Source organism: Sphingomonas sp. LY29 (assembly GCF_035593985.1).
Classification (GTDB): Bacteria; Pseudomonadota; Alphaproteobacteria; order Sphingomonadales; family Sphingomonadaceae; genus Sphingomicrobium.
Map to the genome: position 1 here is coordinate 1,015,429 of NZ_CP141587.1, position 56,035 is coordinate 1,071,463.

Consider the following 56,035-nt stretch of genomic DNA (forward strand, 5'->3'; position numbering starts at 1 on the left):
TGCGTTGGCCGACTTGTTGACGACCACGCTCTTGAAGAACTCGGCCGGATACTGATCATACTCGACGCCGCGGTTGTCGCCGACGGTGACCTGCTCACGACCGTTAAGGAGCGTCATGCCGAAGTCGGGGCCGAGGCCGCGCACCGAGAGGCGCTGGTCGCGGCCGTCGAGACGCTGCGCGGTCACACCGGGGAGGCGCGCCAGCGAGTCTGCGATCGACACGTCGGGAAGCTTGCCGATGTCCTCGGCCGAGATCACTTCGACGATCGTCGCCTGGTTGCGCTTGATGCGGGCGCTGTTCTGGAGCGAGGCGCGGATGCCGGTGACGACGACGTCCTGGCTGGCGGTTTCGACTGCGGGCGGGACTTCGGTTGTCGCGGCGCCAGCTTCGGCGGTGTTCGCCGGGGTCTGCGCCGCGTCCTGTGCGAAGGCGGGCGATGCCACGGTCAGCGCAAGGCCGAGCGCGATGCTGCTGGTGGTGCTCGCGTAAAGCGAACGCGCGAAACGGTTCGTCATTGTCCCTGATTCCTCCCCTGTGATGCCGGTTTTGAAACGCCGGTCATCAGGCCGATCGGCGGACCCCCCGCCATTACGAATTGATGACTGGTGATACGCCGGACACATTCGCGTTGTCAGCGGGGCGGCGGGCCGATACATACGTATTCACCTGTAATGCGACGATGTTCGCCACGGTGGCGTGGCTCAAACGCAACGGACGTGAAGCCGCCCGAATGAACCAGCGCCGCCCCACTTCATTCGACATCGCCGCGCTTGCCGGGGTGTCGCAACCGACCGTCAGCCGCGCCTTGTCGGGCAACCCCAGCGTCAGCGACGAAACCCGCGCCAAGGTGCTCGCGGCGGCCAAGGAGCTCAACTACACCGTCGACAAGAACGCGTCGGGACTTCGGCGCCAGCAATCGCGGACGATCGCACTGCTGTTCTTCGAAGATCCCACGCCCGACGACACGCTGATCAACCCTTTCTATCTGTCGATGGTCGGCTCGCTGACCCGCGCCTGCGCCAAGGCGGGCTACGACCTGCTGATCAGTTTCCAGCAGCTGTCGAGCGACTGGCACGTCGATTACGAGGACAGCCGCAAGGCCGATGGGATCATCCTGCTCGGCTATGGCGACTACCTCGAAGCGATGCCGCGGCTCGAGCAGCTGGTCGGTCAGCGCACGCACTTCGTTCGATGGGGCGCCGCGCGCGCCGGTCAGATCGGGACGACCGTCGGGTCGGACAATGAGCAGGGCGGATATCTTGCCGGTCGCCATTTGGTCGACCAGGGGCGTAAACGCATTGCCTTCCTCGGCAATGCGACGCCGGCCGAGCCGGAGTATCTCGAACGCTGGACCGGCTTCGCGCGCGCGCTGGCCGAACGTGGCATCGACAGCGGCGACGCCCTCAAACGCTCCGCCGAGGCAAGCGAGGAAAGCGGCCGGAGGGCGGTCGAACAGATGCTCGCCGACGGTCTTCATTTCGACGCCATCTTCGCGATCAACGACCTGGCCGCGATCGGTGCGATGCGCGCGCTTCATGAAGCGGGCAAGCGCATCCCGGAGGACGTCGCCATCGTCGGCTTCGACGATCTTGCCGCCGCTCGCCTTTCCGAACCCGCGCTGACGACGGTCGCGCAGGACACGCGCCGTGCGGGCGAAGCGCTGATCGAAACGCTGGTCGCCAAGATCGAGGAGCGAGCGCCCGACAGTGTCACGCTTCCAGTCACACTGGTCGTCCGCCAGTCGAGCTAGGGCTGCATACGAATGCAACGGGTGGCCAACTTGTGCATCGCCCGGTGACCTGCCAGCGTCCGCAACAATCACCCGGGCGGTAAGACCTGGGATGCGGGAGGGTGTCATGTCAGTATCAGAAAAGCCGCGGCAATCGCTGGCCGGATTGTGGAACATTTCGTTCGGCTTCTTCGGAATCCAGATCGGGTTCGCGCTCCAGAATTCGAACATGAGCCGCATCTTCCAGACGCTCGGCTCCAGCCTCGACGACCTTCCCGCGCTATGGGTTGCCGCCCCGCTCACCGGCCTGCTGGTGCAGCCGATCATCGGCTTCATGAGCGACCGCACCTGGCTTGGCCGCCTCGGCCGTCGCCGCCCCTATTTCCTTCTCGGTGCGATCCTCGCCGCGCTGTCGCTGCTGCTGATGCCGATGGCCGAAGTGCTGTTGTTCGCCGCGATTCTGCTGTGGACGCTCGACGCCAGCCTCAACATTTCGATGGAGCCATTCCGCGCCTTCGTCGGCGACATGCTGCGCAAGGACCAGCATACGATGGGCTATGCGGTGCAGACCGCCTTCATCGGCGCGGGCGCGGTGGTCGGGTCGATCTTCCCCTATCTCCTCGACCATCTCGGCGTCGCCAACGAGGCCGCAGCAGGGGTCATTCCCGACACCGTTCGCTACAGCTTCTGGTTCGGTGGGGTCGCGCTGTTCCTTGCGGTCGCATGGACCGTCGTGACCACCCGCGAATACAGCCCCGATGAGATGCGGGGGTACGGAGAAGAGGTCGAGGAAGGCGTCTCGCCAAGCCTCCGCGCCCTCGCCGCACGCGGCTTCGGATCGAGCGCGGCGTGGATCGTCGCCGGCGCCGCCGTCGCGCTCGCGGTCGCACCGCTTGGACTTGAAAAGGAAGTCTATTTGCTCGGCGGGCTGCTGATCGCCTACGGGCTTGCCTCCGCGATCGGGATCGCGATGGCGCGCGACGGACGCGACGCCAACATGCTGTCGAGCATCGTCGGCGATTTCTCGGGAATGCCGCCGATCATGAAGACGCTGGCGCTCGTCCAGTTTTTCAGCTGGTCGGCGCTGTTCATCATGTGGATCAACACCACGCCGGTGGTCGCGCAATATTTCTACGGATCGGCCGACGCCGACAGCGCCGCTTATCAGGAAGCGGGCAATTGGGTCGGGGTCCTGTTCGCGGTCTACAACGGTGTCGCAGCAATTGCCGCGCTGACGCTGCTGCCGTTCCTCGCCAAGCGCATCGGCAAGGCCAAGACCCATGTCATCGGCCTGCTGTGCGGCGCGCTCGGCTATGCCAGTTTCTTCCTATTCACCGACCCGCAGCATCTGCTGATTGCCGAGATCGGGGTCGGCATTGCTTGGGCGTCGATCCTGGCGATGCCCTACGCGATCCTGGCGTCGAACCTGCCGCAGGCGAAACTTGGCATCTACATGGGCCTGTTCAACATCTTCGTCGTCGTGCCGCAGCTTCTGGTGGCGACGGTGATGGGGTCGATCATGAAGGCCTTCTTCCCCAACCAGCCGCTCTACACGATGGCCTTCGCGGCCGCGACTCTGGTGCTCGCGGCGATCGCGATGCTGCGTGTGCGCGAGGAAGCGGAGCCGGTCGCGGCGGCATGATCGGCGCGATCGAAGCCGGCGGGACCAAATTCGTCGTCGCCCTTGCCGCGCCTGACGGCTCGGTGATCGAGCGCGCGCGGATCGCCACGACCACCCCCGACGGGACGTTCGCCGCGGTCCGCAGCTTCTTCGACCGCGCAAGCGCCGAACATGGCGCGTTGACGTCGATCGGAATCGCGAGCTTCGGCCCGATCGAGCTGTCTCCCGCGTCGGCGGACTATGGAACGATCACCAGTACGCCGAAGCCCGGCTGGACCGGGGCGAGCTTCGTCACCGCGCTGCGCGATTATGGCGTCCCGCTGACCATCGCCACCGACGTCGAGGGCGCCGCGCTCGCGGAGGCGACGCTTGGCGCCGGGCGAGGCCTGGAAACGGTCGCCTACACTACCGTCGGCACGGGCATCGGCTCTGCGATCGTCCGAAACGGCCAACCCGTGCGCGGATTCACGCACATGGAAAGCGGCCACACCCAGCCGCCGCACGATCGGTCGCGCGACCCCTATTCGGGGCTGTGCCCTTACCATGGCGACTGCTTGGAAGGTCTGGCCAGCGGACCCGCCATCGCCGCGCGCTGGGGTAATCCCCTTAGTGAAGTCGGCGACCCCGCGGCGATCGACCTGATCGCATCCTACTTGTCCCACCTCGCCGCCACGTTGATCCTGCTTCACGCACCCGACCGACTGATTTTCGGCGGCGGGGTGATGGACACGCCCGGACTGATCGAGGCGATGCGCGTCCACACGCAGGAACGCGTCGCCGGCTACGTCGCCCACCCGCGTCTCGACGACGGACTGAAGGATTATATCGCCGCACCTGGCCTTGGCAGCGACAGCGGGCTGACCGGCGCGATCCTGCTTGGGCGCGGCGCCCTGTCCTAACGGCCGACGTCGGCCTGGATGTAGCCGTACCAGCTGACGTAGGGGCGACCATTCTCGTCGACCGCGGGGCGGAAGCGGACTTTCTGTTCGACCAGGCGGCACGTTTCACGATCGATGACCGGATCGCCGATCGACCGATTGACCTTGCAGTCGGTCCCTCGCCCATCGAGCTGCACGCGGACGGCGACGAAAACCCGTCCGCCGCGTGGCCAGTTGCGGCTGATCGACGGGGGAAAGTCGCGGCTGCTCAAGGTAGTCGACTGGATGACGGTCGGACGAGATCCGCCGCCGCCTCCCCCGCCCCCGCCGCCGGACCCGGGGCCGCCCGACCCCGAGCCGGTGCCGGTTCCAATTCCGCCCGCGCCGGTGCCCGGTCCCGGGACAGGTGCCGCGCCCTGCGTCGACTGGGCACCGTCGCTAGGCGTTTCGGTTACCGCGATCGGCGGAGGGATCGGAAGGACGATTGCCGGCTTTGGCGCCACGACGGGGGTTGCACGGCTGACGATATTGGGCGGCGCGGCGGCTCCTTCGTCCGGTTCGGGCTTCGCCGGTTCGGGACGGGGCGCCTGCTCGATCGTCGGCGGCGGAGGTGGGGGTGGCGGCGGTGGCGCGGGATCGATCACGTCGAACACGTCGATCACCTCCGCCGGCAATTGATCGCGAACCGTCCCCGACAGGTTCACCAGCGCGAAGCCGAGCGCGACGTGCACACCAACAACGGCGGTAAGAGTGCCGACCCGGTCGCGGGCAGTGGGCTGGGGACGATACATCAGGCGATGAACGCCGCGCGGGGGGCGCGGGTTTCGTTACGGCGTCGCGTCAGCGGTTTCGGGCGATCAGCGCCACCGCGTCGGGCCCGGCCTCGATCCGCTGCTCATCCTGCAGATAGAGGCACGACCCCACGGCGACTTCGGCCCCGTCGGCATGAACCGTTCCTCCCATCGGCACGAGCCAACTTCCACGAGTCGCCAATTTGCCGATCGCCTCACCGCGCGCGTTCCACAGGTCGAACAATGGCCCGTCAACCAATTGCTGCTCGTCCGCGTCGGGATTGATCCGGCCCGAACGGGCGTCCCCGTAAGGCGCTGGCTTCGAAACGGTCACGCCGTCGTCGAGATGAAGCTCACGCGGGCGGCCATAGTCGTAGAGCCGGTAGGTGATGTCGGCGTTCTGCTGCACCTCGACCAGCGAAATGCCCGCGCCGATCGCGTGCACGGTGCCCGCGGGGATGTAGAAATAGTCACCCGGCCGAACCGGCTTCCAGTCCATCAAATCTTCAATCGACCCATCGAGCGACGCCTGGCGAAGCTCGTCTCCGCTCATCGAGCGAATCGTGCCGATGCCGAGCCGAGCGTCGGGTTCCGCCGCGGCGATCACCCAGCATTCTTCCTTGCCCGACGCCAATCCACGCTCGCGCGCCTGATCGTCGTTGGGGTGGACCTGGATCGACAGCCGTTCCGAGGTGAACAGCCATTTGACGAGAAGCGGCAGTGGCTCGCCCGGCTGGTCGAACCAGATTTCCCCGATCCGCCGTCCTTCGGCATCGGCGAAGCCGGAGGGAAGGCGAGTCACGCCCCAAGGTTTCTCGACGGACTTGGTTTCAAGGATCATGCGGCACCCGACATTGAAGGAATACCCCTCCTAACGCCGGGCGGCCCCAGTGGTGCCGCGCTTCAGCGTCGCAACGAATTGGGCGATCTCTTCGGGAGGACGCCCCTCCCCGACCAGTTTGACGATGGCCGATCCCGAAATCGCCCCCGCCGCGCCCGCTTCGATCGCCTGACGGACGTGCTCCGGGCTGGCAATCCCGAAGCCCAGGACCGGAGGCGGCGCGCCAGCGCTGGCGAGCCCCGAAAACAGCGCATCGTGGTCGAGCGCAAGTTGCTGGTCGGCGCCGGTGACGCCCGCGCGGGCGACACAATAGGTGTAACCCGACGACAGCGACGCAATCCGTTCCAGGACTTCCCTCGGCGTGTTGGGCGCGGCGATCATGACGAGGTCGAGGCCAGCTGCCCGCGCTGCCTTGGCATAGGGTGCCGCCTCGATGCTCGGCACGTCGGCGACCAGCAGGCTGTCGACGCCAGCCTCGACCAGTTCCTCGCAGAACCGATCGATGCCGCGCGCCGACACAATGTTGGCGTAGGTCAGCACTCCGACCGGAACGTCGGCATGCCGTGCCCGGAAATCGCCAAGCATGCGCAGGCAGTCGGCGGTGCGAACCCCCGCCGCCAGCGCGCGCTGCGCGGCAGCCTGGATGACCGGCCCGTCGGCCACGGGATCGCTGAACGGGATTCCGAACTCGACCATGTCGGCGCCGCCTTCGACGAGCGCGTCGAGATAAGCCCCACCTTCGTTCGGCCCGGGATCGCCGAGCATCAGGAAGGCACCGAGCGCACCATCGCCGGCCTTCGCGCAGCGGTCGAACATCGCGGCGTAGCGGCTCACAGCTTGCCTCCCACGAGGCGCTGAGCCTGGGCCACGTCCTTGTCGCCACGGCCAGACAGGTTGACCAGAAGGATCGGATCGTCGTCGCGCTCTTCGGCAAGCTTGAGCGCATGCGCCAGTGCGTGGCAGCTTTCGAAGGCGCCAACGATCCCCTCGCCCCGCGCCAGCGCGACGAAGGCGCCGAGCGCTTCGTCGTCGGTCGCGCCGACATAGTCCGCGCGGCCGATGTCCTTTAAATGCGCATGCTCGGGTCCGACCGCGGGATAGTCGAGCCCCGCCGATACCGACCAGGTGTCGTCCACCTGTCCGTCCTCGTCCTGAAGCAACAGCGTCTCGGCGCCGTGCAGGATACCCGGCCGACCGCGGAGAATGGTCGCGCCATGCTCTCGCCCGGACAAGCCCTTGCCCGCAGCCTCGACCCCGATGATCTGCACCTCGGCATCGTCGACGAAGTCGGCAAAAAGCCCGATCGCGTTCGACCCGCCGCCCACGCAGGCGATGACGGCATCGGGCAAGCGTCCCTCGATCTCCAAGATCTGCTCGCGGGCTTCCTTGCCGATGACGCGCTGATATTCGCGCACCATCAGCGGGAATGGATGCGGGCCGGCGACCGTGCCGAGCAGGTAATGCGTGTCGGCGAAGCTCGCGGTCCACTCGCGCAGCGCCTCGTTAACCGCATCCTTGAGCGTGCGCCCGCCGCCCGTCACCGGGATGACGGCCGCGCCCATCAATTCCATCCGGAAGACGTTGAGCTGCTGCCGCTCGACATCGTCGGCGCCCATGAAGATCCGCGTTTCCAGCCCGAACAACGCTCCGGCAAGTGCAGTGGCGACACCGTGCTGGCCTGCGCCCGTTTCCGCGATCAGCTTGGTCTTGCCCATGCGCTTGGCGAGCAAGCCCTGCGCGAGCACCTGATTGGTCTTGTGCGCGCCGCCGTGGAGAAGGTCCTCGCGCTTCAGATAGATCCGCGCGCCCTTCCCGATATTGCGGCAGCGCGTGAGCGGCGTCGGCCGACCCGCATAGGTCGACAGCAGGCCCGAAAGCTCCGCCTGAAAGTCGGGATCGTCCTGCGCGTCGAGAAACGCCGCCTCAAGCTGCTCGAGCGCGGGAACGAGGATTTCGGGGACGTAGGCACCGCCATAGCGTCCGAACCGGCCATCCATTCTCATGCGTCACCCCTGCTCTTCGGTCGTAGCGCCGCAAACAGTGCGCGCACTTTTCCTTCGTTCTTGACGCCCGGCGACGCCTCGACCCCTGAACCCACGTCGAGCCCGAAAGCCCCAAGTCGGTCGGCATCGGCAATATTTTCCGGGCCGAGCCCCCCCGCGATGAAAGCGGTGCTCAGCTCGTCACGACCTTCGACCAGCGACCAGTTAAACACTTCGCCAAGACCGCCGCTGGCGCCGCCGCGCTGGCGATCGAACAGGGTCCGATCGACGCCACTGCGGGCTGCGGGAACGTCGGCGTCGACGCCGGACACGCCCCAGATTTCGACGTGATCGGGAAGCCGGCGCCGCAAGTCGGCGATCGCCTCTTCGCTCTCGCTGCCGTGAAGCTGCACGGCGACGAGCTTGAGCTTCGTGGCCACGTCCGCGACCTCGCCGGGATCGGCATCGCGAAAGACGCCGACCGGCTTCAGCCCTGCGTCGGTCGCGGCGGCGGCCAGAGGCGCGGCCTCGGAAGGCGTGACCGCTCGCGGCGTTCCGGGCACAAAGATCATGCCGACATGGGTCGCTCCCGCGGCAGCGGCGCTCCGGACATCGTCGGCGCGGGTCATGCCGCACAGCTTGACCGTTCCGTGCACCAGCGCTCTCGCCGCCTGGGCGATGTCTGGCGAGGCCATCAGCGAGGAACCGACCAGGAAGGCGTCGGCGAAAGGCGCGAGCCGCTTGACGTCGGCGCGGCTTCCAACACCGGATTCGCTGATCACCAGCACGTCGGCGGGGACCAGCGGCGCAAGGCGCTCGGTCACCGCGAGGTCCGTCCTGAGCGTCTTGAGATCGCGATTGTTGATGCCGACGATCGTCGCGCCAAGAGCCAGGGCGCGCGAAAGCTCTTCCTCGTCATGGACCTCGACAATGACATCCATCGACCGCGCCGCGGCGCGGTCCATCACCGCCTTGGCGATCTCGTCCTCCAGCACCGACATCATGACCAGCACGACGTCGGCGCCGGCGGCCCGCGCCTCATCGACCTGCGCCGGGTCGACGATGAAGTCCTTCGCGAGGATCGGGCCGTCGAACCGCTCGCGAGCGAACCTGAGATCGTCGAGCGATCCGCCAAAGTCCGGGCCGTCGATCAGGACGCTGAGCGCGTCCGCTACCGGCGCATAGGCCGCCACCGCCTGCTCGACGGTCAGCGCGCTGCGATGCCCCGATGGCGACGCTCGCTTTACTTCCATGATGAACCGCACGCCCGGCCGCGACAGCGCGGCGCGGAGCGACCGCGTCGTCGGCTCGGCGGCGATGGTCCGCCCGCCGAGCCGCTCGACCACCTCTTCCTTCTTTCGCGCGACGATCCGCGCGAGCACATCAGCCACGGCTTGCCTCCACATAGGCATCGAGAACGGCGCCCGCGCGACCCGACAGAAGGGCGTCGCGGGCGATGTCCGCCCCGTCCTTCAGTTCGTAGGCGATCCCGGCAGTCATCAGCAGCGCGGCGGCGTTGAGGATGACGATGTCGTTCTCCGCCTTCGCGCCCTGACCGTTGAGCAGCGTCCGGAACCGCGCCGCATTCTCCTCGACATCGCCGCCGGTCACGACCTTCAACGCCGCGCGCTCGATGCCGGCGTCCTCGGGCGTGATCTCCATTTCCTGCATCCGTCCGGCCGAAAGGCGGATCGCGCGCGTCTCGGCATGAAGCGCGACCTCGTCGAGTCCCGACCCATGCACGACCAGCGCTTCCTCGACCCCCATCGCGTCGAGCGTCGTCGCGATCCGGCGAAGCATCTTGGGGTCAGCGACGCCGAGCAATTGCACCGGCGGGCGGGCCGGATTGATGCATGGTCCGAGCAGATTCATCACCGTCCGCACTGATAGTTGCCGGCGAACCGGCGCGGCGTGCTTCATGCCGGGATGGTAGGCAGGTGCGAACAGGAAGCAGAAGGCGGTGTCATCGAGCAGTCGACGCGCGTCCGCCGCCGGCATGTCGAGGCGAGCGCCGAGCGCTTCCAGCACGTCCGCCGAACCGCAGCGGCTGCTGACCGAGCGATTGCCGTGCTTGGCGACGGGCAGCCCGCTTGCCGCCGCGACGAATGCCGCCGCAGTCGACACGTTGATCGATCCCGACCCGTCGCCGCCGGTCCCGCAACAGTCGGCAAACAGATAGTCGGGCCGATCGAACGGCTCCGCCGCACTCGACAGCGCACGCGCCGCGCCGATCATTTCCTCGGCGGTTTCGCCCTTCATCCGCAGCGCGATCAGCATCCCGGCAATTTCGGCAGGCTCGAGCCGGCCAAGGACAAGCCGCTCGAACAGGTGCGCCGCGTCCTCGATCGGCAAATCCTCTCCGCTGAGCAGCTTGGGCAGCGGATTGGGGACCGGCCCATGGTCCTCGGGCGGATGCGACGGACCGAGGAGGGCGTCGACGGAAATCGGAAGCGTGGACATGATAATTCCTTGGGCATTGGGGGCAGCGGACACGAAAAAGCCCGCCGGATGGGCGGGCTCGTCGGGTCGGTCGGTTATCGGGTGAGGATTACCAGCCGCGCCATCGCGCCGCGCCAAGGAGGGGCGCGCGCCACCAACGGCCAGCGGTGCTGGTCAGCGTCGGAAGGGAGGGCGTCGTCATGGCCGGGCTTGTCGCTTGCCGCATGGTTGCTGTCAACCGGCGTTCGAATGGTTGGTTCCGGCCCATTGAACCGGTAAGAAGAGAAGGTGCGTAGGGAGGGTTGTTCACAATGAGTCGGCGGGACCGGCCATGACCGTGGCGCGGTCGATCGCGTGGCGTCTCGCCACCGACCCCATCGTCATGATCGCGATCGGCCTGACTGGCGCTGCTGCCGTCGCCAGCAGCGGAGCGGCCGAAATCCCCACGCCAGCGATCGTGGCCGCGAAGCCGACCGTTGCTCCCATGCCCGCCAAGCCTATCGCCAAGGTCTCGCGGGATCAGGCGCCCGCAGGAACGGCAATCGAAATGTCGTTCGCGGTCGAAGCCGGGCGTTCGCTCGCCGAGCAGATCGCGGCCAGCGGCGCTGCGAACAATGACTCCGATCGTGCCGCGTCACTGGTCGGCCCGTCGCTTCCCGACGGTTCGAACCTGACGCTCTGGCTGGGTGAGAAGGGAACTGACGGGACCCGGCCAATCCTCAAGCTCCTCGCCAAGCCATCGTTCGACCGCGCGGTCGTCATCGTCCCGGTGAACGGCGCGCTGCAGGCCACACATCACTCCACGACCGTCGATGCCACGCCGAAACGCTTCAGCGGGTTGGTCGGTGATGGCCTCTACTGGTCGCTCCGGAAGGCAGGCGTGTCGGCCGGATCGGCGCAGGAATATCTTGGCGCGATCGCGGGCAGGGTCGACCTTACCACCGTGCGTCGGAATGATCGCTTCGACCTGATCGCCGACCAGCGCCGAAGCGCGACCGGCGAAACCCGCGCTGGGCCGTTGCTCTATGTCGCGCTCCTAAGGCCGGGCAACCAACCGATCGAACTGGTGCGATGGACGGTGCAGGGCCGCGACAGCTGGCTCGATCCCGACCAGAGCGACGCGGCCGAAGAGCAGCTCTCGCTTCCGTCGGGCACGATCAGTTCACGCTTCGGCTACCGCTTCCACCCTGTCCTCCACCGCAGCCGTCTACATCGCGGGGTCGACGTCCGCGCCTCCTACGGCACCGCCGTCTATGCGGCCGGCGACGGTCGCGTGGCGGCCGCCGGATGGGCGGGCGGCTATGGCAATCAGGTGCGGCTTGCGCACGACGACGCCATGACCACCAGCTACTCGCACCTCAGCCGGATCGTCGCCGAACCAGGAGCCTCGGTTCGCAAGGGACAATTGATCGGCTTCGTCGGCTCGACCGGCCTGTCGACCGGCCCCCACCTCCATTTCGAGGTCATGGAGCGCGGTCGCGCGGTCGATCCCCTCGGCGGCGCCTTGTCGGCACGGCGCACCATCGATCCGTCCGATCGCGCCGCCCTGCCGGTGCGACTGAAGCAACTTATGGAAATCCACCCCGCCAAAGGCTGACCGCCGAAATCCCGATGGCGGCGATGGCGAGGAAGGTGCCCAGCGGAAGTTGGTCGTGCGCCCGATGGCGACGGACGATGGCGATGCCGAGGCCCAGCAGCGCCGCGGCCAGAAGGACAAAGGGCAGGTTCATCCATCCTACCCACGCGCCGATCGCCCCGAATAATTTGGGATCGCCGCCACCCATTCCCTGCCGGTTGCGGACGCGCCGATACGCCAACGCGATGGCGGCGAGGCTGAGGAACCCGACCACGGCGCCAATCCCCCGGTCGATCAGCGGAATGTTCAAGGCGACACCGCCCAGCGCAATCCCGCTGACCGCGAGCAATGCCGTCAGACGATCAGGCAACCAGTGATGGCGCCAGTCGAGCACAGCAAGCGCAAGCAATTGCCACCACAACAGCGCGACCGCCGCCCCTGCAAGGTTTGGCGCAAGCGCAAGCGCTCCACCGCCGAGCACTGCGGCGGCAATTTCCACCCGCAAGTGAACCGGGTCGATCGGAGCGGAACAGGTGCGACAGCGCCCCCGTTGAATCGCGAACGACAGGACCGGGATCAGGTCCAGCGCACCAAGCACTCGGCCGCAACCGTCGCACCGCGACCGCCCGCCGACAACCGACAATTCCTTGGGCCAGCGCAGGCACAGGGTCGCGAGAAAGCTGCCGACGATCGCTCCTGCCACCGCACCGAGCAGCGGCGCGAGCAGTGTCACAGCTGTCCGTCGACCGACAGGGTCAGGCCGTTGGCAGTGGGGCGAAATCCGAACAGCTGAAGCGCGACCTGCGCATCGGGCGCGGCGCCGCGAACGCTCATCCATCCGCGATATCCGCCATCGGCAGTCATGTAGAATTCGACACGTTCGGCGCCCGATCCGCCAACCATGGTCACGCGCGCGCGGCGCCCGTCGCAGGTCAGCGTTCCGCGAAGACCCGACGCCAGGTTGATCCCCGCGACCGGGATGGTGATGACCGGCACCACGCTTCCGCTAGCCTCAACGCAAGTATCGTCCCGGAACAGCAGGGTGACGTCGGTCAGGTCGAGCGCGGTCAGCGGGATCGGGGCGAACATCTCGCCGACCGCGACGCGTCCGGTCGCCCCGACGATGCCGCGCCGCGATCCGGCCAGAAGGCGTCCGTCGAGCGGCCCTTCGAGCCCGTCGAGGCGGCGGAACTTCATGCTGGCGGACCCGGTCAGCAAGGGCAGTGGATCGAGCGCGACGTCGAACGATCCCAGCGGCCGATCGCCGAGGTGCAAATCGCCCAGCCTTCCGCCCCATATCGTCCCGGCAACCTGCCGGGCGGTGAAGCCCATCTTTTCAACATCGGTCAGCCCGAGCGCGAGCCGGAGCGGCATGAGCGCCAGCAGCGCGAGCAAACCCACGCCAGCCAGCCACAGATACCAGCGCCAGCCGATGCGCTTGACGATCACGAGCCGGGTCACCGCCCCCTCCCCACGCGCGCGCTGAGCGAAACGTTGCCGTCGCCGGTCGGGGCAATTCGGACGTCGTCGAGCGTCAGCCCGTCGCGCTCGAGGCCGGCGAGCCAGCCGGTGACCGCAGTCGCCTTCGCGCTTGCGACGCTGATCTGGACTTGCCCGGCGCCCGCCGCGCTGTTGCTCGCGAGGGTCAGTCCGGCGCGGGCCGCCCGTTCGGCGACCACCAGCGTGATGTCACCACCCGGAACGGCGGCGCCCGCTCGCGGTGCGTTTCCGGCCTCTGCCAGCGCTCGAACCCGACCGTTGCGATCCACCGCGGCCAAGTGCCGCTCGAGCGCGCTGTCGTAAGCGCGGTTGAGGGGGACGATGACCAGCAGCCACAGGAACAAGGGCAGCGCGATGATCAGCATCGCCGCCAGCAGGCGCTGCTCGCGCAGCGAGCGCGCGGCATACCATTCGGTCACTCGGACGATCATGCCTGGCTCCGGATCGTGATGTCGACGGTCGAGCGGCCATCCGCCGCTTGGCGCGGGACGGCGGTGACGACATAGCCGTCGCGTTGCAGCGCAATCAGGACGCGATTGATTTCGTCCACCGTCGGCGCAGCCAGCGTCACCGAAATCGTCCCGTCGCCGCGATAGGCGAAGGCGGTCGAGCTGATTCCCTGTTCGGCCTGCAATTGCTGGAACAGCGCGGCCATCCCCGGCGACAGGCCACCGCTCGCGCCCGGCCCCAGCGACTGCGCCATGTCGGCAGCGGCGCTCTCGATCGTCGGCTCGCGTCCGACGATCCGCGAAGCGATCGCCAATGTCTCGCGGTCGAGCCGGTCGGTCTTACGCTCCAGCCGGACGATGCTGACGATCGCCCACAGCAACAGGACGATCGGAATGATTGCGGCGAGCAGCGCCAATTCGCGAAGCCGTGCGCGGTCGACAACCAGCCGCCGCCGCTTGGCGAAACGCCCGGTGCGAAGGTCGATCAGCGGCGCTTCCGCCGCCGCGGCCAGCAGCAGGTCGACGTCATCAGCCGCGATCCGCTCGACTTCGTCTCCACCGACCAAGGCCTCGGCCAGTGCGGGATCGAACGGCATCACCAACCCTTCGCGACCGATCAGCGTCTCGCCGCCGATCACGGCCTCCACCCAACGATCGGTTCGCGGAATGACCGTCGCGGCAGGAACGATCATGTCGGGATCGACGCCGAGCGCCTGTGCCCAGTCGATCCATTCGACCATCACGCCATTGTCGACGAGTGCGGTGACGACGCTTCGTTCGTTCGCCGGATCGATCGTGCTGACCGCATGAAGCGTGGACGCGTCGCCGAGGCTCGCTTCGATCGCGCCGACCCGCGCGATCGCCGCCGCCTGCTTCGGAGAAGCCGCTTTGCCTGCGTCACCGAACGCGAGCCTGACTGCGCTTGCCGGGGCCAACGCCACTCGGCGGATCGGTCGGCCGTCGGCGTCGACCATGGCGGCGGTCCAGCCAGCGTCGCTGCCGCGCTCGATCACGCGACCGTCGGCGATCCGCCACCAATGGGTTTCGGGATGCTCGGCGAGCGGCGCTTCGGGCAGCGCGAACAACAGGGCGTCGACCATCGCCTAGCTTGCCTCACCCCATTGCCGCGCGACGATCCGCGCCGGCTTTTCCCGCGCGTCGATCAGCGCGCTTTCCCTTACGTCGACATTGCCCGCGCGGACAATGGCCTCCATCGCGAAGAAGTCGGTTTTCAGGCGAACCTGCTGGCTCGCTTCGGGCGCGACCGGGAGGCCCTCAAGCGCGGGCGACTTCCAGAAGTCGATCACCGCCTCATATCCATCGGCAGGGCGCGACGCGATCACCGTCCGTGCGCGACTGAGGTCGAGGACGTCGGGTACCAGCATCGACAGCAGCGGCGCCTGCTCCGGCAACAGCGTGTTGATGTTGATCGGCGACATGTCGGTCGTCGGCAGCGCGCAGATCCACGGGCGCAGCAACTGATAGTCGCGCGGCGTGACGCCCGCGACCGCGCGAAGCTCGCTGGGGTCCGCCATCAACTGGTTGGCGGGCAGCCCCGCGGCGCTTCCCGAATAGGCACTGTCCTCGCCGCCGAGGCGAAGCGGCGTCCCGTCGCTGTCGATATAGTCGGCGGTCATGTCGGCGATCTTTTCGGCCTCCCCCGACTGCACGCCGAGCACCCGCATCAGCGCGGCGAACTGGCGCGCGCCGCGTTCGCGCGCCACCAGCAGGCCGCCGCCTCGCTCCTCGACCAGGCTGTTTAGGTTGAAGCAATTGCCCCCGTCCGCGACCTTGGCGCGGGCCACCGATCCGTCAGGCAGGGTGACGGTCCGCTCGACCCCCATCCAGTTTCCGGCCGTCGTGGTGCGCGTGCCGTCGGCCGCAATCAGAGCCTCGATCCGCGCCATTGTCAGCGCTTCGGCGGTGCCAAGCCACGCACGCGACTGCGCCACCGCGGCGACGTTGCCGGCCAGCCGCGTGGCGATGCCGACGCGGTCGAGTACGGTGGCCGCGATTGTCGCGATGACCGCGACGAGCAAAAGGACGGTCAGCAAGGCGGTGCCTTCCTCGCCGGGGCGCGGAGTCATGCGGCATTTCCCGGCGGAGGCGTCGCGAGCCCGGATTCTGGAGTCAGCTTCTTTCGAACGTCGGGAAGCGCGAATACCATCGTCACCGCGGGCGCGCCTTTCGGCGTCAGCACCAGTTCGACGGCGGCGGGAAGCGGGCGCTCGGGCGTCGAGGCATAGCTTCCAGACCAATTGCCGTCGGCCGATCGATAGCGAAAGGCCGCCGTCGCATCCTTCGCCATAAGCGCGGGTGCTGCCTCCTCGCCCCGATCGAGGCCGCGGTGACCGATCCGCGCCAATCCGCCGCCTTCGACACGCCACTGGACCCGTTGCAGCGACGAGCGCGCCTCGTCGTCGATGTTCTGCCAGCCCGAGCGAACGAACTGCATTTGGTTGGCATCGCCAACGAAAGGCGGCCGAACCGCACTGCCGTCGCGCGTCGATCGATCGACCGCCTGTGCAAGGTCTCCGGTCAGCAAGGCGTGAAGGCGCCCCGTATCGCTGACGTCGGCAAGGCGCGCCTCGACGGCGGTCTGGGTGTCGACGCTGCTGCGCAGGATCATCACGCCGGCTGCCGCAAGGATCGCGAAGATCACCAGCGCGACCATCATCTCGACCAGAGTGAAGCCTTCCTCGCGCTGCATCAGGCGACCCGCTTGACCATCGTCAGCGCCGCGCGCCCCCGTCCGCCTTGCTCGATCGCCAGCAGGTCGATCCGGACCAGCCGCTGGTCGGCGGTCGGCGTGACGGTACGAGTCACGACAAAGGCTCTCCCCGCATTGGTCACCGGCCGCGTCGTCGCGCCCCGAACGATCGGGCCGACGTCGGTCTGCGCCAGCGCCGCTTCGTTCTGGACGACAAGGTCGGCGACCAGCCGCGCGTCGAGATCGGCGGTCGTCGCCACCGCGAACCCGTCGAGCCGAAGCAAAGCCAGCGCCGCGATCGCGAACACCGACAGCGCGACCAGCATCTCGATCAGCGTAAATCCGGATTCCGACGAAGCGCGGCGCATCAGTCGACCCGGATGTCGCCGTTGGCAGCGACCGCGACATTGGCGACCCGATCGTCGTTCGTCAGTCGCACCGTGACGGGCGCGTCGGGAAGGCCGAGCGCGTCAAAACGAACGCGTGCACGCCCGCTCGTCTCGCCCGCCGTCACCCGAATGCCCTTGTCCCAATTGGCGCCCTCGAACGGCTTATCGGTCAGCGGTTGCCAGCGCCCGCCGCGATACTTCTCGAAGCCGTATCCGGTGGCGCTGATCCACGCGCTGACGGGCGAGCCGGTAACCACCGCCTCGTCGCGCGCGGCGCCGAGCCGCGCGGCGTATCGCGTCGCCGCTTCGCTCGCACCGCCGCCGACCTGTCCCGCGGTGAGGACGACCGCGCCGGCGAGCAGGCCCATCACGAGGAGGACCACCATTAGCTCGACCAGCGTGAAGCCGTCCTCGCGCATTCAGCCCTTCGCAGGCTCGGACCTGATGTCGGCATTCTCGTCCGACCCGCCGGGCGCCCCGTCGGCGCCGAAGGACACGATGTCAAACGGTCCCGACTTGCCCGGCACCGTCAGTTGGTACGGGCGACCCCACGGATCCTGCGGCACATTCTTGATGTAGCCGCCGGGACGGTAGCGGCCCGATTGCGCCAGCGAGGGCGGCGGCGTGACGAGGGCATTCAAGCCATCGCTGCCCGACGGATAGGTGAGGTTGTCGAGGCGATACATCTCCATCGCCTGTTCCAGCGTGGCGATGTCGGCGCGCGCCTTGGTTTCCATCGCGCGGTCTTGGCTCGGCAGGACGTTGATCATCACGACAGTCGCGAGCAGGCCGATGATGACGATGACCACCATCAGTTCGACGAGGGTAAAACCGTCCTCTTCGTCGCGTTGCGGACGATTGGCGAAGCGGTTGAGCAAAGTACGCAGCATTTAGCCTCCGATCAGCGATTGAAGCTGCAGGATGGGAAGAAGGATGGCGAGCACGATCGTCGCGACGACCACGCCCATCACGACGATGATCGCGGGCTCTAGCATCGACAAGGCGGTCGCGGTGAACTGGTCGAACTCACGCTCGAGATAGTCGGCCGCCTGCGCAAGCATGGCGTCGAGCCGCCCGGCGCTCTCGCCGCTGGCGGCAAGATACACGAGCAGTGGCGGGAACACCCCTGCCCGCGCCAGTGCACCCGAAATGCTACCCCCGCCGCGGATCGAAGCGACGATTTCGTCCGTCGCGCGGCGCAGGGCGCGGTTGGAAATGGTGCCGGCGGTGAGACGCAAGCCTTCGACCGCTGGAAGACGGCTTTCCAGCATCGTAGACAGCGTCCGCGCCATCCGCGCGGCATGAAGGTCGCGGATCAGGCGGCCTAGCAACGGCATTCGCAGCAGGCCGCGATCGAACGCCAGCCGGAAGTCTTCGTCGCGAAGCGCGCGCCACAGGATGACCGTGCTGAGCGCCAGCGCCAGCAGGATCGCCCACCAGTAAGCAGCAAGGAAGGCGCTGATCCCGATGATCACCCGGGTCAGCAGCGGCAGTTGCTGGCCGACGTCCTGGAACTGTTCGACCACGCGCGGGACGACCGCGATCATCAGCGCGGCGACGACGCCGATCGCGACGATCGTCAGCACTATCGGATAGGCCAGCGCCGACAATATCTTACCGCGCATCTCGGCCTGCCGTTCGAGCAACGCCGACAGCCGTTCGAGCAATTCGGGCAGCGAGCCCGAGCTTTCGCCCGCCGACACCATCGCACGATAGAGCGGCGAGAAGCTTTTCGGCTCGCGCGCCATCGCGTCGGCCAGGCGGCGGCCTTCGACGACGCCGTCGGCAACCGAGGTCACGATCTGGCGGACATGCGGCTGCTCGCTCTGGCGCGAAATGGTCCGAAGCGCTTCCTCGAGCGGGCTGACCTGGCTGATCGTCGCCAGTTGCCGCGTGAACAGCGTCAATTGCTTCGCCGAAAGGCGATTGCGATGAAAGGCGATCGGCGTGTCGAGCGACAGCTTGCCGGGGGTCGCCCCGCTGACGTGCGGCTCGACCCGGACAACGTGAAATCGCTTGGCCTCGAGGTTGGCGCGGGCGGCGGCGTCGTTGGCAGCCTTCAGCCGGCCGCGTCGCTCGCGGCCTTCCGGGTCGACCGCGAAATAGGCGTACTCAGGCATCGACCGCCGAATCCTCGCGGCGCGAAATCCGGATCGCTTCGTCGGGTGTGGTCACGCCTTGCATCACAAGCTCCCGCGCGGCGGCGGTCAGGTTGGGCGCGCGGGCGAAGGCATGGTCGGCAATCGCTGCCTCGTCCGCGCCCTCGTTGATCATTCGGCGCACCGCCCCGTCGATCCGCACCGCCTCGAACACGCCGATGCGGCCCTTGAAGCCGCTCTGCCCGCACTGCTCGCAGCCGTTCGGGCGATAGAGAACGACGTCGTCACCGAAACCGAGCAACGCGCCGACGCCCTCGTCCTTCGCGACCTGCTGCTTGCACGCGTCGCACAAGCGCCGGACCAATCGCTGTGCGATGACCGCGCGGATGGTCGAGGCGAGCAGGAACGGTTCGACCTTCATGTCGCGCATGCGGGTGATCGCACCGACCGCGTCATTGGTGTGGACAGTGGACAGGACGAGGTGCCCCGTCAGCGCCGCCTGAACCGCAATGTCGGCGGTCTCGCGGTCTCGGATTTCGCCTACCATGACCACGTCGGGATCCTGGCGGAGAATAGCGCGCAAGCCCGCGGCGAAGCTCATTCCCACCTTCGAATTGACCTGCGTCTGGCCGACGCCGTCGACCGCATATTCGACCGGATCCTCGACGGTAAGGATGTTGCGGCTGCCGTCGTTGAGTTGCTGCAGGCAGGCGTAGAGAGTGGTCGTCTTGCCCGATCCGGTCGGGCCGGTGACGAGGATGATCCCGTTCGGCTCGGCTAGTGCGTCGCGGAGCACCGCCTCCGACGCGCCGTCGATGCCGAGCGCGTCGAGCGTCAATCCGGCGGCGTCCTTGTCGAGAATACGCAGCACCACCCGTTCGCCTGCGCGGCTTGGGAGCGTCGACACGCGGACGTCGAGCATCTTGCCGCCAAGCGTCAGGCCGATGCGCCCGTCCTGCGGAACGCGCCGCTCGGCGATGTCGAGGCGCGCCATCACCTTGATCCGGCTGACCACGACCGGCGCGACGTGCGCGGGCATGCGCAGCGATTCCTTCAGCACCCCGTCGACGCGCATCCGCACCAGCAGCCCGGACTCGTATGGCTCGACGTGGATGTCGCTGACCCCGCGACGGATCGCCTCGGCGATGATGCCGTTGATCAGCCGGATCGCAGGGGCGTCGTCGGCGCTATCGAGCAGATCCTCGGCGGTCGGGATTCCGCTGGCGAGCGCATTCAGTTCGTCGTCGCCGCCGATTGCGCCGGCGAGGCCCGCCGCGCTCTGGTCGATCGCGTAGCGCGCCTGGAGATAGCGATCGAACGCCTGTCCATCGACGCGTTCCAGTTCGAACGGCCGGCGCAGGTGGCGGCGTACTTCGATTAGCGCCGCGGGATCGGCGCCTTCGCGAAGCGCGACGGTGACCCCGTCGTCCTCGCGCGGGACCAGCACCACGCCGTTGGCGCGCGCGAAGGCGTAGGGAATGTCGATGATCGCGGTGAACGGGATCACCTCGCGCTCGATGCGCTCGGCCTCGACCGCATCGACGGTGACGAGCTCTTCGCGAACGATGGCGGGTTCGTCCGCGCGGGTCTCGATCTCGATTCCGCGCCTGATGCTCATGGCGTCGGCTGCGGTGCCGGCAAGGGTTGCGGCGGATAGGCGACGTCGCCCGGGATCGCCGTCGCCGGGACCGGCGGAACCCCGCCCATATAGTCGCGGATCAGGCTGTCGAGGCTCGGCTCGACGTCGGGATTGCGACGGATCTGCTCATTGCGGATGTAGCCATAGCGCTGCGCCGTCACCTCGCGCGCTTCCTCGCGCGTGCGGATTAGTGTCGGGCGAATGAAGACCATCAGGTTGGTCTTGGCCTTGCTCCGCGAGCGCGACTTGAACAGTTCGCCGAGCACCGGAATGTCGCCGAGCAGCGGAATCTTCTCGATCGTCCGCCGCTCATTCTCGTCGAGCAGCCCGCCGATCGCGAGCACATCACCGTCGTCGACGGTCAGCACCGTCTTGAACTCGCGCTTGTTGATGATGAGGTCGTTTGAGCGCGCCGACACCGGGCCCGCCACGCTCGACACTTCCTGCCGGATGAACATCTTGATCGACCCGGACGAATTAACCTGCGGCTTCACGTCGAGCTGGATGCCGACATTTTGACGCTGCACGGTGCGGAAGGCGTTGTCGAAATTGGTCGACAATTGCTCACCGGTGGTAACCGGCACTTCCTGCCCGACCAGCAATTTCGCTTCCTGATTGTCGAGCGTCATGATCGACGGCGCCGACAGCAGGTTCGACGACGTGTCGGATTTCACCGCGTTGACGATCGCACCGAACAGCGTGTTCTTGGCGATGTTCACGACGCCCCCGCCGAAGCCGCCGGTCGCGCCGAGGATCGACTGCACCGCGGCGTCGGTGACGCCCTGGCCAAGCGGACTGTCGGTGGTGGTGATGATCGTGCCGTCGTCGCTGGTCGTCTGCTGCCGGCCCAGCCGGTAGTTCGCCACCGCGCCCGCGATCGGAAAGATATTGGGCTGCGCGTTCGAATAGTTGGTCGCAAGGAACGGCGCATTCTTGCCCGCGAGCAGGAACTGTACGCCGAGCCGCTTGGCGGCCTCGTCGCCAATCTCGACGATGATCGCCTCGACCAGCACCTGTTCGCGCCGCGTGTCGAGTTGCCGGATCACCTCGCCCAACTGGCGCTGCGCATTGGCGTTGGCGGCGACGATGATCGCATTGGTGCCGGTGTAGCGAGTGACCACTGCCGGGCCGCTGCGAATGATTCCCGTACCCGACGATTGCGGGGTCGCCGCCGGGGTCGCGGCGGGGCGCGGTTCGGACGGTCCGGCGCCGGTTCCTTCGCCTTGCTGTTGGCGGATGAACTGGGGGGCTTCGCTCGCCTGCGTCACCGGCTGGCCGACCAGTTGCTGCAGGACAGGCAGCAGTTGCTCGGCGTCGGCATGCTCAAGCCAATAGACCTTGATCTCGGTCCCGCCCGCGGCGCGCGCGTCGAGGTCGCGTGCGATCGCGGCGAAGCGCTCGACGGTGGCGCTATCGCCCCGCAGGACGACCGCATTGCTGCTGTCGATCGAACTGACGGTGACCCCACGCTGTCCCTCGCCGCCGCCCGCGGCAAGTGCGGACAACGATGTCGCAATTTCGCGCGGGCCGACGTTGCGCAGATAGACGATGCGGCTGCTGTCGGTGTCGGCATTGCGATCGATGCGCTGGATCAATTGGCGGATCTTGGCGACGTTATCGGCGAAGTCGGCGACGACCAGGCTGTTGGCATTGCGGTTGGCGGTGATCGAACCTTGCGGGCTGACCAGCGGGCGCAGCGTTTCGATCGCGCCGGGCGCATCGATCGAGCGAAGGCGGAAGATTTCGGTGACGAACTGGTTGCGGCTGGCGGCACGCGAGCCGACCCGCGACGGCTGGCTGGCGGCACCGTCGACCGGCTGAATCCGATAGCCATTGCGGATCGGCACCGCGACCAGCCCGTTCGCGCGAAGGGTCGACAGGAAGATTTCGAAATATTCGGAACGACTCATCGACCGACCGGACACGACCGACACCTTCTGATTGACGCGGCCATCGACGACGATCGTCAGGCCGGTGACCCGCGCCGCGTCCTGCGCGAAGGCGCGCACGTCGGCGTCGCGCATGTTGACCGTATACTGGGCCGCGACCGGTGCCGCGATCATCAGCGACAAGGCGACCAGAGAAGAACCTAATTTCATGAACCGCCTGCGACGTTGAGGGCGATCGGCACGGTTTCGGAACCGCGTTCGACCGTCAAGAGGAGCCGCGCCCCGGGCGCGATGCTGGTCTGGAGTTGGGCGACATCCGCCGACGAGTTGATCCGCGCGCCGTTGACCGCGACGATGACGTCACCGGGCCTGAAGCCAGAGGCGGCGAACGACGCCGCGTCGGCGCCGGCAAGCACGGAAATGCCGCTGATCCGACCGCCTTGCGCACGCGGCGCGAAGTTGAACGCCTCTCGCATCGCCCCTACCGACAGGCTGCCTGCGCCCTCGGCCAGCGACGCGGCCGGCGTGGTCGACGACGGAGCGGCTGGGGCCGACGCGACCATCTCGCTCGCCTTGTCCTGGTCGAGGAACAGCCGCTGCTGCTGCCCGCCGCCGCGATCGAGGACGACATAATCGAAATGCACGGCGACCAGCTTCACGCCCGGAGCTACGTCCTGCCCGACTGAAAAGCTTTCCTGCGCTCCGTCGGGCGTCCCGATAATGGCGGCGCCGCCGCCCAGCCCTTCACCGCGAATACCGAACAGCTTCACGTCGATCGCTGCGGCCGCGGCGCCGACCGGTCCCGCCCCACCTCGAAAGAAGGGGTCGACCACCGCCAGCACTGCCTGCTGGACCGCGGGAGCCAGGGTCCGCGCGCGAGGCGCCTTCCATTCGCCAAGAGGCCCGACGGGACTGACCACCGCCCAGAACAGTTGCGCGATCGCGACGGCGATCCCGGCAAGCAGCAACGCCTTCGCCCACCGATAGACGTCGGTCGGCATCCATCGCCTGTAGGACGACCAGCGTTCGATGACGGCAGTTCGAATCAAGGCGGTGACGCCCTCCCTCCCCTGGGCTTGGGCGCAAGGCATGTAAGTTGAGTGACTCGATTATGACGGCTTCACGACGGATTGGAAGAGGCTGAATCGCCTCTTTCCAATCGCTTGCCGTCCAGATCGTTACAGTTTGAGCGTCGCCGATAGCGAAAAGGCGCGGCCGACGTCATATTGCTGGATGATCAGCCGGCTGTCGTTGAGCGTCTGCACTTCCTCATAATCGGTGCCGAGCAGGTTACGGCCTTCCAGCTTGAACTCGATCGACTTGCCATAAATCGGGATCGCCTCGCGAAGCACGACGTCGAGCTGGACGCCCGGCTTCTCGATGAAATCAGGGGTCAAGTTGGGCCCGCGGTTGGTCGCGCGCTTGCTGGCATAGGTCAGCAGCAGCGACTGTTGCGACAGCCGCTCGGTGTTCTCCAGACCGAGTTGCAGGTTGAGGAGGTGCCTCGACTGTCCCGTCAGGCGCAGCTTGCGCGATGTATCGAAAACCAGGTTCGCATCGATCGGGTTCGGCTGACTGGTGAAGCTGATCGTCTGGTCGCCGTCCTCAATTTTGATCTCGGAATCGGTGAAGGTGTAGTTGCTGATCGCGGTGATCCGACGGTCGGCCAGCCACCCACCGATCCCCCAGTTGCGAAACGGGAAATACTTCCGGAACTCGAACTCCGCGCCATAGAGCGTCGCCTTCGGCGCGTTGGCGAACGACGTGACCAGCGAACTGCCGAGGTTGACCGCGGTGGTTTCGATCGGATTCTTGATGTCCTTGTAGAAGCCCGCGACCGACAGGATCTGGTCGCGACCGAAATACCATTCGTAGCGCGCGTCGAGGTTGAAGATCTCGCTATCGACCAGGAACTGGTTGCCGAAGAAGGTGCGCTGCGATTCGGTGTCGCGATACGGCTGCGGCGCAAGCTCGCGGAACTGCGGGCGAGCGATCGTCTTCGACGCGGCAAGTCGCAGCTGCATGTCGTCCGCGAAATTCCAGGTCAGCGTGCCGGCCGGCAGGAAGTAATCGGCGCGGATCCGCGACGCTGCGGCTGCCGGCTGGCCGAACAGCACCGCCGGCGTCACCGACTGGTCGCCGTCTTCGTAGCGAACGCCGAGGTTGAGCGTCACGCCCTTCACCGGTTCGATCTCCGCCATCAGGTAGCCGGCGTTGACCTTGAGCGCGGCGTCGTAAGCCGCCGAGCCGAGCCCGCCCGTCGTCTCGCGGAGCAGCACGCCATAATTGTAGACGTTGAAGTCGCTCAGCAGGTAATCGATCCGCTGCTGCGCGACCGCCGCGTTGAGCACGCCGTCGGGGAAATATTCGAAGTCGCGGCGGATCGCCGAGCGCGTGTTGTCGGTGAAGGCATAGCCCGCCGACACGGTCACCGGCACGGGCTGGTAAAGCCGATAGGCGACGTCGATCCCGCCGTACCAAAGCTTGTCGTCAAGCGTGCTGAACGAGATGTGCGCATTCTGCCCCGGCGAGCGGAGATCGTTGACGTAATCGCCGATCACATCGTCGAAGACATAGCTGTAATTGCGCTCGTACGGTGCGTCGCGCTTGGTCTTGGCGTAGCTTCCGCGAAGATCGATCGACAGGTCGCCGAAACGGAACTCGCCGGTGACCTGGCTGTCGAACAACTGCCGTTCGTACCAACTCGTCGCGCCAGTGTTGAGCGTGCCGTCGGGCCGCACCGCGCTTTGCGAAACCGTGTCGAAGCTGTTGCCGGTCGCGATCCGCGCTTCCTTCAGCGTGTCGCGAATGAAGATGTTGGTGAAGCGCAGTTTGTGACGGTCGAGCTGGAAGCTCAGATTGGCCATGCCGTTCACGACCATCCGGTTCTGCGTCGACAGATAGCGAAAGTCGGAGGACGGGCTTAGTCCTTCGTCGGGACCGCCGGGCGTGCCGTTGCGCGTACCCGCCTGCTGGACCCCGCCGCGGGTGCGCCAGCTGTTGGAAATCCCCGCGACCGCAATGATGCCCACGTCGACCGCGCCGAGCGAAAAAGACTCGCCGCCGGCGATGTCGAAGCTGCCGTTGATGGGGATTTCGTTGTTCCGCTGGATCAGCGTGGTCGGCGAGTTGACCAGGCTGGCGGTCGCCTCCTGCACCTGCGCGACCGAGAAATCAGGTCCGACCACGAGGCGATTGCCGCTACGGATCGCCGATGCGAGCGGCGACGGAAGGTCGCGCGCGCCATCGTCGAAGCCGGTGAAGTCGCTGTCGCTTCCGAAATAGGTGTAGCCGAGCTGGCCCGTCGTTTCGGTATCGCCGCCGACGCCGAAGCCGATGTCGAGAAACCCTTCCTTCGGCGCGGTCCGGGTGGTCAGGTTGATGACGCCGCCACCGAATTCACCCGGATAATTGGCCGAAAAGCTCTTCTGGATGACGGTCGAGGCGATGATCGACGTCGGGAACAGGTCGAGCGGCACGACGCGGCGAAGCGGTTCGGGGCTGGGCAGCGGCGAGCCGTTGAGCAGCGCCAGCGAGTAGCGCTCGCCAAGCCCGCGCACATAGACGAAGCGGCCACCGACGAGCGAAAGGCCGGTGACGCGCTGCAACGCGCCGGCGATGTCGCCTTCGCCGGTGCGCGCAATGTCCTCGGCCGACAGAACCGACACCACTTCGGGCGTCGAACGCACCGGATTGGGGATGTTGCGACCACGGACGATCACTTCCTCGACCTCGTCGTCGGCGCCCGGGCCGCTGATCTCGACCGGGTTCGCGTCCTGCGCGCCGGGCTGCGCCTGGTCCGCGGTTTCCTGCGCAACCTCGGGATCGGCGGGATTGCCGACGGTAGATGCCGACGGCGACGACGGCGGCGCGGTCTGCGCGAAAGCGGGCGCGGCGACGAGCGCACTGGTCGCAAGGAGGGCGGCGGCGAGCGTCGGATGCTTGGTCATGGGGTTCACCGATCGATGGTCTTTAAGGGGAAGGGAGCGGCGACCGATGCCGCCGCTCCCTCGATCTTCGGTTCGCGCTGGGCTCAGCCTGCGGCCGGGACGGAGAGGCAGCTCGCCTCGTTCGTCGCCGTTCCGCAGGTCCAACCGCGCCACCAATTGTCATTCGCATCGCGCACCGCGCCGATGTAGTTCACGGTGACGAAGCTGCTCGACAGCGCGGTCGGGCTCGTGAACGGACGGCCGTTTTCGTTCGCGCCGTTGATGAAGGTGCCGGTCAGGGTCGAGGTGCCATTCGACACATTGTTGGTGCCCGCGTTGAAGATCGCCGCGATCTGCGCGGCGGTCACGTCGGCGTCGTCGAGGAACGGCGTGGCGCAGGCGAAGAACAGCGAGTTGAAGCGCGGAACGCCCTTCTCGTCGGTGCCGGTCGCCTGGATCGTTTCTGCCGTGTCGACGTCGAGGCACACTGGCGCCGAGACGACGCCGTTGTAGAGCGCCGCATCCATGCCGCCGCGAAGGTGGATGTACGGCTGCGCCCGGCTCGACACGAAGGTGAAGTTGGACAGCAGGAAATCGGTGCGCGGAACGGCGTTGACCGGCTTGTCGGTCGAATCGCCTTCGATGAATTTGTCGCCGCCGCCGCTGCGCTGCGTCACGATCGCGAACTGGGTCGCGCCTTTGTAACCTGAGTCGACGTCAAGCGAGTCGTCGTCGTTTCCGGTCAGCACCAGATACTTCTGGTTCACGCGGCCACCGAACCATTCGATGCCGTCGTCCGAGCTGTTGTGCACCTGGACGTTGTTGATGATCGTGCCCGCACCGACGCCGCCCAGCGTAATGCCGTTCAGCTCGTTGTTAGTGTCGACTCGGAAGCCCGGGTAACGGACCTGAAGGTACGACAGGCGCCCCGAATTGTCGTTGGGCGACGCGCCGCCGTAGATCGACCCGCTGGTGCCCTCGACCGGGGCCTGGCACTGGATCGTCCCGCCGGTCGCCCCAGCGTCGGCGCAATCGCCGATCGGCGCGCGGCCGAGGACGACGAGACCGCCCCACTCGCCAATCGAATCGGCAGTGCTGGTGCCGACGACGTTGCCGCGGCTGGTCATGACGACCGGGCGAGTCGCGGTGCCGTCGGCGATCAGCTGCGACCCGCGATTGACGACAAGGAAGTCGGCGCCCGACGCTCCGAAGACGGTGACCCCCGCGTCGAGTGTCAGGATGCCCGACTGCGCGCCGGCGGCGGGGGCCGACGGATCGGCGCCCTGGTCGTCACCGACCTGCACCTTGCCCGATAGCGAGTAGATCGTGCCGGCGAGGTTCTGAAGGCGAAGGTTCCCGCGAATCGTGCCCGAAACCTGGCAGACGCGGCGGCTGTCGTTGCCCGCGGTACCGACCGCGATCGTGCCGACGTCGGCGGTGCCGGTGGGGCAGCTCGGCGCGGCGGTGCCCGGCGTCGGGGTCGGTGTTCCGGTGCCCGGCGTGGGCGTGGGGGTCGGCGAGGGAACGACGATGACGCCTTCGCCCGGCGAGGCGACGTCGTCGGCTCCGCCACAGCCCGCAAGTACGACGGCGGCCGCGCCGACCATCAGATATTGGGCGATTTTGCTGTTGATCATGAACCTGCACTCCGCTCGCGTAAGAAATCGATGTGACGATCGGCGGCGCGGTATCGACCTGCCCCCAGAGTCGAGTTGCGAACTAGGGGCCGGGAATGACGGCTTGGTGTGGTGTTGATGACAATATCAAGAATCGGGATCGGCGACGAAACGATAGCCCTGACCGCGAACGTTACGGATCAGGTCGGGACCGCCGACGATGCCGAGCGCGCGGCGAAGTCGGACGATGCCTGCGGTCACCGTTCCTTCGTCGAGGGCCTCGTCTTCCCACAGGTCACGAAGCAGCCGCTTGCGCGATACGACGGTCGAGGGGCGCTCCATCAAATAGCGCAATAGGCGGCATTGCATCGCGGTGATCGGGACCGAGCTTCCGGCGCGGCGCACTCGATAGCGGTGCAGGTCCAGCTCCAGGTCGCCGACGCGAACGACCGATTCCTCGCCATGCGCGAAGCGATGTTCGATGCTCGGGGCGGACGATCCCATCCCTCCCTGATCGCCTGCCTAGTTTGCGGCTTCGGGACGGGAAGGTGACGAAACGGAGAATGAGCGGCGCTAAATTCCGGCGTACCAGGCGTAGTCGCCGACATCCTCCCAATAGCCGCCCTTACCGCCATAGAGATTATCGAGGCTGTCCCTCGCCTCGATCCGCATGACGAATTTGGCGTGCTTGTAGCCAAGCTGCCGCTCGACCCTGAGCCGCGTCGGTGCGCCGTGGCCGATCGGAAGGCGATGGTCGTTCATCAGCACCGCCATGATCGTTTGCGGGTGGAAGGCATCGTCAAGGTCGATGCTCTCATAATAGGGCCGACCGCCGCTATCGTCGGCACAGTGGAAGACGATGAAGCGCGCGCGGCTCGACAGGCCCGCGGCGCGAAGGATCGCTGCAAGCTGCGGACCCTGCCACTTACCGATCGCGCTCCACCCTTCCACGCAATCGTGACGGGTGATCTGCGCGCGTTGCGGCAGGGCCCCCATGTCGCGCAGCGACAGGCGCAGCGGCCGCGCGACCAGCCCGTCGACGATCAGCCGCCAATCCTCGAAGTTGTTCGCGGCAAGCGCTGCCCACTCGGGTGATGCCGGTCGGCGGTTGCCGTTGGTCCGAAACACCGGCGACATATCGGCGCGACCATATTCGCGGGCGAGGCCGGGCGCGACCATCCGCTGCGCGCGCCGGTGAAGACCCTCCGCCCCTTTCAGGAGATCGCGGAAGTCGGTGTTGGCATTGAGGCTATCGCACCCCGACAGGATCAGTCCCGAGGCGCCAAGCGCCATGCCGCCGATCAGGCGTCGACGATCGATCGGCCCATTCATTCGATCGGCTCCTTGTCCTTCGGAACGCGGTAGCGGCCGGTCACGATCGAGCGGAGTTCGTTGAGTGGTCCGGCGAGCAGCACCATCGCAATGTGGACGATGAAGAAGCCGACCAGCAGCACCATGGCGATGAAGTGCAATGACCGCGCCGACTGCCTGCCGCCGAAAATGTCGAGCAGCCACCCCCACCCCGCGTCCATCGCTGGCGACATGGTCAGGCCGGTCAGGATCAGCAGCGGCAACAGGATGAAGATCACCCCCGCGTAACTGAGCTTCTGGAGAATATTATAGCGCAGCGCCTTCGCCCCGGTCGGGAAGCGAAGCCGCGCGTGATCCTTGACGTCCTGCCACACATGGCTCGGCCGGATCTCGTCCCGACCGATGGTGAGGTCGCGCTGGAAGTGCCGGTTGACGAGGCTGACGATCATGAAAGCGGTCAGGCCGATCGCGAACACCCAGGCGAAGGCGAGATGCCACAGCCGCGCGTCGGCCAGACTGTAGCTGGACGGGATCGTCGCCCAGTGCGGGAAGGCGCGGCGCTGCGTCGCGCCCGCCTCGTCCTTCCACACCCCGAGCACGCCGGTCGTCGTCACTTCGATCGGACCGCTCTTCAGATAACCGCGATCGCCCTGCGATCCGATCTCCAGCCAAGCATAATCGGCATTCGCGCCATACTGACCCCAGTAGAGACGTGGGTGCGCGTTGAAGATCATCAGGCCGCTCATCAGCAGCACGAGCAGCGTGACGGCGTTGACCCAGTGCCAGACGCGGGTCGCCAGCTTGTGCCGAACGACCAGATCGCCGCCCGTCGGTGCAGCGTCTTCGTCTGGTTCGACCGTCCCGGATCCGTTCATCACCCTCGCCATCTCATGGAAGATACGGCGCGGGCAATGGTCAGGACGCCGGCTGCATCAGCCGATCGACGATCAGGTCGGCGGCTTGCTCGGGCGTCATCGTCATTGTGTCGATCACGATCTCGGCATCGTCGGGCGCTTCGTAGGGACTGTCGATGCCGGTGAAGTTAGCGAGGTCGCCTGCCCGTGCCTTCGCATAGAGCCCCTTCACGTCGCGCCGCTCGGCCTCGGCCAGCGGCGTATCGACGAACACTTCGACGAACTCACCGGCCGGAAGCATCGCCCGGACCATCTCGCGTTCGGCGCGGAACGGGGAGATGAAGGCGCTGATCACGATCAGTCCCGCGTCGGCCATCAGCCGCGCGACCTCGCCGACGCGGCGGATATTCTCGATCCGGTCGGCCTCGGTGAAGCCCAGATCCTTGTTCAGTCCATGGCGAACGTTGTCGCCGTCGAGCAGGAAGGTGTGCCGCCCTTGTCCGTGCAATTTCTTCTCGACCAGATTGGCGATCGTCGACTTGCCAGCGCCCGACAGGCCGGTGAACCACAGCACCATCGGTCGCTGCAGCTTGAGCGCCGCATGTGCCTCGCGACTGACCTCAAGCGCCTGCCAATGGATGTTCTGCGCACGACGAAGCGCAAAATGGATCATTCCCGCCGCGACCGTCGCGTTGGTCAGCTTGTCGATAAGGATGAACCCGCCGAGCGTACGATTGTCGGCATAGGGTTCGAACACGATCCCGCGATCGGTCGCGATTTCAACCACCCCGATCCCGTTGAGGTCGAGCGTGCGCGCGGCGAGATGCTCCATCGTGTTGACGTTGACCGCGAACTTGGGCGGCTGGACCGTCGCGGTGACGTTCTGCGTCGCGAGCTTCAGCCAATAGCCGCGCCCAGGGATCAGCGCATCCTCGCTCATCCAGACCAGCGACGCCTCGAAGCGGTCGGCGACTTCGGGCGGCGATCCCGCGGCGGCGATGACGCTACCGCGGCTGCAATCGACCTCGTCGGCCAGCGTCAGCACGATCGATTGCCCTGCCACGGCCTGCGCTAGATCGCCGTCAGCTGTGACGATGCGCTCGACCTTGCTCGTTGTCCCGGCGGGAAGCACGCGCACTTCGTCCCCCGGCACGATGCGCCCGGCGGCAACCAGCCCCGAGAAGCCGCGAAAGTCGTGACTCGGCCGATTGACCCACTGCACCGGCATCCGGAATGCCGCGCCGAGGTCGTCGCCATCGACCTCGACGGTTTCGAGATGCTCGATCAGCGCCGGCCCGCGATACCATGGCATCTCGGGCGAAGCGGTCGTGACATTGTCGCCGCGCAGGGCCGACAGTGGAATTGCGGTGAACTCGTCGATCCCGATGCCGCCCGCGAACTCGCGATAGTCCGCGACGATCTCGTCGAACCGGGCCTGCTCGTAACCGACCAGGTCCATCTTGTTCACCGCCAGCACGAAGCGCCGAACCCCGACCAACTGCGCCAAATAGCTATGGCGCCGTGTCTGGGTCAGCACGCCCTTGCGCGCGTCGATCAGGATGACGGCGAGGTCCGCGCCCGACGCCCCGGTGACCATGTTGCGCGTATATTGTTCGTGCCCGGGGGTATCGGCGACGATGAAGCTGCGCGCCTCGGTCGCGAAGTAGCGATAGGCGACATCGATCGTGATGCCCTGCTCGCGCTCGGCGGCCAGACCGTCGACCAGCAGCGCGAAGTCGATCTCCTGTCCCTGCGTCCCGACCCGGCGACTGTCTGCCTCGAGCGCCGCCAACTGGTCGTCGAGCAATAGCTTTGAATCGTACAGCAGCCGGCCGATCAGCGTCGACTTGCCGTCGTCCACGCTCCCGCAGGTGATGAAGCGAAGCAGCGTCGCGGCCATTAGAAATAGCCCTCCTGCTTCTTCTTCTCCATCGACGCATCGCCGCCGTCGCGGTCGATCACGCGCCCCTGTCGCTCGGAGGTGGTTGATCGGCGCATCTCGTCGATAATCCCGGCCAGCGTATCGGCCCTACTCTCGACCGCCCCAGTCAGCGGATAACAACCAAGCGTCCGAAATCGGATCGACCGCATCACCGGCTGCTCGCCGTCGCGCAGCGGGAAGCGGTGGTCGTCGATCATCAGGATGGTGCCGTCGCGGGCAACCGTCGGGCGCTCAGCGGCGAAATAGAGCGGCACGATCTCGATGCCTTCGCGCTCGATGTACTGCCACACGTCGAGCTCGGTCCAGTTGGACAAGGGGAAAACGCGCAGGCTTTCGTTCGGCCCCTTTCGCGCATTGTAGAGGTTCCACAATTCGGGGCGCTGGTTCTTCGGGTCCCAGCCGTGGCTCGCCGACCGGAACGAGAAAATCCGCTCCTTGGCGCGGCTCTTCTCCTCGTCGCGCCGAGCCCCGCCGAAGGCCGCGTCGAAGTGGTGCAGGTCGAGCGCCTGCTTCAACCCCTCGGTTTTCCACATGTCGGTATGGAGCGCACCATGGTCGAAAGGATTGATCCCGCGCGCCTCCGCCTCGGGATTGCGATGGACCAGCAAATCCATTCCCGCCTCGCGCGCGGCGCGGTCGCGAAGCTCGTACATCGCGCGGAATTTCCAGGTCGTGTCGACATGGAGCAATGGGAATGGCGGCGGCGCCGGGAAGAACGCCTTGCGCGCCAGGTGAAGCATCACCGCGCTGTCCTTGCCGATCGAATAGAGCATCACCGGGCGCTGCGCCTCGGCGACGACTTCGCGCATGATGTGAATGCTCTCGGCCTCGAGCCGGTCGAGATGGGACAGGGTGCTGGTCGTCGTCACGCGGGGGCCTTAGCGGAAAGTCCGCCGCCAGCGCCAGCCGCGCCTTGCTCGCTTCGTGCGCATCGCCCATGTCGCGGGGGAAGGAGATCGCGTGATGGGTGCAGCCTATATCGTCTCGGCCAAGCGGACCGCCGGTGGTCGCCGCGGTGGCGCGCTCAGGGATTGGCATCCGGCCGACCTGGGTGCGGCTATTCTCGACGAGCTCGTCCGGAACAGCGAAATCGACGCGGCGGTCATCGAAGACGTCATCGTCGGCTGCGTCAGCCAGGTCGGCGAGCAGAGCTTTCACGTCGGCCGCAACATGGTTCTTGCCTCGTCGCTTCCCGACAGCGTGCCCGCGGTCACGATCGATCGCCAATGCGGAAGCTCGCAGCAGGCGCTCCACTTCGCGGCGCAGGCGGTGATGAGCGGGACGCAGGACGTCATCATCGCCGCCGGGGTCGAGCATATGACCCGCGTCCCGATGGGAACCCCCGTCATCCTGCCGATGCAGGCCGGCATCGGGATTGGCCCATGGAGCCAAGCGATCAAAGACCGCTACGGGGTCGCCGAATTCAGCCAGTTTACCGGCGCCGAAATGATGGCGAAGAAATATGGCTTCGATCGTGAGGCGCTCGACGCCTTCGCGCTCGACAGTCACCGCAAGGCGGTCGCCGCGACCGACTCTGGCACCTTCGCCGACGAAATCCTCGTCCTCGACGGAGTCGACAAGCAGGGCGTCCCGATCCGCCACGCGCATGACGAAGGCATCCGCCGCGATGCCACTGCCGAAGGGCTCGCGGAACTCAAGACGCTCGTCGCGGGCGGCGTCATCACCGCCGGGAATGCCAGCCAGATCTGCGACGGCGCCTCGGGCGTCTTGATCGCGTCCGAACGCGCGCTTGCCGATCACGGGCTGACCCCGATCGCGCGGATCGAGAACCTTACCGTGACCGCGGGCGACCCGGTGATCATGCTCGAAGAGCCGATCCCCGCCACTCGCCGTGCGCTCGAACGATCGGGGCGCCGGCTGGACGAGATCGACCTGTTCGAGGTCAACGAGGCGTTTGCCTCGGTGCCGCTGGCGTGGCTCCAGGAACTGAAGGCCGACCCCTCGCGCCTCAACGTCCACGGCGGTGCGATCGCGCTTGGCCACCCGCTCGGCGCCAGCGGCACCAAGCTGATGGCCACGCTCGTCCACGCCCTTCGCGCTCGCGGCGGCCGCTATGGACTACAGACGATGTGCGAGGGCGGTGGAATCGCCAACGTCACCATCATCGAGGCGCTGAACTAGAAGGTCCCCTTCACCGACAGCTGGAAGATCGGCCCGATCAGCTGGTCGTGCTTCTGTTCGAATTCGACCGGGCTGACGTCGCGCCGGCCCCCATAGACGATCCGGTCGTAGCGGTGGCGCGCGTTGAGCAGATTTCCCGCCGAGGCGCGGACGGTCAGTCCGTAGACGTCCTTATGCTCGACGAACACGTCGGCGAACACCGGCCCTTCCCAGCCGCGGGCGATCTCGGTCAGGAAATAGGTTGGCGTGACATGGCCGTGATTGGCCGACGCACCATAGGCCCACTTCGTCCCCGCCACGTCGTGACGGAACGAGATTTCGGCCCAGCGATCCTGGGTCCCGCTGATCGCCCGCCGCTCGCCGGTCAGTGGATCACGCACGCGTGTCCGTTCGAACCCGAAGACCAAGTCGATCTTGGCGCCCTTCAGCCCCAGATTGTCGAACTGGATGGTGCTGGTCGATTCAAGGCCGAGGCGGGTCGCGCGCGGCAGATTGCCGATCGCCTGCCCTGTCTCGCCGATCGGCACGATATCGATGATGTCGTCGATGCGGTGGCCGTAGAGCTTCAGCCGGCTTTTCCCCCAGGCCCCGAAATCGCGCCCGACCTCGGTCTCGATCTCCCAGCTCTGCGGCGGAACCAGGTCGGGATTGCCGGCATTCTCGCGGTCGGAACCAAAGTTCCGCTGCGCAAGGAAGTCGTAGAAGCTGATCTGCCCGACGCGGCGGCGAAGTTTGAAACTGGCATCCCATGATTTCGACGGACGCCACGCGAGCGACAGGCTGCCTTTGGGGCGGAAGAACTTGCGTTCGGAATCGGGAATATCCTCGCGCTGGATTCTCGAGATTTCGCCGCCGCCGGTCAGTTGGAGGTCGAGCTTGGGCGTCAATGGACGGCTGAAGCTCGCCACGCCTTCGTAACGGGTCTCGGAAACGATTCCGCTGCCCTCTGGATAGTCGACCGGATCGAACGATCCCGAAGGCGAGAGGATCGACAGCGATCCTTCCTGCTCCAGTCGATTGCTCGCGCGCTCAAGCGACAACTGCCAATCGTTCTTGCCGCTTTTCCAAGCGTACTCGGCGCGGCCGATCGTCTCGCCGACATGGACGTCACGAAGCAATTCGACCCCGACCGCGGGCGCGCCGCTGTCGAAGCGGGTGACCTGCCTGGTCCGCGTCGGCTCATGCTCGAATTTGCGCAGGCCGATGAACTTCAGGCGCCCCGGCCCGACCGCGAAATCATAATCGCCGGTGATGTCGAACACGTAGCCGATCTGCGTCTGCGTCGTCCGCCGCGTGCGATCGTCGCCGTCGGCGCGGATGCGTCGATCGTCGTCCTCGAAGTCGTACCAATAGGGTGAATGCGCGACCGTCAGATTGGCGATCGACGATTCGGGCGCGTCGAGTTTGAACTTCGCGGCCATGCGCGGCTGGTCGAAGTCGGAGCTGATGACCTGCTCGCGCCGCTCGACCTCCGCACCGAAGCGGTCGCTGATGATCGCGGGGCCGCCATAGGCACCGCGGCTCGCGCCATTGTTGATCGACAGCGTGTAATCGAGCGGCCCGGCGCGATCGGAGAAGCTGACCGAACCGCGCAACAGGTTGGGGTGGGAGTAATGCGGGCGAACGTCGGGCCGCCATTCGAACTGGCCGCTCGCCTTGGCGGTCGCCTTGACGACCACGTTGGCGACCTGCCCCGACAGGCCGGCGATCCCGAGCTGCGCGGCTTCGACGATTTCGATCCGCTCGACGTTGGCGGCGCTCATCCGCTGCAATTCGGCGATCGCGCCGCCCGATTTGTCGGCGATCCGCTGCCCGTTGACGAGGACGTTCTCCGACGCCTGGCCGAGCCCGCGTTCCTGATCCGCGCCGCGGACCGTGAACCCCGGGATCTGGACGAGCATGTCGTAGGCAGATTTCGGCGCGAAGCGCGCGAAGTCGGCGGGGGTGAAGATGCGCCGGTCGCCTGCCGGGGTCGCCTGCGGAGGCGGCGCGACGGCGGGATCGCTGGTGACCGGGACCGCCTGCGCAAAGGCGCCTGCCGGAAGGCAGAAGGCGGCGCCGGCGAGCAGCATGGCCGTGTGGTTACGCAACAAGTTCATCGAAAATTCCCCCTAGAGGTGGGCGCTAGCCGGCGCCCGCGGCATGTGAAGTCGGCTTCGACCAGTGGCCATCGGTGGCCGCCAGTCCGACGAACGGGGGTCAGCGCTGCCGGCGCCACGGCTCGCGACCGCCGAAGATGCGGCGATGGACGAGTTGCTGCGCCGTCGGTCGTTCGACCCCCTGCTGCCGCAGCGCCGAAACATCGGCGGCGGTCACGTTGAAGATCCTCATCTCGACCAGCTTGTCGGCGGCGAGGTCGCGGTATCCGATCGCCGCGAAGCTGCGGATATACTCTGGCGTGACCTTGAAGATGCCGAGCGCTACCAGCTGATCGACGGTCGGCCGCGGCGCCCTGATCGAGACCAGCGTCTCGACCACCTCGCGCTTCACGCCCGACAGGGTCAGCGAGTAGCCCTGATTCAGCGTCGGGCGCGCAATCCCGTTCGCAGCGAGCAGCGCGTCGAAAGCGGGATTGGCGGCATAGTCGCACTCGCCCTTCCCGCCTGCCCGGCCGACGGTGCCGACACAATCGAGCCGCCCGGCATCACGAATGATGGAAAAGCGCGCAGGCACCGGCGCAGCACTCCGAAGCGCCGCAAGATCGAGACCGCGCAGGTCCGACACGGCAAAGCCCTGCCCCCAGCGACTGCGATTGCGCCGGTCGAAGCGCGACGCGAAATCGATCTGCACGTTGCCGTCGCGGCTCGCCTTGCTGATCGAGTAGGTCACCGGCGCGGTGCGCGCCTGGCAGGAAGCGCTGACGACCACGGTGGTCAGCAGGACGGCGGCGAACATGGCGATGGGTCGGGACATGGTGATCCTCCTTCTTGGTCAAATCGATGGGCAAGGCGCTGCCGGTCGCCCGTGGCCGGGCGTCAGGTCAGGCAGTTTTGGAAGCGGCCCTTAGGGCGTCGGCGTCGGGGCCGAGTCCTGGTCGGCCCAGTTGTGCGGGGCCGGCGGCAGCGGCGGCGTCGGCGCCCTGGGGACCATGCCGAGCATCCTCAGCTTGATCAGTTGTTCCGCCGACAGGGTGCGGTGACCCGCCGCCTTTACCCGCCGAACGAAGTCGGGAGTGATGCCGAGCGTGCGCAGTTCGCCGAGTTCTTCGAGCGACGCGGCGGCCTGCCCCGCGGCCCGCATTCCGCGAACATAACCCGGGGTGACCCGAAGCACGGCGGCTTCACCGATCTCGTCGGCACTCGCCGATCCGAAGCCGGCGGCGGCCATCGATCGGACGAACTCGGGCGTCACGCCCATCGCCTTCATCTCGATCATCTCGTCGGGGTTCAGATTGCGGAAGCGGGGCGAAGCGGCGCGCATCGCCGCGACATATTCAGGCGTGACGCCCATCACCTTCATCCCGATCGCGGTGTCGACGGGATCGCGCCCGCCAAGCTTGCGGTCGCGGCGACGCTCAATCGACGTGGCGATCTGGCGGCGGAGCGCTTCTGTATCGACGATCCGCGCATTGGAGACCGCCACTTCGGCAGCATTGCGGGCGATCGCGGTGCTGGTCATCACCGAGCGAGTGACCGTCTCGGCAATCGCCGGCTCGACCGCGTCGGCGATTGGCGCGGGCATGGAGGCCATGCCGGGCGCAGTCTCGTCGGCTGGCTCGGCCTCAGGCTGCTGAAACGTCAGTGCCGCCAGCGGTGCCGACATCACCAGCATCCCGGCGGCGAAGCCCGCGATCCACGAAGGCGCGGCGGTCCCGCGAGCAAGCGTGCCATCGAGCACCCGGCGAACCCGGCGCGTCAGCGAACCCTTCGACGGCGCGACGCCATGCGCGCCGAGCAGCAGGCCCTTGCACTCGTGGCGGGCGATCCCGACCAGCAACTGGGCGTAATCGGTATCGGCGATGTTGGCGGCAAGCACCGCGTCATCCGCAGCCTCCTCGCGCAACTGGTGCGCTTCGCGAGCGAGCACCCAGGCCAGCGGGTTGAACCAGAAGACCGCGGTCGCGACGCGCGCCAGCAGCAGCTTGATCCAGTCCAGCCGGGCGACGTGCGCCAGTTCGTGCGCGATGATCGCCTCCGCCTCGCCCGTCGCGCCGAGCGCCTCGTCGTTGAGCAGGATCACCGGGCGCATCAGGCCCCAGCTGATCGGCGAGCTGAGTTCGCTCGACGTCAGCAGCGCGGTCCCGTTCTTGAATCCCATGCGACGCTGCGCATGAGCCAGCGCACCGAGCCAGACCGGATCGACCAGCACCTGGGCGCGAGACTTAAGCGCGACCAGCCGAAGCAGAGCGAGCAGCGTGACGAGGATCAGGGCGACAGCGGGAATGGCGTAAAGAAAGCTGGTCAAGTCGATCGTCGACGGCGCCTCCCATGGACTGGACGCGGCGACCGGTGTTGCGGATTCTTCGACCGGCGCGATCGCGGGTAGGTCGGCCTCGGCAACCGCGACGGGCTCGACCTCGCTCGACGCCATCACCTGCGGCAGGTCGACGTGAAGCGCTGGAAGCGCGAGACTGGCGAGCGGCAACGCCACCAGCGCGACGAGCCCTAGATGCGCGATCAGCGACCGCTCCGATGCCGAACGGCGGCGGGTCAGGTATAACAGGCCCAGCGTTACCGCGGCCACCAACAGCGACTTCAGCGCAAGTCCGATCAGCGTTTCCATCTTAAGCCCCCTTGGCCTGCCGGGCGCGGGCGATCATCGCCTCGAGCTCGTCGAGTTCAGTGTCGTCGAGACGGTCGGACATGCCGAGCAGCGCCGTCGCCGCCCCCGTCGCCGACCCGTTGAAAAAAGTCTTCACCACGGCGTTGAGCGCCGACTTGCGCGCCTGGTTGTCCGACATGGTCGGCGTGAACAGGAAGCCGCGATCCGATTCCTCGCGCCGAACGAAGCCCTTGTCCTCGAGCCGTTTCAGCATCGCGCGCACCGCCGACCCGCTCAGCCGGTCGGGCAGCGCATCGCACAAGTCGGTCACAGCCATCGCGCCGCGCTCGAACAGCAGATCGACGATCTGGCGTTCCCGGGGCGGCAGTCGATTCAACATAGACATATTCTCCACACTACATTTGTAGCGATGCTACATTTGTAGCGCGTTCGCAAGCTCGATCTTCCGCCGTTCGTCGAAACGCCGCCGGCGACGAGCGGATGGACCCTCGCGGCGCTGCCGTCGGTTGAGCGAGCGATGCGTATCGCCACCTACAACGTGAACGGGATCAACGGCCGCTTGCCGGTGCTGCTCGAATGGCTCGCGGCGACCAAGCCCGACATCGTCAGCCTGCAGGAATTGAAGGCACCCGACGACGCCTTCCCCGAAAAGGCGATTCGCGACGCGGGCTACCGCGCCATCTGGCACGGCCAATCGCGCTGGAACGGAGTCGCGATCCTGTCGCGCGGGGGCGAGCCGGTCGAAACGAGGCGCGGCCTGCCCGGCGATCCCGACCCGTCGCAAAGCCGCTACCTCGAGGCGGCGGTCGATGGCCTGCTGGTCGGCGCGCTCTACCTCCCCAACGGCAATCCCCGCCCCGGCCCGAAGTTCGACTACAAGCTTCGATGGATGGCGGCGTTCGCGAGCCATGCCCAAGGCCTGCTCGATGCCGGCGTTCCCGCACTGCTGATCGGCGACTATAACGTCATCCCCGAGGACGAGGACGTCTACAAACCCGAGCGATGGCGTGACGACGCGCTGTTCGCTCCCGACGTGCGCGACGCCTACCGCGACCTCGTTGCGAGCGGCTGGCTCGACGCGTTGAAGCACCTCTACCTCGACGATCCGCCCTACACTTTCTGGAAATATTGGCGCGGCGCCTTCGAGCGCGACGCGGGAATGCGGATCGACCATCTTCTGCTCAGTCCGACCGTCGCCAAGCGATTGAAGGCCGGAGGCGTCGATCGCAGCGCGCGGGCGCTCGAGAAGACCAGCGACCACGCCCCGGCATGGATCGAGCTCTCCTGACCGGTCTCCACGCAACTTGGCGCTGCCCGCCCGCGTTGAGCCGCCGATGACCGACCTCCCCGGCGACCGCCTGATCCTGACCCCCGACGACATCGACCTATCCCGCTCCCCGCTCGCGGCGGACCTCGGCGGTCAGACCTATGTTCTTGGCGCTTTCAACCCCGGGCTGACCCGCTTGCCCAACGGCAACCTGCTGCTGATGGTCCGCATCGCCGAGGCACTCCACGAGCCCGTCCGCGACGGCCATGTCCACGCAATCCGCTGGGATCAGGGACGCTATCGCCTCGATCGCTGGCCTTGCTCCGCCGTCGACATGACCGACCCCCGCACCTTTCGCTTGCGCGATCAGCCGTCGCCGGTGGCGGGCCTGACCTCGCTATCGTGGTTGCTTCCGGTCGAACTGTCGGCAAACGCCGAGGAGATCGTCCGCATCGACTATGACGCGGCGATCACGCCCTGCTCGCCGGTGCAATGCTATGGCCTCGAAGACCCACGCATCAGCCGGATCGATGACACCTGGTGGATGACCGCCTGCTCGGTCAGTCCCGAACGTCAGGCGACCAGCCTCTATCGCTCGAACGATGCGCGCGAGTGGACATTCGAAGGCCTCGTCCTCGATCACCAGAACAAGGACATGCTTCTCTTCGAAGGCTTGGTCGATGGTCGCTACTGGGCGCAGACCCGGCCGCTCGGCGACGTCTATTTCGCGTACCCGCCCGAAAGCGAGTGGCGGTCCGGCCCGTCGATCAACCTCGCCTTGTCACCCGACGCGCTTCATTGGAAGCCCTGCATCGAACCCGGGATCAGGCCGCACTCGGCGACCGTGGCAACCGCGCGGATGGGCGGTGGCGCCCCGCCGATCCGGACCCGCGACGGCTGGTTGAGCCTGTGGCACGGCGTCGAGCCCAACGACTCCGCGGGCGTTTACCGAACCTATTGGTCGATGCTCGACGCCGACCGTCCCTGGCAGGTCGTCCGCACCGACCATGACGCGCTGATCGAGGCGGACCCTGCCCTCACTCGCGGACTGGAGGACAAGATGTACCTGTCCGACATCGTCTTCACGACCGGCATCGTCGACGAAGGCGATCACTTCCTGATTGCCTCGGGCGAAGCCGATCTCGCCTGTCGCCTATCGCGCGTCGCCTATAGCCGGTTCGGCCTCTAGCTTGCGCTACAGGTCGATCGAGGTCGACAGGCGGAACGTGCGCGGCTGGCCCTGAAGCAGCGAGGCGCCGAACGTCTCGAACGCCGACGACCAGTATCGCTTGTTGAAGAGGTTATCGACGCCTGCCCTCAACGTCAGCGGACGGTCCCCCGCCACGAGCACGTAGCGCGCGCCCGCGTCGAAGCGGGTCCAGCGGCCGATTCCGAGGGTGTTCGCAGCATCGACCTGTTGCTTGCCGGTCGAGACCGCCCGGCCCGTCAGCGTCAGCCCACGAAGCGAGGGCACGTCCCACTCGACATTGGCATTCGCCAGATAGGTCGGCACACCCGGCGCGCGATTGCCGTCGTTGGTGCCGCCCGGTGTCCGTCGCAGGGTCGCATCGAGCAGCGAAACGCCGGCGATCACGCGCAGCGAGGACGTGACGTCCCCGTCGATCGTGAATTCGACGCCGCGATTGCGCTGCCGCCCGAACAGGCCGTAACGGAACAGGCCCGGATTGTCCTCGTCCGCCACCGATCCCGCGCTCGGCAAGCTCGTCCGGAAGAACGCCAGCCCGGCGTTGAAACCGCCAAAGCCGAGCTTCGCCCCGGCCTCATATTGCACCGACTTGTACGGCGCGAAGATCTCGCCGGGATTGCTGATCGTGGGGTCGTTGGGCGCGACCGGTCCCTGCTGCAACCCCTCGATGCGATTGGCATAGAGCGACAAGCCGTCGCGCGGCTTGACGACGACACCGATCACCGGCGTCACCGCATCTTCGTCATATTCGCGTTCGAGCGAACCGTCGGCATAGCTGTAGCCCTTCACCCGGACGCGCTGGTGGCGCAGGCCTGCGGTGATCAGCACCCGGTCCTGGGCAAGGCCGATGGTGTCGGACACGAAGACGCTGGTCAGTCGCGTGCGGCTGATCGCGAACGGATCGTCGAGGTCGCCGCCGACGAATCCGGTGCCCGGCAGGGCAACCTCTGGCGTGTCGTAGAGGTCGGTCGCAAACGGAGCGAAGCCACCGAGGAAGTCGTAGGCGTTGCGATTGACCTGACGCACATGGCTCGCGCCGAGATTGAGGTCGTGCGTCGTCCCGGCAAAAGCCGTCTTGGCGCGGATGCCGGCCTGCCCCGCTTCATTATTGTCGGTCCGCGGCACGAACAACGCCGAACCGGTCGCCTCGCCGTCCGGAGCGACGGCGGTGATGCCCGAATAGATGCCGTACTCGGAGCCGTCGCGCGCTCCGATCTGTCCGTACAGCAGGACGTTCTCCGACAGATCGACCTCGGCCTTCGCGATCCCGAAAATGTCTTCGAGGTCGGTGTAGGTCCACGGCTGCGCATAGTTGGCATCGGCATCGGGGACGCGCGGGATGAAAGTCGTCACCGTCACCTTGGGCCGCAATTGCTCGACGCGGACTCTCTGGTATCCAAGGTCGAGCGACAGGCGCACCCGCTCACCGCGCCAGTCGAGGCCTGCGCCAAGCACCGTCGAACGCCGATTCTCCTCGTCGATCGCGACCTCGCCGCGTCGGTGCGCGCCGTTCAGCCGAAGGCCGAACGCTCCGTCGTTCCAGCGGCGCGCCACGTCGAAGCCGACCCCGACCTGCCCCGACGAGGTGTAGCCGGCGGTGACGCGCGCCAACGGCTGGATGCCCGCCCGCTTCGGAATCAGGTTGATGCTTCCGCCGATGCCCGACCCGCCCGGTGCCGCACCGTTGAGAAAGGCGCTCGCGCCGTTGAGCACCTGCACGCTCTGATACAGTTCCGGCGCGACCAACTGGCGCGGTGTGATCCCGTACAAGCCGTCCATCCCGACGTCATCGCCGAACAGCGTGAAGCCGCGAATGACGAATTGCTCGGCGGCATTGCCGAAGCCGTAGCTGGTACGGACAGTCGGATCATTCTCCAGCACCTGACCGAGCGACTGCGGCTGCTGATCGAGGATCAAGGCCTCGGTGTAGCTGCGGATCTGGAACGGCACGTTCTCGGCCGGCTGCTCGCCCAGCACGCCGACCGACCCGCCGCGCTCGACCACGGCGCGATTGCCGCGCTGCGCGGTGACGACGATCTCTTCGGAGTCCGGCGCCGTCTGGCCCAGCGCGGGCGTGGCAAGGAGGCTGGCGGTTGCCAGCAACAGCGATGAGCGAAGCATTTCAGGCCTTTCGATAGGGGCGACCGGGGCGAAGCGCCCAACCGATCGCAAGAAGGGGAGCGCCGAGCGCGAGCCAGCCGGCGCCGTCGCGCCAACCATCACCAGTCAGCGCCACGATCAATCCGGCCAGCGTCAGCACGCCGATCAGGATCGGGATGGCAAAGGTCGATCGAATCATCGGCCGCCCTCGCTCGACAATATGCGTCCGCCACTGGTGACTTCCTGCAGGTGCGACGACAGTGTCGAGCGCCGCCGGCCGGCCCACAGGATGAGCCCGGACACGAGCACCACGATCGTCAGGATTGTCAGCGCCGCCCACAGGATTTTGAGCGGCAGGCCGCCATAATCGCCGAAGTGCAGCGGCTGGCTGAGTTGCAGCGCCTTCATGCTGATCGGCATCGGACGCACATCGTCCAGACGCCCGGTCTCGGCGTCGATCAGCGCGGGGATCAGCAATTGACGGGTAAGCGGTGTCGCCCCCTGAAAGAAGACCGCATAGTGATGGCCGCTACTGAAACTCCCCCCTGGAAAACCGATGAATTGCGGGTTGAGACCGGGAAGCGCCGCGCGCGCCTCGGCCATCGCGCGATCGATCGATCCGTAGCGCGCCGGGTCGAGCGTCCCCTGCCTCGCCTGCGCGCTGGTCATGCTCAGCAGCGCGTCCGATCGCCATTGGTCGACCAGCGGTGTCGCGAGCGCGTTGATGATCCCGGTCACCCCGACCACCGTCATCCACGCCAGCGCGACGATGCCCGCAAGATTGTGCCAGTCGAGCCACTTCACCCGGCTCGCCCGTCCGGTCCGGAGAACGCCGAAGTCATGCTTGCGCATGAACGGCGCATAGAGAACCACGCCCGAGACGATCGCGACGACGAACAACACCCCCATCGCTCCGAGGAACAGCATTCCGGGCAGGCCGAGAAACATGTCGGTGTGGATTTGCAGGATGACGTCCATCACGCCGCTCTGGTCTGGCTGGTCGACCACCTCGCCCGTCACCCGGTCGAGGATCAGCAGCGTCATCTCGCCCTCGGGCGAATCGGGTCGCGGCGCGGTCGTCACCGTCATCAACGGGCCGGCGTTGTCGAACGCCATATAGACCGGCACTTCGCCCGGCCTTGCCGACAGCGCGCGATCGAGCATCTGGTCTAACGGCCGCAGTCCTGCCTCGTTCGAGGATGACGCCGGACCGGCGGGCGGCGGCGCTCCGGTCAGCCGGTCGATTTCGTCATGAAAGATCAGCGGCAGGCCGGTGACGCACAGCATCAGAAGAAAGATGGTGCACAAAAGGCTGGTCCATTTGTGCACCAGGAACCAGCCTTTGATTGTCGATCGACCCACGCGAGCTACTTAGATGCTAATGCGACCCATTCGCAAGTATTTTGTCTGGGCGGCCGGATCCGAGTTTGGATTTAGCAGTGCGGCCGAGCGTGACGCACCGCATTAAATGTTCAAAGACGGAGTGAGACTGGACACACTTGGCGAGGTTTGGCCCTTCGCCTCAGGGAATGGCTACGCTACTTCACCGTCACCTTCGCCGGCCTGCGCATGGCTGCCAGCGAGTAAAGATAGGCGGCCGCCACGACCGCGCAGATCATGGTCGCCTTAAGTGCATCGGGCGCGAACCAGAAAGCGACATAGCATCCGACGGCTCTCACGATCGCATGGCGCAAACCGACCGGGTCGTTCGCGCCCCAGCCGTAGGGGATCCAAATGATGCCCGCGAGAATTGCGACACCCAAGACCATGACGTCCGGATCGCGGGCTGCGCTGGCCGCGCCGATGACTAGCGGAAACATCAGGCCGATGCCGATAATCGAGTGGAAGAAGAGCGCGGAAATGGGATTGTCGTCTTTTGCGAACGGGTTTCGACCGCGCAATTTCTCGATGATAAAGGCAAGCGGCAAGACGGCCGCCATGGCATAGACCGCCATCCACCCGACGACCGTCTTCGGAACGAAGATCGCGGCGATGCCGATGGCGGACCAGACGATCAGGCCCGCAAGTGGCATCGAGATGGTGCTTGCGGCGAGGAATTGCTCGCGGCGCTCGTCCAGGCTGCTCATCCGACGACGCTATCCGGCGGCAATACGATGTCAACGCCGCTCCGCTACTATCGCGTATGTCGCCAAAGAGGCGGAACTCCGCCGCGCAGTCATTGTTCTGTCGGGGCTGATCCAAGAGACGTTGCGTCCTCTGCTCAGTGCGTGGAGGACCGATGCAGCAGCGTGACAATTGGCATTTGACCGAGAACATCCAGCATGAGCTCGGCAAGGGCGATCCGTTCGCCGCCGCGGTCCGGGCGACGCGTATGCCCATGGTCATCACCGACCCCCGGCAGGCCGACAACCCGATCGTCTTCTGCAACAAGGCATTCCAGGACCTCACCGGTTACGAGCGATCGGAGATCATCGGGCGCAACTGTCGCTTTCTGCAGGGTCCAAAGACCGATCAAGCGCAGGTGTCCAAGATCCGGGATGCGATCGAGGCCGGGACCGACGTCGAAGTCGACCTTCTGAATTATCGGAAGGACGGCTCGACCTTCTGGAACGCGCTTTACCTTAGCCCGGTTCGCAATGCCGCCGGCGACATCCAGTTCTTCTTTGCGTCGCAACTCGACGTGTCCGATCGCGTCGAGGCCAAGGAAGAGATCGCCCGGCAAAAGGAATTGGTCGAACAGGAAGTCGCGCGTCGGACCGCCGACCTTCAGGCCGCACTCGACGCCAAGACCCTGCTTCTCCACGAGGTCGACCACCGGGTGAAAAACAATCTCACCATGATCGGATCGCTGATCAGGCTTCAAGCAAGGCGGATCGAAGATCCGGCCATCGGCGAGAAGCTGACGAGCATGCTGGAGCGGGTCGACGCGCTGGCTACCGTGCACCGCCGCCTTTACCAGTCTGACGATATCCGACGTTTCGACATGGGTGCCATGGCCGCCAATCTCGTTGCCGATGTTATCGGAGCAAGCGGTCGCAACGACATTGATCTGCATGTCGACGTCGAGCCACTCATGATCCCCTCGAGCAGCGCCGCTGCACTCGGTCTCGTTCTCAACGAAATCGTGACCAACGCGATCAAGCACGGATTTGCGGATGGTCGCCGCGGGCGGATGACACTCGACGCGCATCGAGACGGCAGCGTAGCTTCGATCACCATCACCGACGACGGCCCGGGTCTGACCGAAGAGAATGTCGCGGACGGTCTGGGTCGCACGCTGATCGACCGGCTGTCGAAGCAAGTCGGGGCGACCGCCCGATGGTTCGACGCCGCTCCGGGCACGGGCGTGTCCTTGTCATTCCCGGTGGAGAACGGCTCATGAAGCGTTCGATTTATCCAATGCGGGTGCTGATCGTTGAGGACGAAGCGTTGCTCGCGATGGACATTGAGGCGATCGTTCAGGATTGCGGTCATCACGTGATGGCCGAGGCGGCGTCGTTGCGGGAAGTAATCAATCTGCCGTCCGAGCCGAGCCCCAACCTCGCCTTCGTCGACATTCAGCTCGCGGAAGGATCAAGCGGTCTCGACGTGTCCAAGCTGATTCAGGAACGCTGGAACGACACGGTGATCATTTTCGTCACCGCGAACCCAAAGAAAATTCCCGACGACTTTGCCGGTGCGCATGGCGTGATTCCCAAACCCTTTTCGGAAAACGGCCTGGTTTCGGCGATGCACTATATCGAAGAGGGGGTTTGCGATCCGCCTCCGACCGCACCTGCTCCCGCCAGCTTCATCGCATCGCCGAACTTCGCGGCACGCTGGTCGGGATAAGCCAGGCACTCGCCCAGATTTTCGAATCGGGAAGGCCAGTCGGGCGACCATTTCGAGGGGTCTGTGGCGGAGAGGGTGGGATTCGAACCCACGGTACCGTTGCCGGCACGCCGCATTTCGAGTGCGGTGCTTTCGACCACTCAGCCACCTCTCCGCAAGACAGGGAACGCTGTGCCGGCGAGGTGCCGGCGTCGGTCGGGTTGCGCCTCTAGCAGCGGTTGCGCGCTCTGCAAAGGCTTTTGGCGGGCACGGCGCAACGTCGTCCCCCGCCGCTCGTTAGCGCATCATGAAATCGATCGTCATCGGCGCCAGCGGCGGGATCGGCGCTGCGCTTGCAAGCACGCTGCAATCGCGCGGCGATGACGTCGTTGCGCTGTCGCGGTCCAGCTCGCCGGCGGTCGACTACGACCAGCCCGATTCGGTCGCCGCGGCCGCGGAGGCATTGCGGGCCGAGGCGCCCTTCGACAGCATCATCGTCGCGACGGGCGTGCTGCATGGCGACGGCGTGCAGCCCGAAAAGTCGCTTCGCGCGATCGAAGCCGAGGCCCTCGATCGCTATTTCCGAATCAACGCGACTGGTCCGGCGCTGGTGATTCGCCACTTTCCCGGGCTGCTCCCGCGCGATCGCCGGGCCGTGTTCGCCGTGCTGTCGGCGCGGGTCGGATCGATCGGCGACAATCGCCTTGGCGGGTGGATCGGCTATCGCGCGTCGAAGGCGGCGCTCAACCAGATCGTCCGCACCGCCGCGATCGAACTTGCCCGGACTCACCCGCAGGCGATCCTCGTCGGCCTTCACCCCGGCACCGTCGACACGCCGTTGAGCGCGCCGTTCCAGCGCAACCTGTCCGAAGGCCAATTGCTCGACCCGGACGACAGCGCCGCCCGCCTCCTCGCCGTCCTTGACGCGCTGACGCCCGCCGACAGCGGCGGCTGCTTCGCCCCCGACGGCAGCCGCATCGTCCCGTGACAAGCCTTGCGCCCCTAGCGCACACGCCTACATTGGAACCATGATGACTCCGCCGAATTTCACCGCCTCCATTCCTTCCGCCCGCTACGGCATCGGCGAGATGGTGCGGCATCGCCTGCTCGATTTCCGCGGGGTGATTTTCGATGTCGATCCGGTCTTCGCGAACAGCGACGAGTGGTATGATTCGATTCCTGAAAGCATGCGGCCGTCGAAGGACCAGCCCTTCTATCACTTGCTCGCGGAGAATGCGGAGACGAGCTACATCGCCTACGTCAGCCAGCAGAACCTGGTTCGCGACGACGAGGGCGAGCCGATCGACCATCCTGCGGTGGAGACGATGTTCGAGCGCTTCGATGGCGAGCGCTACACGCTGAAGCCGCAGCTTCGCCACTGATCGTCACGGACGAAGGGGCGCCGCCGAAGCGACGCCCCTCTTGCCCTCAGAAGTCGATCGAGGCCCGTCCATATAGGAAGCGGCCGTTGAAGCCGAACGGCGAGAAGATCGAATAGGGAATATAGATCTGGTTGGCTGGATAGACCCCGCCGACCGAAGCCGGACGCGGCCCGAACGGCGAGCGGTCGGGATAGATATCGAACAGATTGTTCGCGCCTACAGCGAGTTCGATCTTGCCGATCTTGTAGCGGCCTTCGAGGTCGGTGATCCATTTCCGGCCAAGCTTGATATCATCGGGCCCAAGCGCGGTCAGGCTGGTCGGATCGCTGATCGGGTTGACGGCGCCCGGCGACACAACCTTGCCGTAGCGCGTCGTGCGCGCGGTGACGCCGAAGTTGCCGATGTCGCCGTCGGCGCTGAGCACGACCTTGTCGCGTGGTTGGCCGTCGGTGAAGCGAATGCCCTCGACCCGGCCAAACAGCACCAGGCCCGGGATCGTCGCCAGCGGCCCGAGGGCGTTGAGGCGCTTGTCGATCTTGGTCTTGTTGTAATTATAGGCCGCAGTCAGCGTCCACCGTCCGAGATCCGCCGTGCCGAAGCGATAGGCGGCAACCACGTCGATTCCCTTGGTGGTCGTGTCGAGGCCGTTGATGAAGAAGCGCGCGGCGCCGACACTCTGGAAACCATTGGCGTCGAGGATGGCCTTCACTGCGGTGTTCTGTGCCGCCGTGCCGCTGCCCGCCGCACCGAGGTTTTCGGTCAGGACGATGCGGTCGTCTATGCTGATCTTGTAGATGTCGGCGGTCAGCGTCAGCCCGCGCATCGGATTGGCGGTCGCGCCAAGGCTGATGTTCACCGACTTTTCGGGTTTCAGCGGCCGCGACCCCAGTGCCTGCGCAACCGGACTGTCGACCGCGACGGTCGAAATATCGACCGGCACGCCGCCGATGAAGTTGGTCGAGGTGGTAGTGAAGAACTGCTGGTGAAGCGACGGCGCGCGGAAGCCGTTCGAGATCGACCCGCGAATGGCATAGCCCGCCACCGGCTCGAAGCGCGCAGCAAACTTGCCGTTCCACGTCGATCCGAAGTCGGAGAAGCGTTCGTACCGCCCGGCCAGCGTCGTCGTCAGTCCCTCGATCGGGTCGACGTCGAGTTCGGCATAAGCGGCATAACTGTGCCGGCTTTCGTCGGTGCGGCTGGTGTCGGGAATACCCGGGAATCCCTGCGCACCCGCGGCGGCGGTGCGACCGGGGAAGCTGCAGATGCCGGTCGTGCCGTTATAGACGCCCTGCTGCGTGGTGCAGTTGGCGGCGGTGGTCGCGACCGACGGGCGGAAAAACGGCCCGATCGCATAGGACTGCAACTCGCCCGGGCGGATCTTAAAATTCTCGTGCCGATACTCGGCGCCGACCGCGACCGACAGCGGCTTGAACAGCCCGATCGCAAAGGTGTTCGAGAAATCGAGGTTGGCGACGACCTGGCCATAGCGAAGCCCGCCCGCGTCGAACGAACTCTGGCTCTGCGGACCGAACGACGTGTTGAGCGTGTCGTTGATCTGATAGTCGAACTTGTTGTGGCCCGTCCCCAGCGACAGGTCGGCCTTCCAGCCCGCAACGTCGCCGCGAACGCCGCCGGTCAGGGCGTAGTCCTTCAGCGTCGTATCGATCAGCGGCAGGAAGCCGTCGGGCGTCAGCGGAACGAAGTTTCCGGCATTGGGCGTCTGATTGGGCGCGATCGTCGAGAAATCGCGATTGGTCGCAGCGTTCTGCTGGCGATAATTGGCCGCGCTCTCCGACCGGCGGTGGCCGTAGGATCCGAAGGCATAAAGCTCGAACACCTCGGTCAGGTCGTAACCCGCGTTGACGATGACGTTGTAGTCGCGAGTGTTGGGGTCGCCGAAGCGGAAATTGAGGCGGTCGAAGCTGACCTCGCGCGAATCGAACGCGGCGGTCGGCCGGTTGTAGTTGGGGCGAAGGTCGTAGCCCGAGCGATTCGTGTCGTTGCGATCGCGGAACTCGAAGGTGCCGTTGACGAAACCGCGCGTCCCGACCGGCAGGCCGAGGTTGACGCCGGCGGTCAGCTGCGCGCCGTCGCGCGCCTTACGGTCGCCGTCGCTGTCCGCCAGAAAATAACGGGTGTCGGCGGGGTCGAGCTGCGGTTGGCCGGTCGGGCTCAGCTGGAGGCCGCTGATGTCGCGGACATTGTCGACGGTGGTGTAATATTTGCCGTAGGTCACGCTGGCGCGGCCGCCGCGGTTGGCGCGTTTCAGCTGGATGTTGATGACGCCCGCGATGGCGTCCGACCCGTATTGCGACGAGGCGCCGTCGCGAAGCACTTCGATTCGGTCGATCGACAGGCCGGGAATCAGGTTGAGGTCGACTGCCGCGCTGCCGCGTCCGACGGTGCCGTTGATGTTGAGCAGCGCCGACAGATGGCGGCGCTTGCCGTTGATCAGGACCAGCGTCTGGTCGGGGCTTAGCCCGCGCAGCGTCGCTGGGCGAAGCGCGTCCGACCCGTCGGCGATCGAGGGCTGCGGGAAGTTGAACGACGGCACCAGCTGGTTGAGGATCTTGTTGGTCTCGGTCGCGCCGGTGTTGGTGATGGCGTCGCTGCCGATGACGTCGATCGGCACCGGACTATCGGCGACGGTGCGGTCGCTGCGGCGCGTGCCGGTCACGATGATGGTCTGTTCGGTCGGCGTGGTTTCGGCCGAGGTGGTGGGCGGCGGCGAAGCGACCTGCGCCTTGGCGGGCATCGCCAGCGCAAAGGTGGACAGGCCAGCAAGCAGTATCGAACGATAAGCTACGGTCATGACAAACCCCCATTTCGTGACGAGCCCGCCGGCATCGCTGGCGGCCCCCTCGTCCAGAAAGCGAAGGAGGACATTTTCGGTTCGGGCTTGCAACTGTCCGGTGGAAGAAGGAAGACGTTCGCGGACCGTCTGTCACTCTCTCGCAACAGTGACTGTGTCCTCATCGGCGGTTGACACGTCCGCGCCGCTCCCATAGGCGGCAGCCTTTCCCGCGCGAAGGCCTTGGGTCAAGGCGACACCATACCCTCTCGCGGTCAAGTTTTACGGAAAGTGATAAGGCCCATGTTCGCTATCGTGCGCACGGGTGGCAAGCAGTATCGCGTTGCCCCCGGAGACAAGATCGTCGTCGAGAAACTGGCTGGTGAGGCCGGTGACAGCATCGACCTGACCGACGTCCTGCTGGCCGGCGAAGGGTCGGACCTGAAGTCGACCGCTGGCCTGACCGTCGCGGCCGAAATCGTCGCACAGGCGAAGGGCGACAAGGTCACCGTCTTCAAGAAGCGCCGCCGGCACAACTATCGCCGCAAGGCGGGTCACCGCCAGCAGCACACGATCCTGAAGATCGTGTCGATCGGCGGCAAGAAGGCCGAAAAGAAGGCCGACGCGGCCGAAAAGCCTGCCAAGGCCGACACCGCGAAGCCCGAGGTCGCCAAGGCGGCGTCGACAAAGGATGCTGCACCTGCTAAGGCGGCGGCGAAGAAGGCAGCCCCCAAGGCCGCCGCTAACGCTGAGAAGAAGTAACCATGGCACATAAGAAAGCAGGCGGCTCGTCGCGTAACGGCCGCGATTCGGAAGCCAAGCGCCTTGGCGTGAAGAAGTTCGGCAGCGAAGCGGTTCGCGCCGGCAACATCATCGTGCGTCAGCGCGGCACGCGCTGGTACCCGGGGACGAACGTCGGCCTGGGCAAGGATCACACCCTTTTTGCGCTTACCGACGGACGTGTCGCGTTTCGCGACGGCCGCCAAGGCCGCAAATACGTCCACGTCGAGTCGATTATGCCGGAGGCGGCGGAATAGGCGGGATCGGTCGTTAAAGGGCCGCTCCCGGGAGGGGGCAGCCCAAAGCGAGACCCGCAAAGGTTTCGAAAAGGGAGAAGAGGGAAGCCCCCTCTCCTCCCTTTTTGTTTGCGTCTCATTCTTCTCCCGAAACTGAAACACCCGGCGCCTAACCGCGCCGGGAAGGGGAGAAGGACGAAACCATGTTCGCCCGTACCGAACGATTGCTGTTGAGGCCCGGCTGGGCCGAAGATGCGCCTGCGCTGGCGGCGGGAATTGCCGACGAGCGAATCGTCCGCAACCTCGCGACCGCGCCATGGCCCTATGACCTGGCCGACGCCCAGACCTTCCTGTCGCTTCCGCGCGATCCGGTGTTGCCGACCTTCCTGGTGACGGCGCGCACCGACGGCGCTCCGACCCTGGTTGGTTCCTGCGGGCTGGCCCGCCGCCCGTCGGGCGCGGTCGAACTGGGCTATTGGATCGCACGTCCGCACTGGGGCAACGGCTATGCAACCGAGGCCTGCACCGCGCTGATCGAGATCGCGCGCACGCTCAGGCTGTCGCGGCTCGAGGCATCGCACTTTGTCGACAATCCGGCGTCAGGGCGCGTGCTCGAAAAGCTCGGCTTCCGCCCCACCGGCCTGACGGTCGATCGCTACAGCTGCGCGCGCGACGCCGAAGCACCGTCGCGCATCTATCGGCTGTCGCTCGCGAGTCGCGGCAACGTCGAGGCGATCGCCGCCTGAAGAATACGGTTCGGCCGCGGCTCAGGCCGCGCGCCGGACCTTTTTTGCGCTGTCGTAGGTGGTGCCGGCGCTCGCCTCATACTCGCGGATGAGGTCGCGATCGTCCTCGTTCCACGGGTGGAAGCCAGGCAGGAAGAAGGCCGCCCAGGCGCCGATAATCTTCCGCATCATGCCGGGGTTGATCCACATGTACCAGATCAGCTTCGCCCACGCCTTGGGCCCGGTGATCCCGTCCTGGCGAAGCAGTTCGAGCGCACCCGCGGTCCGGTCAACAACGAAATTGCGGGTGATGTAGAGCATCACCTTCGCCTTGACGTTCCAGCGCTTGGAGCGCGGCCACGCACGGGTGGCGTGCAGCCAGGTGTCGTAGGCGACGCCCTTATGCTCGATCTCCTCGCTCGCATGCCAGCGCCACAGCTCGGCGGTGGCAGGATCGGCCCCTTCCAGATGGCGCGGGTCGGCAAGCAGTTCGTGCGCAAGGATCGCGGTATAATGCTCGAGCGCCATCGTCGCGGCGAGGCTGGCGATCGGCGGGCGCGACTTGGTCAGTGCCAAGCGCTCCTCGACCTTCGCCTCCAGCTTGCTGAGATCGTAGCCGGCATCGGCCGCGCGGCGGTTGAACGCCAGATGCTCGCGGCTGTGGACGACTTCCTGCGTGGTGAAGTTGCGGATGTCTTCGGCCAGCTTCTCGTCGGCGCCGTCGCGGAATTGCCGCACGCTCTCGACGAAAAAGGCCTCACCTAAAGGGAATGTCGACGACAGCGCGTTGTAGAGTGCGCTCGCGTAGGGGTTGCCGCCGTGCCACCAGCGCGGCGTCGCCTCTTCGCGGCCGAAGCGGCGATCGCGGGGCACGATGGTCAGGTCGGCGGGGGTGACACTTGCGACGCTCATCATATCGCTCCAAGAAACGTTCGATCCCCATGATCGTGATTGCTGACATAAATGTCAATAAGCTTGATGAATCGTAAACGGCTGACCCCCGACCAAAGCCGCGCGGCTGCGGTTGCGGCGGCGCGCGACCTGCTGCGCGAGGAAGGGGTAGCGGCAATCACGTTGAAATCGGTCGCCGCGCGGATCGGGCGGACGCACGCCAACCTGCTCCATCATTTCGGGTCGGTGGCGGAACTCCACCGCGCGCTGGCCGAGGAAATCGCGCGCTCGGTCGCCGCGTCGATCACCGGGTCGATCGGGCGGATGCGTCGCGGCGAGGCGCGCCTCCGCGACGTGGTCGAAGGGATGTTCGACGCCTTCGTCGCCGAAAATGTCGGGGAATTGATGGCGTGGGTCGTCCTCACCCGTCAGCGTGAGGCGCTTCAGCCGGTGGTCGACGCGATCGCGCAGGTCATCGTCGACATCAGCGAGCCCGGCGAACAGCGCCCGCTCGATCAGGCGACGCTTGGCCTCGTTCTGCTCGCGATCGGCGACAGCCTGGCGGGTAGCGAGGTCGCACGCGCCTGCGGCCTGCCGCGTTCGGCCGCGCGCGATATCGCGGTGCAGCAGGTTATCGCGGTCCTTGCCGGCCGCCGCGTCATCGGCCAGCCCACCCCTTAAGCGACGCACCGCTACGCAATTGCCACATTTGGCGCTAAGGGCTGCGCCATGCATTTTCTCGACCAGGCCAAGATCTTCATTCGCTCGGGCGCAGGCGGACCCGGCGCGGTCAGCTTTCGCCGCGAAAAGTATATCGAATATGGCGGACCCGACGGCGGCCAGGGCGGCAAGGGCGGCGACATCGTGTTCGAAGCCGTGCCCGGCCTCAACACGCTGATCGACTTCCGCTACACGCAGCACTTCCGCGCGCCCCGCGGCAAGGGCGGCGCCGGCAGCAACATGACCGGCGCGGGCGGCAAGGATCTGGTCATCAAGGTCCCGGTCGGCACGCAGATCCTCGCCGACGACGAAGAGCGTACGCTGCTCGCCGATTTCACCGAGGAAGGCCAGCGGATCCACTTCCTGAAGGGTGGCGACGGCGGCCGCGGCAACGCCAGCTACAAGACGTCGACCAACCGCTCCCCGCGTCAGCACGGCACCGGCTGGCCATCGGAGGAAATGTACGTCTGGCTGCGGCTCAAGCTGCTCGCCGACGTTGGCCTCGTCGGGCTTCCCAACGCGGGCAAGTCGACCTTCATCAACGCCGTGTCGAACGCGGGCGCCAAGGTCGGTGCTTACGCCTTCACCACGCTCCGCCCGCAGCTCGGCGTCGTCAGCCACCAGGGCCGCGAGTTCGTGGTTGCCGATATCCCCGGCCTGATCGAAGGCGCCGCCGAGGGCGCCGGCATTGGCGATCGATTCCTTGGCCACATCGAACGCTGCCAGACGCTGCTTCATCTGGTCGATGCCAATGACGAGGACGTGGCGACCAGCTACCGCATCGTCCGCGACGAGCTGCAGAATTACGGCGAAGGTCTCGCCGATAAGCCGGTCGTGGTCGCGCTCAACAAGGTCGACACGATCGACGAGGAATTGATCGCGGCGCTCTCGGCCGAGTTGGAAGAAGCCAGCGGCCACGAGGTCTTCGCGCTGAGCGCGGCGGGCGAGATCGGGCTCGAAGCCGTGCTCGACGCGCTGTCCGCGCAGATCGCCGAGAAGAAGGCCGAAGCAGCCGCCGAAGTCCCCGAAGGACCTTGGTCGCCGGTATGAGGTTGGCGGTCACCGGCGCGACCGGGTTCGTCGGATCGCACCTGCTCGACCGCGCCCTCGCTGCCG

The 56,035-nt window shown here is 66.3% G+C and carries 54 protein-coding genes and 1 tRNA gene (2 of these 55 running past the window's edge); 17 read left to right on the forward strand and 38 right to left on the reverse strand.

The genetic code is table 11. The annotated features are described in order from the left end of the window. Positions 1-516: the beginning of a TonB-dependent receptor gene (locus SH584_RS05130; RefSeq protein WP_324809074.1), read on the reverse strand. 2,319 nt of this gene lie to the left of the window's left edge; 516 of the gene's 2,835 nt are visible here — the first part of the coding sequence; the start codon lies at positions 514-516; its stop codon lies beyond the left edge, outside the window. 215 nt (positions 517-731) lie between these two features. Between SH584_RS05130 and SH584_RS05135 the strand changes: the two genes are divergently transcribed. From SH584_RS05135 to SH584_RS05145, 3 genes are all read left to right on the forward strand, one after another. Beyond that, on the forward strand, positions 732-1,751 hold the full coding sequence (locus tag SH584_RS05135; RefSeq protein WP_324809482.1) for a LacI family DNA-binding transcriptional regulator: 1,020 nt from the start codon (positions 732-734) through the stop codon (positions 1,749-1,751). A 106-nt stretch (positions 1,752-1,857) separates the two neighbouring features. After that, complete coding sequence (locus SH584_RS05140; RefSeq protein ID WP_324809076.1) at positions 1,858-3,372, forward strand: MFS transporter; 1,515 nt, start codon at positions 1,858-1,860, stop codon at positions 3,370-3,372. Then, on the forward strand, positions 3,369-4,250 hold the full coding sequence (locus SH584_RS05145; RefSeq protein WP_324809078.1) for an ROK family protein: 882 nt from the start codon (positions 3,369-3,371) through the stop codon (positions 4,248-4,250). The genes SH584_RS05140 and SH584_RS05145 overlap by 4 nt, the downstream gene beginning before the upstream one ends. Here the strand turns inward: SH584_RS05145 and SH584_RS05150 are convergent. From SH584_RS05150 to trpD, 6 genes are read right to left on the reverse strand one after another with little or no spacing between them, the layout of a single operon-like run. Continuing rightward, positions 4,247-5,020 (reverse strand): energy transducer TonB, encoded by a 774-nt coding sequence (locus tag SH584_RS05150; protein ID WP_324809080.1) that lies wholly within the window; start codon positions 5,018-5,020, stop codon positions 4,247-4,249. The genes SH584_RS05145 and SH584_RS05150 overlap by 4 nt on opposite strands. Before the next feature lie 49 nt (positions 5,021-5,069). Further along, entirely contained in the window at positions 5,070-5,861 is a 792-nt protein-coding gene (locus SH584_RS05155; RefSeq protein WP_324809082.1) for a type I phosphomannose isomerase catalytic subunit, read from the reverse strand. 30 nt (positions 5,862-5,891) lie between these two features. Continuing rightward, positions 5,892-6,695: a tryptophan synthase subunit alpha gene (trpA, locus tag SH584_RS05160; RefSeq protein WP_324809084.1), complete on the reverse strand. Its 804-nt coding sequence runs from the start codon at positions 6,693-6,695 to the stop codon at positions 5,892-5,894. Further along, the gene (trpB, locus tag SH584_RS05165) at positions 6,692-7,864 is read right to left on the reverse strand and encodes a tryptophan synthase subunit beta (RefSeq protein ID WP_324809086.1); all 1,173 of its coding nucleotides are present in this window, start codon (positions 7,862-7,864) and stop codon (positions 6,692-6,694) included. Before trpB ends, trpA begins: the two co-directional genes overlap by 4 nt. Continuing rightward, positions 7,861-9,234, reverse strand: a complete 1,374-nt coding sequence (gene trpCF / locus SH584_RS05170; protein WP_324809088.1) for a bifunctional indole-3-glycerol-phosphate synthase TrpC/phosphoribosylanthranilate isomerase TrpF — start codon at positions 9,232-9,234, stop codon at positions 7,861-7,863. Before trpCF ends, trpB begins: the two co-directional genes overlap by 4 nt. After that, positions 9,227-10,303 (reverse strand): anthranilate phosphoribosyltransferase, encoded by a 1,077-nt coding sequence (trpD, locus tag SH584_RS05175; protein ID WP_324809090.1) that lies wholly within the window; start codon positions 10,301-10,303, stop codon positions 9,227-9,229. The genes trpCF and trpD overlap by 8 nt, the downstream gene beginning before the upstream one ends. 310 nt (positions 10,304-10,613) lie before the next feature. Between trpD and SH584_RS05180 the strand changes: the two genes are divergently transcribed. Beyond that, the gene (locus SH584_RS05180) at positions 10,614-11,879 is read left to right on the forward strand and encodes a M23 family metallopeptidase (RefSeq protein ID WP_324809092.1); all 1,266 of its coding nucleotides are present in this window, start codon (positions 10,614-10,616) and stop codon (positions 11,877-11,879) included. Here SH584_RS05180 and SH584_RS05185 read toward each other — a convergent pair. From SH584_RS05185 to cysD, 20 genes are all read right to left on the reverse strand, one after another. Continuing rightward, on the reverse strand, positions 11,851-12,591 hold the full coding sequence (locus SH584_RS05185) for a prepilin peptidase (protein ID WP_324809095.1): 741 nt from the start codon (positions 12,589-12,591) through the stop codon (positions 11,851-11,853). The genes SH584_RS05180 and SH584_RS05185 overlap by 29 nt on opposite strands. Beyond that, positions 12,588-13,319 carry a type II secretion system protein N gene (gene gspN / locus SH584_RS05190; protein WP_324809097.1) on the reverse strand — a complete coding sequence of 244 codons (732 nt, stop codon included), beginning with the start codon at positions 13,317-13,319 and terminating at the stop codon, positions 12,588-12,590. Before gspN ends, SH584_RS05185 begins: the two co-directional genes overlap by 4 nt. Next, positions 13,316-13,789, reverse strand: a complete 474-nt coding sequence (gene gspM, locus SH584_RS05195) for a type II secretion system protein GspM (protein ID WP_324809099.1) — start codon at positions 13,787-13,789, stop codon at positions 13,316-13,318. Before gspM ends, gspN begins: the two co-directional genes overlap by 4 nt. After that, positions 13,786-14,907, reverse strand: coding sequence for a type II secretion system protein GspL (gene gspL, locus SH584_RS05200; RefSeq protein ID WP_324809101.1), 1,122 nt, complete (start codon positions 14,905-14,907; stop codon positions 13,786-13,788). Before gspL ends, gspM begins: the two co-directional genes overlap by 4 nt. Positions 14,908-14,910: 3 nt before the next feature. Further along, a complete protein-coding gene (gene gspK, locus SH584_RS05205) occupies positions 14,911-15,894 on the reverse strand; it encodes a type II secretion system minor pseudopilin GspK (RefSeq protein WP_324809103.1) in 984 nt (327 codons plus the stop codon). Continuing rightward, the gene (gene gspJ, locus SH584_RS05210; protein ID WP_324809105.1) at positions 15,891-16,517 is read right to left on the reverse strand and encodes a type II secretion system minor pseudopilin GspJ; all 627 of its coding nucleotides are present in this window, start codon (positions 16,515-16,517) and stop codon (positions 15,891-15,893) included. Before gspJ ends, gspK begins: the two co-directional genes overlap by 4 nt. Next, a complete protein-coding gene (gspI, locus tag SH584_RS05215; RefSeq protein ID WP_324809107.1) occupies positions 16,517-16,885 on the reverse strand; it encodes a type II secretion system minor pseudopilin GspI in 369 nt (122 codons plus the stop codon). The genes gspJ and gspI overlap by 1 nt, the downstream gene beginning before the upstream one ends. Beyond that, positions 16,885-17,325, reverse strand: coding sequence for a GspH/FimT family pseudopilin (locus SH584_RS05220; protein WP_322842232.1), 441 nt, complete (start codon positions 17,323-17,325; stop codon positions 16,885-16,887). The genes gspI and SH584_RS05220 overlap by 1 nt, the downstream gene beginning before the upstream one ends. Beyond that, the gene (gene gspG, locus SH584_RS05225) at positions 17,326-17,796 is read right to left on the reverse strand and encodes a type II secretion system major pseudopilin GspG (protein ID WP_324809108.1); all 471 of its coding nucleotides are present in this window, start codon (positions 17,794-17,796) and stop codon (positions 17,326-17,328) included. Continuing rightward, positions 17,797-19,026: a type II secretion system inner membrane protein GspF gene (gene gspF, locus SH584_RS05230; RefSeq protein WP_324809110.1), complete on the reverse strand. Its 1,230-nt coding sequence runs from the start codon at positions 19,024-19,026 to the stop codon at positions 17,797-17,799. Beyond that, on the reverse strand, positions 19,019-20,623 hold the full coding sequence (locus SH584_RS05235) for a GspE/PulE family protein (protein WP_324809112.1): 1,605 nt from the start codon (positions 20,621-20,623) through the stop codon (positions 19,019-19,021). The genes gspF and SH584_RS05235 overlap by 8 nt, the downstream gene beginning before the upstream one ends. Then, on the reverse strand, positions 20,620-22,743 hold the full coding sequence (gene gspD, locus SH584_RS05240) for a type II secretion system secretin GspD (RefSeq protein ID WP_324809114.1): 2,124 nt from the start codon (positions 22,741-22,743) through the stop codon (positions 20,620-20,622). Before gspD ends, SH584_RS05235 begins: the two co-directional genes overlap by 4 nt. Beyond that, the gene (locus tag SH584_RS05245; RefSeq protein WP_324809116.1) at positions 22,740-23,582 is read right to left on the reverse strand and encodes a type II secretion system protein N; all 843 of its coding nucleotides are present in this window, start codon (positions 23,580-23,582) and stop codon (positions 22,740-22,742) included. Before SH584_RS05245 ends, gspD begins: the two co-directional genes overlap by 4 nt. A 129-nt stretch (positions 23,583-23,711) precedes the next feature. Then, positions 23,712-26,483 carry a TonB-dependent receptor domain-containing protein gene (locus tag SH584_RS05250; RefSeq protein ID WP_324809118.1) on the reverse strand — a complete coding sequence of 924 codons (2,772 nt, stop codon included), beginning with the start codon at positions 26,481-26,483 and terminating at the stop codon, positions 23,712-23,714. Between the two features lie 83 nt (positions 26,484-26,566). Continuing rightward, positions 26,567-28,099, reverse strand: a complete 1,533-nt coding sequence (locus SH584_RS05255; protein ID WP_324809119.1) for a hypothetical protein — start codon at positions 28,097-28,099, stop codon at positions 26,567-26,569. Positions 28,100-28,225: 126 nt separating this feature from the next. Further along, positions 28,226-28,582 (reverse strand): winged helix-turn-helix domain-containing protein, encoded by a 357-nt coding sequence (locus SH584_RS05260; protein ID WP_324809121.1) that lies wholly within the window; start codon positions 28,580-28,582, stop codon positions 28,226-28,228. A 69-nt stretch (positions 28,583-28,651) separates the two neighbouring features. Beyond that, complete coding sequence (locus tag SH584_RS05265) at positions 28,652-29,410, reverse strand: molybdopterin-dependent oxidoreductase (RefSeq protein ID WP_324809123.1); 759 nt, start codon at positions 29,408-29,410, stop codon at positions 28,652-28,654. Next, entirely contained in the window at positions 29,407-30,264 is an 858-nt protein-coding gene (locus SH584_RS05270) for a cytochrome b/b6 domain-containing protein (RefSeq protein WP_324809125.1), read from the reverse strand. The genes SH584_RS05265 and SH584_RS05270 overlap by 4 nt, the downstream gene beginning before the upstream one ends. A 40-nt stretch (positions 30,265-30,304) precedes the next feature. Beyond that, the gene (gene cysN / locus SH584_RS05275; RefSeq protein WP_324809126.1) at positions 30,305-32,143 is read right to left on the reverse strand and encodes a sulfate adenylyltransferase subunit CysN; all 1,839 of its coding nucleotides are present in this window, start codon (positions 32,141-32,143) and stop codon (positions 30,305-30,307) included. Next, positions 32,143-33,054 carry a sulfate adenylyltransferase subunit CysD gene (cysD, locus tag SH584_RS05280; protein WP_324809128.1) on the reverse strand — a complete coding sequence of 304 codons (912 nt, stop codon included), beginning with the start codon at positions 33,052-33,054 and terminating at the stop codon, positions 32,143-32,145. Before cysD ends, cysN begins: the two co-directional genes overlap by 1 nt. Positions 33,055-33,148: 94 nt before the next feature. On the opposite strand from cysD, the gene SH584_RS05285 reads away from it, so the two are divergent. Beyond that, positions 33,149-34,327 (forward strand): acetyl-CoA C-acetyltransferase, encoded by a 1,179-nt coding sequence (locus tag SH584_RS05285; RefSeq protein ID WP_324809130.1) that lies wholly within the window; start codon positions 33,149-33,151, stop codon positions 34,325-34,327. Here the strand turns inward: SH584_RS05285 and SH584_RS05290 are convergent. From SH584_RS05290 to SH584_RS05305, 4 genes are all read right to left on the reverse strand, one after another. Beyond that, on the reverse strand, positions 34,324-36,417 hold the full coding sequence (locus tag SH584_RS05290; RefSeq protein WP_324809132.1) for a TonB-dependent receptor plug domain-containing protein: 2,094 nt from the start codon (positions 36,415-36,417) through the stop codon (positions 34,324-34,326). The two genes, SH584_RS05285 and SH584_RS05290, sit on opposite strands and share 4 nt — an antisense overlap. A 109-nt stretch (positions 36,418-36,526) precedes the next feature. Beyond that, the gene (locus SH584_RS05295) at positions 36,527-37,240 is read right to left on the reverse strand and encodes a hypothetical protein (RefSeq protein ID WP_324809134.1); all 714 of its coding nucleotides are present in this window, start codon (positions 37,238-37,240) and stop codon (positions 36,527-36,529) included. 90 nt (positions 37,241-37,330) lie between these two features. Then, complete coding sequence (locus SH584_RS05300; RefSeq protein WP_324809136.1) at positions 37,331-39,049, reverse strand: M56 family metallopeptidase; 1,719 nt, start codon at positions 39,047-39,049, stop codon at positions 37,331-37,333. Between the two features lies 1 nt (position 39,050). Continuing rightward, on the reverse strand, positions 39,051-39,428 hold the full coding sequence (locus tag SH584_RS05305; protein WP_324809139.1) for a BlaI/MecI/CopY family transcriptional regulator: 378 nt from the start codon (positions 39,426-39,428) through the stop codon (positions 39,051-39,053). A 138-nt stretch (positions 39,429-39,566) separates the two neighbouring features. Here SH584_RS05305 and SH584_RS05310 point away from each other — a divergent pair, with 138 nt between their 5' ends. Further along, positions 39,567-40,337 (forward strand): exodeoxyribonuclease III, encoded by a 771-nt coding sequence (locus SH584_RS05310; protein WP_324809141.1) that lies wholly within the window; start codon positions 39,567-39,569, stop codon positions 40,335-40,337. Between the two features lie 46 nt (positions 40,338-40,383). Continuing rightward, the gene (locus tag SH584_RS05315) at positions 40,384-41,505 is read left to right on the forward strand and encodes a glycoside hydrolase family 130 protein (protein WP_324809143.1); all 1,122 of its coding nucleotides are present in this window, start codon (positions 40,384-40,386) and stop codon (positions 41,503-41,505) included. A gap of 6 nt (positions 41,506-41,511) precedes the next feature. On the opposite strand, the gene SH584_RS05320 is transcribed toward SH584_RS05315, so the two are convergent. The 4 genes from SH584_RS05320 to SH584_RS05335 all read right to left on the reverse strand — a co-directional run bounded on the left by SH584_RS05320 (position 41,512) and on the right by SH584_RS05335 (position 45,710). Then, positions 41,512-43,644, reverse strand: coding sequence for a TonB-dependent receptor (locus tag SH584_RS05320; protein WP_324809145.1), 2,133 nt, complete (start codon positions 43,642-43,644; stop codon positions 41,512-41,514). Position 43,645: 1 nt separating this feature from the next. Next, positions 43,646-43,822 carry a hypothetical protein gene (locus SH584_RS05325; RefSeq protein WP_324809147.1) on the reverse strand — a complete coding sequence of 59 codons (177 nt, stop codon included), beginning with the start codon at positions 43,820-43,822 and terminating at the stop codon, positions 43,646-43,648. Continuing rightward, positions 43,819-44,952, reverse strand: a complete 1,134-nt coding sequence (locus SH584_RS05330; RefSeq protein ID WP_324809149.1) for a PepSY-associated TM helix domain-containing protein — start codon at positions 44,950-44,952, stop codon at positions 43,819-43,821. The genes SH584_RS05325 and SH584_RS05330 overlap by 4 nt, the downstream gene beginning before the upstream one ends. Positions 44,953-45,161: 209 nt before the next feature. Further along, positions 45,162-45,710 carry a DUF7010 family protein gene (locus SH584_RS05335; protein ID WP_324809151.1) on the reverse strand — a complete coding sequence of 183 codons (549 nt, stop codon included), beginning with the start codon at positions 45,708-45,710 and terminating at the stop codon, positions 45,162-45,164. A 152-nt stretch (positions 45,711-45,862) separates the two neighbouring features. On the opposite strand from SH584_RS05335, the gene SH584_RS05340 reads away from it, so the two are divergent. Both SH584_RS05340 and SH584_RS05345 read left to right on the forward strand, forming a co-directional pair. Further along, the gene (locus SH584_RS05340; RefSeq protein ID WP_324809153.1) at positions 45,863-46,966 is read left to right on the forward strand and encodes a PAS domain-containing protein; all 1,104 of its coding nucleotides are present in this window, start codon (positions 45,863-45,865) and stop codon (positions 46,964-46,966) included. Continuing rightward, positions 46,963-47,415: a response regulator gene (locus tag SH584_RS05345; RefSeq protein WP_324809155.1), complete on the forward strand. Its 453-nt coding sequence runs from the start codon at positions 46,963-46,965 to the stop codon at positions 47,413-47,415. Before SH584_RS05340 ends, SH584_RS05345 begins: the two co-directional genes overlap by 4 nt. A 64-nt stretch (positions 47,416-47,479) precedes the next feature. On the opposite strand, the gene SH584_RS05350 is transcribed toward SH584_RS05345, so the two are convergent. Then, positions 47,480-47,569: transfer RNA gene (locus SH584_RS05350), tRNA-Ser, on the reverse strand. A 132-nt stretch (positions 47,570-47,701) separates the two neighbouring features. On the opposite strand from SH584_RS05350, the gene SH584_RS05355 reads away from it, so the two are divergent. Further along, on the forward strand, positions 47,702-48,382 hold the full coding sequence (locus tag SH584_RS05355) for an SDR family NAD(P)-dependent oxidoreductase (protein WP_324809157.1): 681 nt from the start codon (positions 47,702-47,704) through the stop codon (positions 48,380-48,382). A 43-nt stretch (positions 48,383-48,425) separates the two neighbouring features. Continuing rightward, entirely contained in the window at positions 48,426-48,776 is a 351-nt protein-coding gene (hspQ, locus tag SH584_RS05360) for a heat shock protein HspQ (RefSeq protein WP_324809160.1), read from the forward strand. Positions 48,777-48,822: 46 nt separating this feature from the next. Here the strand turns inward: hspQ and SH584_RS05365 are convergent, their stop codons facing one another. Beyond that, complete coding sequence (locus tag SH584_RS05365) at positions 48,823-51,588, reverse strand: TonB-dependent receptor plug domain-containing protein (protein ID WP_324809162.1); 2,766 nt, start codon at positions 51,586-51,588, stop codon at positions 48,823-48,825. Between the two features lie 282 nt (positions 51,589-51,870). Between SH584_RS05365 and rplU the strand changes: the two genes are divergently transcribed. From rplU to SH584_RS05380, 3 genes are all read left to right on the forward strand, one after another. Further along, the gene (gene rplU / locus SH584_RS05370; RefSeq protein ID WP_322842204.1) at positions 51,871-52,329 is read left to right on the forward strand and encodes a 50S ribosomal protein L21; all 459 of its coding nucleotides are present in this window, start codon (positions 51,871-51,873) and stop codon (positions 52,327-52,329) included. A 2-nt stretch (positions 52,330-52,331) separates the two neighbouring features. Continuing rightward, positions 52,332-52,604, forward strand: coding sequence for a 50S ribosomal protein L27 (gene rpmA, locus SH584_RS05375; RefSeq protein ID WP_322842203.1), 273 nt, complete (start codon positions 52,332-52,334; stop codon positions 52,602-52,604). A 182-nt stretch (positions 52,605-52,786) separates the two neighbouring features. Beyond that, entirely contained in the window at positions 52,787-53,329 is a 543-nt protein-coding gene (locus SH584_RS05380; RefSeq protein WP_324809165.1) for a GNAT family N-acetyltransferase, read from the forward strand. A 21-nt stretch (positions 53,330-53,350) separates the two neighbouring features. On the opposite strand, the gene SH584_RS05385 is transcribed toward SH584_RS05380, so the two are convergent. Next, on the reverse strand, positions 53,351-54,220 hold the full coding sequence (locus SH584_RS05385; RefSeq protein WP_324809167.1) for a metal-dependent hydrolase: 870 nt from the start codon (positions 54,218-54,220) through the stop codon (positions 53,351-53,353). Between the two features lie 66 nt (positions 54,221-54,286). Between SH584_RS05385 and SH584_RS05390 the strand changes: the two genes are divergently transcribed. The 3 genes in view from SH584_RS05390 to SH584_RS05400 are tightly spaced (at most 48 nt apart) and all read left to right on the forward strand, a layout consistent with a single transcriptional unit that may run on beyond the window. After that, entirely contained in the window at positions 54,287-54,880 is a 594-nt protein-coding gene (locus SH584_RS05390) for a TetR/AcrR family transcriptional regulator (protein WP_322842200.1), read from the forward strand. A 48-nt stretch (positions 54,881-54,928) separates the two neighbouring features. Next, the gene (obgE, locus tag SH584_RS05395; RefSeq protein ID WP_324809170.1) at positions 54,929-55,969 is read left to right on the forward strand and encodes a GTPase ObgE; all 1,041 of its coding nucleotides are present in this window, start codon (positions 54,929-54,931) and stop codon (positions 55,967-55,969) included. Next, positions 55,966-56,035, forward strand: partial view of an NAD-dependent epimerase/dehydratase family protein gene (locus tag SH584_RS05400; RefSeq protein WP_324809172.1) — the start only. 839 nt of this gene lie beyond the right edge of the window; the window shows 70 of its 909 coding nt (coding positions 1-70); the start codon lies at positions 55,966-55,968; its stop codon lies off the right edge, out of view. Before obgE ends, SH584_RS05400 begins: the two co-directional genes overlap by 4 nt.

What these genes read in the sequence shown, in the direction of transcription:
- SH584_RS05220 (WP_322842232.1), bottom strand. Translation starts at nt 17,325, where the DNA reads ATGCGCGAGGACGGCTTCACGCTGGTCGAGCTAATGGTGGTCCTCCTC.
- SH584_RS05305 (WP_324809139.1), bottom strand. Translation starts at nt 39,428, where the DNA reads ATGTTGAATCGACTGCCGCCCCGGGAACGCCAGATCGTCGATCTGCTG.
- SH584_RS05300 (WP_324809136.1), bottom strand. Translation starts at nt 39,049, where the DNA reads ATGGAAACGCTGATCGGACTTGCGCTGAAGTCGCTGTTGGTGGCCGCG.
- SH584_RS05295 (WP_324809134.1), bottom strand. Translation starts at nt 37,240, where the DNA reads ATGTCCCGACCCATCGCCATGTTCGCCGCCGTCCTGCTGACCACCGTG.
- SH584_RS05265 (WP_324809123.1), bottom strand. Translation starts at nt 29,410, where the DNA reads ATGAATGGGCCGATCGATCGTCGACGCCTGATCGGCGGCATGGCGCTT.
- SH584_RS05335 (WP_324809151.1), bottom strand. Translation starts at nt 45,710, where the DNA reads ATGAGCAGCCTGGACGAGCGCCGCGAGCAATTCCTCGCCGCAAGCACC.
- hspQ (WP_324809160.1), top strand. Translation starts at nt 48,426, where the DNA reads ATGACTCCGCCGAATTTCACCGCCTCCATTCCTTCCGCCCGCTACGGC.
- SH584_RS05325 (WP_324809147.1), bottom strand. Translation starts at nt 43,822, where the DNA reads ATGATTCGATCGACCTTTGCCATCCCGATCCTGATCGGCGTGCTGACG.
- SH584_RS05260 (WP_324809121.1), bottom strand. Translation starts at nt 28,582, where the DNA reads ATGGGATCGTCCGCCCCGAGCATCGAACATCGCTTCGCGCATGGCGAG.
- gspG (WP_324809108.1), bottom strand. Translation starts at nt 17,796, where the DNA reads ATGCTGCGTACTTTGCTCAACCGCTTCGCCAATCGTCCGCAACGCGAC.
- obgE (WP_324809170.1), top strand. Translation starts at nt 54,929, where the DNA reads ATGCATTTTCTCGACCAGGCCAAGATCTTCATTCGCTCGGGCGCAGGC.
- SH584_RS05250 (WP_324809118.1), bottom strand. Translation starts at nt 26,483, where the DNA reads ATGACCAAGCATCCGACGCTCGCCGCCGCCCTCCTTGCGACCAGTGCG.
- gspD (WP_324809114.1), bottom strand. Translation starts at nt 22,743, where the DNA reads ATGAAATTAGGTTCTTCTCTGGTCGCCTTGTCGCTGATGATCGCGGCA.
- SH584_RS05145 (WP_324809078.1), top strand. Translation starts at nt 3,369, where the DNA reads ATGATCGGCGCGATCGAAGCCGGCGGGACCAAATTCGTCGTCGCCCTT.
- cysN (WP_324809126.1), bottom strand. Translation starts at nt 32,143, where the DNA reads ATGGCCGCGACGCTGCTTCGCTTCATCACCTGCGGGAGCGTGGACGAC.
- SH584_RS05320 (WP_324809145.1), bottom strand. Translation starts at nt 43,644, where the DNA reads ATGCTTCGCTCATCGCTGTTGCTGGCAACCGCCAGCCTCCTTGCCACG.
- SH584_RS05150 (WP_324809080.1), bottom strand. Translation starts at nt 5,020, where the DNA reads ATGTATCGTCCCCAGCCCACTGCCCGCGACCGGGTCGGCACTCTTACC.
- SH584_RS05310 (WP_324809141.1), top strand. Translation starts at nt 39,567, where the DNA reads ATGCGTATCGCCACCTACAACGTGAACGGGATCAACGGCCGCTTGCCG.
- SH584_RS05235 (WP_324809112.1), bottom strand. Translation starts at nt 20,623, where the DNA reads ATGAGCATCAGGCGCGGAATCGAGATCGAGACCCGCGCGGACGAACCC.
- gspI (WP_324809107.1), bottom strand. Translation starts at nt 16,885, where the DNA reads ATGCGCCGCGCTTCGTCGGAATCCGGATTTACGCTGATCGAGATGCTG.
- SH584_RS05155 (WP_324809082.1), bottom strand. Translation starts at nt 5,861, where the DNA reads ATGATCCTTGAAACCAAGTCCGTCGAGAAACCTTGGGGCGTGACTCGC.
- trpB (WP_324809086.1), bottom strand. Translation starts at nt 7,864, where the DNA reads ATGAGAATGGATGGCCGGTTCGGACGCTATGGCGGTGCCTACGTCCCC.
- SH584_RS05355 (WP_324809157.1), top strand. Translation starts at nt 47,702, where the DNA reads ATGAAATCGATCGTCATCGGCGCCAGCGGCGGGATCGGCGCTGCGCTT.
- SH584_RS05380 (WP_324809165.1), top strand. Translation starts at nt 52,787, where the DNA reads ATGTTCGCCCGTACCGAACGATTGCTGTTGAGGCCCGGCTGGGCCGAA.
- gspM (WP_324809099.1), bottom strand. Translation starts at nt 13,789, where the DNA reads ATGATCGTCCGAGTGACCGAATGGTATGCCGCGCGCTCGCTGCGCGAG.
- gspJ (WP_324809105.1), bottom strand. Translation starts at nt 16,517, where the DNA reads ATGCAGCGCGAGGAAGGCTTCACTCTGGTCGAGATGATGGTCGCGCTG.
- gspF (WP_324809110.1), bottom strand. Translation starts at nt 19,026, where the DNA reads ATGCCTGAGTACGCCTATTTCGCGGTCGACCCGGAAGGCCGCGAGCGA.
- SH584_RS05180 (WP_324809092.1), top strand. Translation starts at nt 10,614, where the DNA reads ATGACCGTGGCGCGGTCGATCGCGTGGCGTCTCGCCACCGACCCCATC.
- rpmA (WP_322842203.1), top strand. Translation starts at nt 52,332, where the DNA reads ATGGCACATAAGAAAGCAGGCGGCTCGTCGCGTAACGGCCGCGATTCG.
- SH584_RS05255 (WP_324809119.1), bottom strand. Translation starts at nt 28,099, where the DNA reads ATGATCAACAGCAAAATCGCCCAATATCTGATGGTCGGCGCGGCCGCC.
- SH584_RS05365 (WP_324809162.1), bottom strand. Translation starts at nt 51,588, where the DNA reads ATGACCGTAGCTTATCGTTCGATACTGCTTGCTGGCCTGTCCACCTTT.
- trpD (WP_324809090.1), bottom strand. Translation starts at nt 10,303, where the DNA reads ATGTCCACGCTTCCGATTTCCGTCGACGCCCTCCTCGGTCCGTCGCAT.
- SH584_RS05315 (WP_324809143.1), top strand. Translation starts at nt 40,384, where the DNA reads ATGACCGACCTCCCCGGCGACCGCCTGATCCTGACCCCCGACGACATC.
- SH584_RS05135 (WP_324809482.1), top strand. Translation starts at nt 732, where the DNA reads ATGAACCAGCGCCGCCCCACTTCATTCGACATCGCCGCGCTTGCCGGG.
- SH584_RS05390 (WP_322842200.1), top strand. Translation starts at nt 54,287, where the DNA reads ATGAATCGTAAACGGCTGACCCCCGACCAAAGCCGCGCGGCTGCGGTT.
- rplU (WP_322842204.1), top strand. Translation starts at nt 51,871, where the DNA reads ATGTTCGCTATCGTGCGCACGGGTGGCAAGCAGTATCGCGTTGCCCCC.
- SH584_RS05270 (WP_324809125.1), bottom strand. Translation starts at nt 30,264, where the DNA reads ATGAACGGATCCGGGACGGTCGAACCAGACGAAGACGCTGCACCGACG.
- gspL (WP_324809101.1), bottom strand. Translation starts at nt 14,907, where the DNA reads ATGGTCGACGCCCTGTTGTTCGCGCTGCCCGAAGCGCCGCTCGCCGAG.
- SH584_RS05340 (WP_324809153.1), top strand. Translation starts at nt 45,863, where the DNA reads ATGCAGCAGCGTGACAATTGGCATTTGACCGAGAACATCCAGCATGAG.
- SH584_RS05345 (WP_324809155.1), top strand. Translation starts at nt 46,963, where the DNA reads ATGAAGCGTTCGATTTATCCAATGCGGGTGCTGATCGTTGAGGACGAA.
- SH584_RS05385 (WP_324809167.1), bottom strand. Translation starts at nt 54,220, where the DNA reads ATGAGCGTCGCAAGTGTCACCCCCGCCGACCTGACCATCGTGCCCCGC.
- SH584_RS05285 (WP_324809130.1), top strand. Translation starts at nt 33,149, where the DNA reads ATGGGTGCAGCCTATATCGTCTCGGCCAAGCGGACCGCCGGTGGTCGC.
- gspK (WP_324809103.1), bottom strand. Translation starts at nt 15,894, where the DNA reads ATGACTCCGCGCCCCGGCGAGGAAGGCACCGCCTTGCTGACCGTCCTT.
- SH584_RS05140 (WP_324809076.1), top strand. Translation starts at nt 1,858, where the DNA reads ATGTCAGTATCAGAAAAGCCGCGGCAATCGCTGGCCGGATTGTGGAAC.